Annotated in this window: 46 protein-coding genes and 1 tRNA gene (2 of these 47 cut by a window edge); 23 read left to right on the forward strand and 24 right to left on the reverse strand. The window is 73.3% G+C overall.

Annotation, left to right across the window (positions count from 1 at the left end; genetic code table 11):
* Together ACZ3TI_RS13160 and ACZ3TI_RS13165 are read left to right on the forward strand one after the other, a co-directional pair.
* A protein-coding gene (locus ACZ3TI_RS13160) for an acyl-CoA thioesterase (protein WP_465726349.1) crosses the window boundary here: on the forward strand, nt 1–52 show its end. The gene continues 485 nt to the left of window position 1, outside the view; 52 of the gene's 537 nt are visible here — the last part of the coding sequence; its start codon lies beyond the left edge, outside the window; its stop codon occupies nt 50–52.
* Between the two features lie 289 nt (nt 53–341).
* Nucleotides 342–737, forward strand: a complete 396-nt coding sequence (locus tag ACZ3TI_RS13165; protein WP_465726290.1) for a DUF2267 domain-containing protein — start codon at nt 342–344, stop codon at nt 735–737.
* A gap of 106 nt (nt 738–843) precedes the next feature.
* On the opposite strand, the gene ACZ3TI_RS13170 is transcribed toward ACZ3TI_RS13165, so the two are convergent.
* The 6 genes from ACZ3TI_RS13170 to ACZ3TI_RS13195 form a co-directional block, all read right to left on the reverse strand.
* Nucleotides 844–1797, reverse strand: a complete 954-nt coding sequence (locus ACZ3TI_RS13170) for an ROK family protein (protein ID WP_465726291.1) — start codon at nt 1795–1797, stop codon at nt 844–846.
* Between the two features lie 76 nt (nt 1798–1873).
* Nucleotides 1874–4912 carry an alpha-mannosidase gene (locus ACZ3TI_RS13175; RefSeq protein ID WP_465726292.1) on the reverse strand — a complete coding sequence of 1013 codons (3039 nt, stop codon included), beginning with the start codon at nt 4910–4912 and terminating at the stop codon, nt 1874–1876.
* Between the two features lie 99 nt (nt 4913–5011).
* Nucleotides 5012–6283 (reverse strand): glycoside hydrolase 5 family protein, encoded by a 1272-nt coding sequence (locus tag ACZ3TI_RS13180; RefSeq protein WP_465726293.1) that lies wholly within the window; start codon nt 6281–6283, stop codon nt 5012–5014.
* Between the two features lie 43 nt (nt 6284–6326).
* Nucleotides 6327–7202: a carbohydrate ABC transporter permease gene (locus tag ACZ3TI_RS13185; protein WP_465726294.1), complete on the reverse strand. Its 876-nt coding sequence runs from the start codon at nt 7200–7202 to the stop codon at nt 6327–6329.
* 3 nt (nt 7203–7205) lie between these two features.
* The gene (locus tag ACZ3TI_RS13190; RefSeq protein WP_465726295.1) at nt 7206–8117 is read right to left on the reverse strand and encodes a carbohydrate ABC transporter permease; all 912 of its coding nucleotides are present in this window, start codon (nt 8115–8117) and stop codon (nt 7206–7208) included.
* Between the two features lie 149 nt (nt 8118–8266).
* Complete coding sequence (locus tag ACZ3TI_RS13195; RefSeq protein ID WP_465726296.1) at nt 8267–9556, reverse strand: ABC transporter substrate-binding protein; 1290 nt, start codon at nt 9554–9556, stop codon at nt 8267–8269.
* A 131-nt stretch (nt 9557–9687) separates the two neighbouring features.
* Between ACZ3TI_RS13195 and ACZ3TI_RS13200 the strand changes: the two genes are divergently transcribed.
* The 5 genes from ACZ3TI_RS13200 (at nt 9688) to ACZ3TI_RS13220 (ending at nt 18780) form a co-directional block, all read left to right on the forward strand.
* Complete coding sequence (locus ACZ3TI_RS13200) at nt 9688–10764, forward strand: LacI family DNA-binding transcriptional regulator (protein ID WP_465726297.1); 1077 nt, start codon at nt 9688–9690, stop codon at nt 10762–10764.
* Nucleotides 10765–10915: 151 nt separating this feature from the next.
* The gene (locus ACZ3TI_RS13205; protein ID WP_465726298.1) at nt 10916–13387 is read left to right on the forward strand and encodes an endo-beta-N-acetylglucosaminidase; all 2472 of its coding nucleotides are present in this window, start codon (nt 10916–10918) and stop codon (nt 13385–13387) included.
* 30 nt (nt 13388–13417) lie between these two features.
* Nucleotides 13418–17602: a glycoside hydrolase family 38 N-terminal domain-containing protein gene (locus ACZ3TI_RS13210; RefSeq protein ID WP_465726299.1), complete on the forward strand. Its 4185-nt coding sequence runs from the start codon at nt 13418–13420 to the stop codon at nt 17600–17602.
* The gene (locus ACZ3TI_RS13215) at nt 17599–18294 is read left to right on the forward strand and encodes a DUF7158 domain-containing protein (protein WP_465726300.1); all 696 of its coding nucleotides are present in this window, start codon (nt 17599–17601) and stop codon (nt 18292–18294) included. The genes ACZ3TI_RS13210 and ACZ3TI_RS13215 overlap by 4 nt, the downstream gene beginning before the upstream one ends.
* A gap of 57 nt (nt 18295–18351) precedes the next feature.
* Nucleotides 18352–18780: an SRPBCC family protein gene (locus tag ACZ3TI_RS13220; RefSeq protein WP_465726301.1), complete on the forward strand. Its 429-nt coding sequence runs from the start codon at nt 18352–18354 to the stop codon at nt 18778–18780.
* A 316-nt stretch (nt 18781–19096) separates the two neighbouring features.
* On the opposite strand, the gene ACZ3TI_RS13225 is transcribed toward ACZ3TI_RS13220, so the two are convergent.
* Complete coding sequence (locus ACZ3TI_RS13225; protein ID WP_465726302.1) at nt 19097–19897, reverse strand: maleylpyruvate isomerase family mycothiol-dependent enzyme; 801 nt, start codon at nt 19895–19897, stop codon at nt 19097–19099.
* 230 nt (nt 19898–20127) lie between these two features.
* On the reverse strand, nt 20128–21282 hold the full coding sequence (gene argJ / locus ACZ3TI_RS13230) for a bifunctional glutamate N-acetyltransferase/amino-acid acetyltransferase ArgJ (RefSeq protein ID WP_465726303.1): 1155 nt from the start codon (nt 21280–21282) through the stop codon (nt 20128–20130).
* Between the two features lie 134 nt (nt 21283–21416).
* On the opposite strand from argJ, the gene ACZ3TI_RS13235 reads away from it, so the two are divergent.
* On the forward strand, nt 21417–21680 hold the full coding sequence (locus ACZ3TI_RS13235) for an ATP-binding protein (RefSeq protein WP_465726304.1): 264 nt from the start codon (nt 21417–21419) through the stop codon (nt 21678–21680).
* 144 nt (nt 21681–21824) lie between these two features.
* Here ACZ3TI_RS13235 and ACZ3TI_RS13240 read toward each other — a convergent pair whose 3' ends face one another.
* The gene (locus ACZ3TI_RS13240) at nt 21825–22817 is read right to left on the reverse strand and encodes a GlxA family transcriptional regulator (RefSeq protein WP_465726350.1); all 993 of its coding nucleotides are present in this window, start codon (nt 22815–22817) and stop codon (nt 21825–21827) included.
* A gap of 215 nt (nt 22818–23032) precedes the next feature.
* Between ACZ3TI_RS13240 and ACZ3TI_RS13245 the strand changes: the two genes are divergently transcribed.
* From ACZ3TI_RS13245 to ACZ3TI_RS13260, 4 genes are all read left to right on the forward strand, one after another.
* Nucleotides 23033–23935 (forward strand): NAD(P)-dependent oxidoreductase, encoded by a 903-nt coding sequence (locus ACZ3TI_RS13245; protein ID WP_465726305.1) that lies wholly within the window; start codon nt 23033–23035, stop codon nt 23933–23935.
* A gap of 74 nt (nt 23936–24009) precedes the next feature.
* On the forward strand, nt 24010–24636 hold the full coding sequence (locus ACZ3TI_RS13250; RefSeq protein WP_465726306.1) for a maleylpyruvate isomerase N-terminal domain-containing protein: 627 nt from the start codon (nt 24010–24012) through the stop codon (nt 24634–24636).
* Between the two features lie 553 nt (nt 24637–25189).
* Nucleotides 25190–25384 (forward strand): hypothetical protein, encoded by a 195-nt coding sequence (locus ACZ3TI_RS13255; protein WP_465726307.1) that lies wholly within the window; start codon nt 25190–25192, stop codon nt 25382–25384.
* On the forward strand, nt 25381–25626 hold the full coding sequence (locus tag ACZ3TI_RS13260; RefSeq protein ID WP_465726308.1) for a hypothetical protein: 246 nt from the start codon (nt 25381–25383) through the stop codon (nt 25624–25626). The genes ACZ3TI_RS13255 and ACZ3TI_RS13260 overlap by 4 nt, the downstream gene beginning before the upstream one ends.
* A gap of 346 nt (nt 25627–25972) precedes the next feature.
* Here ACZ3TI_RS13260 and ACZ3TI_RS13265 read toward each other — a convergent pair whose 3' ends face one another.
* Nucleotides 25973–27343, reverse strand: a complete 1371-nt coding sequence (locus ACZ3TI_RS13265) for an NUDIX hydrolase (RefSeq protein WP_465726309.1) — start codon at nt 27341–27343, stop codon at nt 25973–25975.
* A complete protein-coding gene (locus ACZ3TI_RS13270) occupies nt 27340–27720 on the reverse strand; it encodes a DUF4253 domain-containing protein (RefSeq protein ID WP_465726310.1) in 381 nt (126 codons plus the stop codon). The genes ACZ3TI_RS13265 and ACZ3TI_RS13270 overlap by 4 nt, the downstream gene beginning before the upstream one ends.
* 394 nt (nt 27721–28114) lie before the next feature.
* Between ACZ3TI_RS13270 and lanL the strand changes: the two genes are divergently transcribed.
* The 3 genes from lanL (at nt 28115) to ACZ3TI_RS13285 (ending at nt 32314) form a co-directional block, all read left to right on the forward strand.
* On the forward strand, nt 28115–30931 hold the full coding sequence (gene lanL / locus ACZ3TI_RS13275; RefSeq protein ID WP_465726311.1) for a class IV lanthionine synthetase LanL: 2817 nt from the start codon (nt 28115–28117) through the stop codon (nt 30929–30931).
* 2 nt (nt 30932–30933) lie between these two features.
* Nucleotides 30934–31065 (forward strand): hypothetical protein, encoded by a 132-nt coding sequence (locus tag ACZ3TI_RS13280; protein ID WP_268256620.1) that lies wholly within the window; start codon nt 30934–30936, stop codon nt 31063–31065.
* Between the two features lie 70 nt (nt 31066–31135).
* Complete coding sequence (locus tag ACZ3TI_RS13285) at nt 31136–32314, forward strand: lanthionine synthetase LanC family protein (protein WP_465726312.1); 1179 nt, start codon at nt 31136–31138, stop codon at nt 32312–32314.
* A 63-nt stretch (nt 32315–32377) separates the two neighbouring features.
* On the opposite strand, the gene ACZ3TI_RS13290 is transcribed toward ACZ3TI_RS13285, so the two are convergent.
* From ACZ3TI_RS13290 to ACZ3TI_RS13310, 5 genes are all read right to left on the reverse strand, one after another.
* On the reverse strand, nt 32378–33778 hold the full coding sequence (locus ACZ3TI_RS13290) for an MFS transporter (protein WP_465726313.1): 1401 nt from the start codon (nt 33776–33778) through the stop codon (nt 32378–32380).
* Complete coding sequence (locus tag ACZ3TI_RS13295) at nt 33775–34578, reverse strand: glycerophosphodiester phosphodiesterase (protein WP_465726314.1); 804 nt, start codon at nt 34576–34578, stop codon at nt 33775–33777. Before ACZ3TI_RS13295 ends, ACZ3TI_RS13290 begins: the two co-directional genes overlap by 4 nt.
* 88 nt (nt 34579–34666) lie before the next feature.
* Nucleotides 34667–36970, reverse strand: a complete 2304-nt coding sequence (locus ACZ3TI_RS13300) for a hypothetical protein (RefSeq protein WP_465726315.1) — start codon at nt 36968–36970, stop codon at nt 34667–34669.
* A 3-nt stretch (nt 36971–36973) separates the two neighbouring features.
* Nucleotides 36974–37045, reverse strand: a tRNA-Gln gene (locus ACZ3TI_RS13305).
* Entirely contained in the window at nt 37025–38083 is a 1059-nt protein-coding gene (locus ACZ3TI_RS13310; protein ID WP_465726316.1) for a LysR family transcriptional regulator, read from the reverse strand. The genes ACZ3TI_RS13305 and ACZ3TI_RS13310 overlap by 21 nt, the downstream gene beginning before the upstream one ends.
* A gap of 156 nt (nt 38084–38239) precedes the next feature.
* Between ACZ3TI_RS13310 and ACZ3TI_RS13315 the strand changes: the two genes are divergently transcribed.
* The gene (locus tag ACZ3TI_RS13315) at nt 38240–38998 is read left to right on the forward strand and encodes a flavodoxin family protein (protein ID WP_465726317.1); all 759 of its coding nucleotides are present in this window, start codon (nt 38240–38242) and stop codon (nt 38996–38998) included.
* Nucleotides 38999–39015: 17 nt separating this feature from the next.
* On the opposite strand, the gene ACZ3TI_RS13320 is transcribed toward ACZ3TI_RS13315, so the two are convergent.
* Entirely contained in the window at nt 39016–39552 is a 537-nt protein-coding gene (locus tag ACZ3TI_RS13320; RefSeq protein WP_465726318.1) for a hypothetical protein, read from the reverse strand.
* A gap of 186 nt (nt 39553–39738) precedes the next feature.
* Between ACZ3TI_RS13320 and ACZ3TI_RS13325 the strand changes: the two genes are divergently transcribed.
* Nucleotides 39739–40302, forward strand: a complete 564-nt coding sequence (locus ACZ3TI_RS13325; RefSeq protein ID WP_465726319.1) for a hypothetical protein — start codon at nt 39739–39741, stop codon at nt 40300–40302.
* Between the two features lie 60 nt (nt 40303–40362).
* Here ACZ3TI_RS13325 and ACZ3TI_RS13330 read toward each other — a convergent pair whose 3' ends face one another.
* Nucleotides 40363–41715 (reverse strand): M14 family metallopeptidase, encoded by a 1353-nt coding sequence (locus ACZ3TI_RS13330; protein WP_465726320.1) that lies wholly within the window; start codon nt 41713–41715, stop codon nt 40363–40365.
* A gap of 208 nt (nt 41716–41923) precedes the next feature.
* Between ACZ3TI_RS13330 and ACZ3TI_RS13335 the strand changes: the two genes are divergently transcribed.
* Nucleotides 41924–42481, forward strand: a complete 558-nt coding sequence (locus ACZ3TI_RS13335; protein ID WP_465726321.1) for a hypothetical protein — start codon at nt 41924–41926, stop codon at nt 42479–42481.
* A 114-nt stretch (nt 42482–42595) separates the two neighbouring features.
* Here ACZ3TI_RS13335 and ACZ3TI_RS13340 read toward each other — a convergent pair whose 3' ends face one another.
* Together ACZ3TI_RS13340 and ACZ3TI_RS13345 are read right to left on the reverse strand one after the other, a co-directional pair.
* Nucleotides 42596–43978: an MFS transporter gene (locus tag ACZ3TI_RS13340; protein WP_465726322.1), complete on the reverse strand. Its 1383-nt coding sequence runs from the start codon at nt 43976–43978 to the stop codon at nt 42596–42598.
* Nucleotides 43979–44152: 174 nt separating this feature from the next.
* On the reverse strand, nt 44153–45097 hold the full coding sequence (locus ACZ3TI_RS13345; RefSeq protein WP_465726323.1) for an NADP-dependent oxidoreductase: 945 nt from the start codon (nt 45095–45097) through the stop codon (nt 44153–44155).
* A gap of 100 nt (nt 45098–45197) precedes the next feature.
* On the opposite strand from ACZ3TI_RS13345, the gene ACZ3TI_RS13350 reads away from it, so the two are divergent.
* The 4 genes from ACZ3TI_RS13350 to ACZ3TI_RS13365 all read left to right on the forward strand — a co-directional run bounded on the left by ACZ3TI_RS13350 (nt 45198) and on the right by ACZ3TI_RS13365 (nt 51490).
* Nucleotides 45198–46421, forward strand: a complete 1224-nt coding sequence (locus ACZ3TI_RS13350) for a GlxA family transcriptional regulator (RefSeq protein ID WP_465726351.1) — start codon at nt 45198–45200, stop codon at nt 46419–46421.
* Nucleotides 46422–46724: 303 nt separating this feature from the next.
* Nucleotides 46725–48782 carry a PEP/pyruvate-binding domain-containing protein gene (locus tag ACZ3TI_RS13355; RefSeq protein ID WP_465726324.1) on the forward strand — a complete coding sequence of 686 codons (2058 nt, stop codon included), beginning with the start codon at nt 46725–46727 and terminating at the stop codon, nt 48780–48782.
* Between the two features lie 187 nt (nt 48783–48969).
* A complete protein-coding gene (locus ACZ3TI_RS13360; protein WP_465726325.1) occupies nt 48970–50325 on the forward strand; it encodes an ATP-grasp domain-containing protein in 1356 nt (451 codons plus the stop codon).
* 34 nt (nt 50326–50359) lie between these two features.
* Nucleotides 50360–51490 carry a nucleotide disphospho-sugar-binding domain-containing protein gene (locus tag ACZ3TI_RS13365; RefSeq protein WP_465726326.1) on the forward strand — a complete coding sequence of 377 codons (1131 nt, stop codon included), beginning with the start codon at nt 50360–50362 and terminating at the stop codon, nt 51488–51490.
* A gap of 181 nt (nt 51491–51671) precedes the next feature.
* Here the strand turns inward: ACZ3TI_RS13365 and ACZ3TI_RS13370 are convergent, their stop codons facing one another.
* Nucleotides 51672–52241, reverse strand: a complete 570-nt coding sequence (locus ACZ3TI_RS13370; protein WP_465726327.1) for a hypothetical protein — start codon at nt 52239–52241, stop codon at nt 51672–51674.
* A gap of 314 nt (nt 52242–52555) precedes the next feature.
* Between ACZ3TI_RS13370 and ACZ3TI_RS13375 the strand changes: the two genes are divergently transcribed.
* The gene (locus tag ACZ3TI_RS13375; protein ID WP_465726328.1) at nt 52556–53842 is read left to right on the forward strand and encodes an FAD-dependent monooxygenase; all 1287 of its coding nucleotides are present in this window, start codon (nt 52556–52558) and stop codon (nt 53840–53842) included.
* Nucleotides 53843–53999: 157 nt separating this feature from the next.
* On the opposite strand, the gene ACZ3TI_RS13380 is transcribed toward ACZ3TI_RS13375, so the two are convergent.
* The 3 genes from ACZ3TI_RS13380 to ACZ3TI_RS13390 form a co-directional block, all read right to left on the reverse strand.
* A complete protein-coding gene (locus ACZ3TI_RS13380) occupies nt 54000–55136 on the reverse strand; it encodes a hypothetical protein (protein ID WP_465726329.1) in 1137 nt (378 codons plus the stop codon).
* Nucleotides 55137–55333: 197 nt separating this feature from the next.
* Complete coding sequence (locus ACZ3TI_RS13385; protein ID WP_465726330.1) at nt 55334–57079, reverse strand: penicillin-binding transpeptidase domain-containing protein; 1746 nt, start codon at nt 57077–57079, stop codon at nt 55334–55336.
* 191 nt (nt 57080–57270) lie between these two features.
* Nucleotides 57271–57671: the 3' portion of a carboxymuconolactone decarboxylase family protein gene (locus tag ACZ3TI_RS13390; RefSeq protein ID WP_465726331.1), read on the reverse strand. 106 nt of this gene lie beyond the right edge of the window; the window shows 401 of its 507 coding nt (coding positions 107–507); the start codon falls outside the window, past its right edge; the stop codon is at nt 57271–57273.

A 57671-nucleotide genomic window follows, 5' to 3' on the forward strand; every position in this document is an offset into this window, starting at 1 on the left:
GGCCTCCTCCTCGCGCCGACCGCGCAGACGGTGCCGCGCCTCGGCGGGCTGATCGGCAGCCGCGGGCGGGCGCCGAGCGCCCGATCGGTGCTCGTCCCCCGGGGCGGAGTCCCCGGGCCGGCGGCGTGATCGACAACGGCGTCGATCCCCCGGGCGGATTCCCGGCGCCCGGCCGGGCCCGATGGCATCGGGCCGGTTCCCGAGGCGCCGGGCCGAGTTACGCTGAGCAGCACGGGAACCGGTACGTCCCACGGTGGTCACGGGCTGCGACACCACCTCCCTGGCCCGGGCGCAGAGCGCCGTCGTTCCTGCCGGGTCCCGTCGACCGGAAGGAGGACGCGATGACCATCTCCTGGGAGGACTTCCTCGCCCGCGTCGTGGAGCGGGGCGAGTACCGGGGCGAGGCGGAGGCCGACCACGCCACCCGGGTCGTGCTCGCCCTGCTCGGCGAACACCTGGTGGGGTCCGAGCGGACCGAACTCGCCGCCGCACTGCCCCCGATGTACGCCTCGCTGCTGCGCGACGCGAAGCCCGCGGCGGAGCCGCTGACCGCCGAGCGCTTCGTCGAGGGCGTGGTGGGGTGGATCGACGGGGCGACGTCCGCGACGGCGCAGTGGGACATCGGGGCGGTGCTCAGCACGGTGGCCGATCTCGTCCCCGAGGAGCTGATCGAGCGGGTGATCGAGCAGCTTCCGGAGGGCTACGACCTGCTGTTCGGGCATCCCACACCGGCTTGAACGGTCGTCGCCTCGAGCGGGCGGTGCGCTCGGGCGGTCGTCGCCTCGAGCGGGGCGGTGCGCTCGGGCGGTCCGAGCGGTCGCTCGTCGGGCGGGCACGGGCCGCTCAGCGGCAGAGCGCCGCTGCGCCGATCAGCCCGGCGTCGGTGCCGAGTTCGGCGCGGCGGACGTCGAGACCGCGGATGTACGAGAGGGCGGCGTAGCGGTCGAGGTGGCGGGCGAGCGGGGCGAACAGCACGTCCCCGGCGGTGGCCACGCCGCCACCGATGACGACGCGCTGCAGGTCCACCAGGGCGGCCGTGGCGGCGATGCCGGCGGCCAGGGCCTGGGCGGCGCGGTCGAAGGCGGCGAGCGCCACCGGGTCGCCCGCGGTGGCGGAGGCGGCGACGGCGCGCGCCGTCCGGTCCTCGCCGTCGGGCCGCCAGCCCTCGGCGAGTGCCCGGCGGGCGATCGCGGTGCCGCTGGCGAGGCCCTCCAGGCAGCCGCGGGAGCCGCACGGGCAGGGCTCGCCGTCCAGCTCGACGGTGATGTGCCCGAGGTGCCCGGCGTTGCCGCTGGGGCCCGGCCGCACCGCGCCGTCGAGCACCAGTCCGGCGCCGACGCCGGTGGACACCACGAGGCAGAGCGCGTTGTCGGCACCCCGTGCCGCGCCCTGCCAGTGCTCCGCGGCAGCCATCGCGACGCCGTCCCCGGCGAGCCGGACGGGCAGTGCGCGGGCGGCCACCGCCGGGTGCGCGGCGACCTCGGCGACCAGCGGGAAGCCGCGCCAGCCGGGGATGTTGACCGGGCTGACGGTGCCGTCGACGAGGTCGACCGGTCCGGCGCTGCCGATCCCGAGGGCCGTCACGGCGGCCCACTCGGCGGTGCCGGCGAGCTGGTCCAGCACCTTGTGCACGGCCGCGAGCACGGCCGCGCCGGGCTCCGTCGCCGGGGTGGGCAGCTGGAGCCGGTGCCGCAACCGTCCGTCGCCGTCGACCAGCGCTCCGGCGATCTTGGTGCCGCCGATGTCGACGGCGGCGAACAGCGGGGTGTGCGGCACGGTGGGCTCCAGAAGCGGCACAGCGGGCTCCAGAACAGGTAGGGGGCGGCGCCCCGGCCGGGGAGGGCAGGGCGCCGCACAGCGTAGAGCAGAGCGGTCAGCGGGCGGTGAGCCGCAGGGTGACCAGCTCGAACGGGCGCAGCGCGAGCCGCACCGCGCCGTCCTCCATCGCCACCTCGCCGCGGGTGCCGTCCCAGGGCCGCTCCAGCAGGTCGCAGGGGACGGCGCCGGCCAGCGGGAAGGAGGTGGTGAGCCGGCCCCGGGCGCGCCCGCCGCCCGCCTCGTAGACCCGGACGATCAGGTCCCCGCTCCGGTCGTCGGCGAGCTTGACCGCGCTCACCACGAGCGCGTCGTCGTCCATCGTCACCAGCGGCGCGACCCGCTCGGCGCTGCCGGTGACCCGCCGCTCGGGCAGGCCGATCCGGTAGCCCTCGCGGACGGCGTCGCCGATCGCCGAGCCCGGGACGAGGGCGTGCCGGAAGCGGTGCAGGCCCTGGTCGGTCTTCGGGTCGGGGAAGCGCGGGGCGCGCAGCAGCGAGAACCGGACCGTGGTGGTGGTGCCGCCGTCGGTGTCGCGCACCGTGCGGGTGACGTCGTGGCCGTAGGTGGAGGCGGTGACCAGGGCGACGCCCCAGCCGGGCTCGTCGAGGTGGACGAAGCGGTGGTTGCAGGCCTCGAACTTGGCGGCGTCCCAGCTGGTGTTGGTGTGGGTGGGCCGGTAGAGGTGGCCGAACTGGGTCTCGGCGGCGTAGCGCTCGGTGTGGACGTCCAGCGGGAAGGCGGCCTTGAGGAACTTCTCGGTCTCGTGCCAGTCGACCTCGGTGTCGATGTCGAGGCGCTGCTCGCCGGCCCGCAGGGTGAGCGTCTGCACCACCGTGGAGGAGCCGAAGGAGCGGGCGATCCGCACCGAGGCCCGGTCGGCGCCGCTCTCGGCGGTGAGGGAGTCCACGCCGGTCAGGTCGGTGACGGTGTTGCGGTAGAACTGGTCGACGTCCCAGGCGTCCCACATGTTGGGGAAGTCCGGGTGCAGCTGCAGCAGGTTGGCGCGGCTGCCGGGGGCGACGGTCTCCCGGCCGCTCGCGAGCTCCAGCACCGAGGCGATCAGGCCGTCGGCGTCCACCGCGACCTCCAGCAGCCCGTTGCGCAGCGTGAAGCCGCCCTCGGGCCGCCCGACCGCCTCGCAGCTGCCCCCATCCGACGTGACGGCAGCGGCCCCGCCGGCCGGCACCGCCGAGCGCGGGTGCGGCGCCGCGTTGAACACCAGCTCCCGCCCGCCCGAGGCCTCCCCGGCCAGCGCCTGCTGGGCCGCGCCGATCAGCCCCTCCAGCTCCCCGGCCAGTGCCGCGTACGTGGCCTCGGCCTCGCGGTGTACCCAGGCGATGGAGGAGCCGGGCAGGATGTCGTGGAACTGGTGCAGCAGCACGGTCTTCCAGATCCGGTCCAGCTGCTCGTACGGGTACGCCGCTCCGGTGCGCAACGCGGCCGTGGCGCACCAGAGTTCGGCCTCGCGCAGCAGGTTCTCGCTGCGCCGGTTGCCCTGCTTGGTCCTGGCCTGGCTGGTCAGGGTGGCCCGGTGCAGCTCCAGGTAGAGCTCGCCGACCCAGACCGGCGGGTTCGGGTACTCGGCCTCGGCCTTGGCGAAGAACTCGGCGGGGCTCTCCCAGCGGACGGTGGCCGAGCCCTCCAGGTCCCTCATCCGGGCCGCCTTGGCGACCATCTCGCGGGTCGTGCCGCCGCCGCCGTCGCCCCAGCCGGTCGGGGCGAGCGAGTGCCGGGCCACCCCCTTGTCCTTGAAGTTCCGCGCCGCGTGGGCGATCTCGCTGCCCTTCATGGAGCAGTTGTAGGTGTCCACGGGCGGGAAGTGGGTGAAGATCCGGGTGCCGTCGATGCCCTCCCAGAGGAAGGTGTGGTGCGGGAACCTGTTCACCTGGCTCCACGAGATCTTCTGCGTCAGCAGCCACTTGGAGCCCGCGTTGCGGATGATCTGCGGCAGTCCGCCGGTGAAGCCGAAGGTGTCCGGCAGCCAGGCCTCGTGGTTCTCCACCCCGAACTCGTCCAGGAAGAACCGCTTGCCGTGCACGAACTGCCGGGCCATCGCCTCCGAGCTCGGCATGTTGGTGTCGGACTCGACCCACATGCCGCCCGCCGGGACGAACCGGCCCTCGGCCACCGCCTTCCGGACCCGGGCGTACACCTCGGGGCGGTGCTCCTTGATCCAGGCGAACTGCTGCGCCTGGGACATGGTGTAGCGGAAGTCCGGCTCGTCCTCCAGCAGGGCGGTCATGTTGGCGGTGGTGCGGGCCACCTTGCGGACGGTCTCGCGCAGCGGCCAGAGCCAGGCCGAGTCGATGTGCGCGTGGCCGATCGCGCTGATCCGGTGCGCGGACGGCACGGCGGGCGCGGCCAGCACCCCTTCGAGGTGCGAACGCGCGGCAGCCGCCGTGCCGTTGACGTCCTGCAGGTCCACCGCGTCCAGGGCCCGCTCGATCGCGCGCAGCAGCTCCCAGCGGCGGGCGCTGTCCACCGGCAGCTCGGCCATCAGCTCGCCGAGCACCTCCAGATCGATCACCAGCTGCCAGACCGTCTCGTCGAAGACGGCGAGGTCCATCCGGGCCAGCCGGTACTGCGGGCGGTCGCCGGCCGTCTCCCGGTCGCCCAACTCGGTGGGCAGGAAGGGGTGGTAGTCCAGGATCACCGGATTGGAGGCGGCCTCGACGTGCAGCAGCACCTGCTCGCCGCCGACCGCCGGGGCGGCGATCCGCACCCACTGGTTCTGCGGGTTGAGCCCCTTCACCGGGGTGCCGTCGGGGCGGTAGACCAGGCCCTCGCACTGGAAGCCGGGCATGTTGGCGTCGAAGCCGAGGTCGATCAGCGCCTCGACGGTGCGCCCCGCCCAGGCCTCGGGGACGGTACCGGTCACGGTGATCCAGCTGGTGCCCCAGGGTGCGCCCCAGGCGTCGCCGACCGCGATCGGGGTGCGCGGCGCGGCCAGGCCCTCGGCCACCGGAACGGGCTCGCCCGGCGCCGTCCAGATGGCGACCTCCAGCGGGACGGACTCGGGGTACACGGCCGGGCGGATGCGCTCGTCCAGGACGCGCTTGAGGCGGGACTCCACCAGGGTGCGGTCATCGTGCATGTCAGCGGGCTCCGTTGCGGTGGCTGAGGGACGTATCGGTGGCTGCGGGACGTTTCGACGGCTGAGGGAAGCTTCGGTGGCTGAGGGAAACGGTAGGGGCTACGGAGAACGTACGTCGGAGGGGTGGACCACCTCGGTGATGCCGCGCGCGGCGAGGTGCTCGCGGTCGCCGGCGCGCTCGGCGAGGACGGCGGTCGGGCGGGCGCCCGCCTCGGTGAGGCGCATGAACGCCTCGTACACCGGGCCGCCGGGGCCGCACACCGAGCGCTTCGGGGAGGTCACCTCGTCGCCGGTGGCGACCACCACGGCGGTGCTGCGCGGCTTCGGCGGCTGCCAGCAGCGGCGGGCCTCGGCGGCGGCCTCGGCGAGCCGGGCACCGGCCGGCTTCACCGTTCGGTCGGTGGTCAACAGGCCGAGACTGTACTCGAGTTCGGGGAAGTCGGCGAGCGAGCGGTCCACGTCGTGGGAGCACCACCAGGTGACTCCCCAGAGGTCCGGGCAGTCCAGCACGGCCTCGACGGTGGCGCCGGTGAAGCGGGCCGCGTCCTCGGGGGCGATGTGCGGGGCGGGCGCGCCGACCTCCTGCAGCCAGACCGGGCGGGCCGGGTCGTCCGCCCAGGCCTTGGAGAGCTCGACCAGGTACGCGGCGTGCTGCGCGGTGGCGGTGGAGTGGGCGCCGTAGCGCTGGGCGGTGCCGTTGAACACCCAGGAGTGCACGGCGGTGGCGGCGCCGAGCCGGGCCGAGTGCCAGGGCGTGAACGGGTGCTCGTCCAGGTACCAGGCGGCGTCGTAGGAGGCGTGCAGGTGCAGCCGGCCGGGGGCGCCGGCCTCGCAGGCGTCGAGCATCCGGCGCAGCCAGGCCCCGGCCTCGGCGGGGGTGGCCCGGTCCGGGTCGGGGTGCGGGTCGCCGGAGAACTGGTTGATCTCGTTGCCGAGCGTCATCCCGAGGAAGTTGGGCCGCTCGCGCAGTGCTTCGGCGAGCGTGCGCAGGTAGGCGGCCTGGCCGTCGAGGACCTCGGGGTCGGTGAAGAGGTTGCGCCGGTGCCAGGTCCGGGTCCAGGACGGCAGGAAGTCGAAGCTCGACAGGTGGCCCTGCAGGCCGTCCACCGCGACGTCCAGCCCGCGCTCGCCGGCCGCGTCCACCAGTGCGGTGAGCTGCTCGACGGCGCGCGGGCGGATCAGCGTGCGGTTGGGCTGGAACAGCGGCCAGAGCGGGAAGACCCGGACGTGGTCAAGACCGAGGGCGGCGACGGAGTCGAAGTCGGCGCGCACGGCGTCGAGGTCGAAGTCGAGCCAGTGGTGGAACCAGCCGACGCTGGCGGTGTAGTTGACGCCGAAGCGGGGAGCGGTGGCCAGGGGAGCGATGGTCATCGGAAGGCTTCCTCGACTGGGTTGGGGCGTACGGGCGGTGGCGTTATCCCTTCACGGCTCCCTCCTCGACGCCCTTGAAGAAGAATCGCTGGCAGACGCCGAACACCACGACGATCGGCAGGAAGGCGATCATGGTGCCGGCGGCGATCAGGCGGGGGTTGGCGGAGAAGGTGCCGTTGAGGTACTGCAGCCCGACGGTGAGGGTGTACTTCTGCGGGTCGTTGAGCACGATCAGCGGCCAGAGGAAGTCGTCCCAGGCGCCGATGAAGGTGAAGATGACGATCACACTGATCATGCCGCGCACGTTCGGCAGTCCGACGTGCCACAGCCGCTGCCAGACGTTCGCGCCGTCCACCAGCGCGGCCTGGTCGAGCTCGACCGGGACGGCGGCGAAGGCGGTGCGCATCAGCAGCACGTTGAGCATCGCGATCGAGCCCGGCAGCGCGACGCCGGCCAGGGTGTCGGCCAGGCCGAGGCCGCGCACCAGCACGTACTGGGAGACGATGGTGACCTCGCCGGGCAGCACGAGCGTGGCGAGGAAGAGGCCGAGGACCAGCTTGGCCCCGCGGAAGCGCAGCCGGGCGAGCGCGTAGCCGGCCAGGGTGCAGCCGACCACGTTGCCGGTGATGCAGATCGCGGCGACGATCACCGAGTTGAGCGCGTAGGTCCACACCGGGATGGTGTCGGCGACCTTGCCGTAGTTGCCGAGGGTGGGCCGGTCGGGCAGGAAGGCCGGGGTGCTGGTGTAGACGTCCTCGGCCGGGCCCTTGAGGGAGGTGGACAGCTGCCACAGGAAGGGCCCGATGACCAGGAGCAGGACGAGCAGCAGGAGCAGGTAGCGGGCGGCGGTCCGGGCGGGGGAGGGGGTGTCGAAGCCCCGGGAGCCCTTGCCTGCCCTCGTCGGACGGACGGTGGTCACGGTTCAGGCCGCCTTCCGGTTCAGGCGCATCAGGAACAGCATCGGGCCGAGGGTGACGACGAACAGCAGGAGGCTGAGCGCCGAGGCGTAGCCGAGGTGGCCGTTGAAGCCGCGGCTGTACATCTGGATCAGCATCACCACCGACATGTCCCGCCCGCCGGGGCCGCCCTGGCCGTTGGAGAGCACGTACAGCTCGGAGAAGACGCGCAGCGAACTCACCGAAATCAGCGCGGAGACGAGGATCATCGTGGGCCGCACCCCGGGCAGGGTGACGTGCCAGAACCGGCGCACCGGCCCGGCGCCGTCCACCGCCGCCGCCTCGTGCAGCTCGCGCGGGACGTTGGCGAGGGCGGACAGGTAGATGACCATGTAGTAGCCGAGGCCCTTCCAGACGGTCAGGGCGATCGCACTGAACAGCAGCAGCCAGCGGTCGGTGAGGAAGGAGACCGGGGAGTCGGCCAGTCCGGTCTGCCGGAGCAGGCCGTTGACCAGCCCGCGGTCGTCCAGCACCCAGCCCCAGATGATCGCCACCACGACGGCGGAGGCGATCACCGGGGTGTAGAAGGCGGTGCGGAAGAACGTGATGCCGGGGATCCTGCGCTGGACCAGCAGTGCCAGCAGCAGCGGCAGGACGGTCAGCAGGGGCAGGCAGACCAGCATGAAGACGATGCTGTTGAGCAGGGCGTCGGCGAGCTGCTCGTCGTCCAGCAGGCGGCCGTAGTTCTCCAGCCCGGTGAACTGCCCGCCGCCCAGCGGCTTGGCGTTGGTGAAGGACAGGATCACCGTGTTGACGGCAGGCCAGAGGTTGAAGACCGCGAGCCAGACTATCGCGGGCCCGGCGAGCAGCCAGGGGGTGAACCAGCGCCGGTGGGTCATGCCGTTGCCTTCCTGGGGCCTGGGGGTGGTGCGGGTCATTCCCGGGAGCGGCGGGTGTGGGGAGACCCGCCGCCTTGCCGGTACGGGGTGGGTCGGTGGTGGGCCGCGGTGGTGTCAGGCCTTGTGCTCAGCGCCTGTGAACAGCCGTTGGGCTCAGCCCTTGAGCAGGCCTTGAACAGCCGTTGGGCTCAGCCCTTGAGCAGCTTGTTGCACTGCTCGACGGCCGTGTCCAGCGCCTGCTTGGAGCTCGCGTCGCCGCTGATGGCCAGGGCGATCTGCTGGTTGATGACGGTGCTCATCGCGTCGTCGACCTGGACGGGCTGGATCAGTTTGGCCTTGGCCAGCGAGGAGAAGGCGATCACCTTGGCGTCGCCCGCGTTGGTGCCGTCGCTCTTGCTGAAGAACGGGTCGTCCGCGGAGGCCTTGGTGGACGGGAAGATGCTGGTCAGGTGGGCGAAGGCGGCCTGGTTCTCGGCGTTGGTGACCCAGCGGGCGAGGGCGACCGCGGCGGCCGGGTTCTTGGTGCTCTTCGGGATGGACAGGCCCTGGACGTACAGCGGTGGGGTGGCCAGCGCGGGGGACGGGACGACCGTCGGGGCGAGCGTCGGGTTGTCGACGGCGAGGGTGGTGATGTAGTTGGCGCCGGCGGTGGTCCAGGCGGCGGTACCCGCGTTGAACAGCTTGGAGTTGCCGGCGTAGGTGTTGGTCAGGACGTCCTTGGGGAGCAGGCCGTCCTTGAAGGCGTCGCGGTACTTGTCGAGCAGCCCGGCGGCCTCGGGGGTGTTGAAGGTGAAGGTCCTCCCGTCGTCGGACATGATCTTCACGCCGGCGTTGTAGAGGTCGCCGATGCCCGGCTTGCGGCTCATGAGGTAGGTCCGGCCGCCGGACTTCTCCTTCATCACCCGGGCCTGGGCGATGAGTTCGTCCAGGCTGGTCGGGGGCTTCTTCGGGGCCAGGCCGTTCTTCGTGAGGGCTTCCGAACTCCAGTAGTTCACATCGGTGTTGAGGTACCAGGGGTAACCGAAGGTGCCCTGGTGGCCGGCGAAGCGGTAGGCGTCGACGCCGCCGGCGACGTACTCGTCGGCGAGCTTCGGGTCGGCCTTGGCGACGTCCAGCAGGAGGTCCTTCCTCGCGAGCGGGAGTGCGAAGTCGGGCGGGAGGTTGACCACGTCGGGCAGGGTGCCGGCGGCGGCCTGGCTGAGCACCTTGTCCGAGTAGCCCTCGCCGGGCTGGTCGAGCCACTCGACCTCGACGCCGGGGTACTTCTTCTTGAATCCGTCGATCACGCCCTGCACGTAGTCGGTGAACTTCGGCTTGAGTGCCCAGGTCTGCAGCGAGACCTTGCCCTTGACCTCGCCGGTGGCGGCCGCACTCGCCACGCTGTCGCTGCTCTTGGTGTCGCCGGAGCCGAGTCCGCAGCCGGTGAGTGCGGCGGCGGTGAACGCCGTTGTCGTCAGTGCCGCCCAGATTCTTCGCATGAGGGTCTCCCGGTCCTGGGGTGGGTGGGGGATGGTGCGGAACATCAGAATCTGCCGTACTAAACCGGTCTAGCTCTGGCAGGGACTATGCTCCGGCCTAAACTTGGATGTCAAGAGAGGAGTCGGGTCCCGTGGGCAGACCGACGATCGCCGACATCGCCCGCCAGGCCGGGGTCTCCAAGGGCGCGGTGTCCTTCGCGCTCAACGGCCGCCCGGGTGTGAGCGAGGCGACCAGGGCCCGGATCCTGCGGGTCGCCGAGGAGATGAACTGGCGCCCGCACAGCGCCGCACGCGCCCTCGGCGGAGCCCGGGCCGACGCCGTCGGCCTGGTGATCGCGCGCCCGGCCCGCACCATCGGCGTCGAGCCGTTCTTCAGCCAGCTGCTGTCCGGGCTCCAGGCGGTGCTCTCGGCGAGCTCCGTCGCGCTGCACCTGATGGTGGTCGAGGACACCGCGGCCGAGACGGAGGTCTACCGCCGCTGGGCCTCCGAGCACCGGGTCGACGGCTTCATCGTGGTCGACCTGCAGGTCAAGGACCCGCGACTGCCGGTGCTGGACGAACTCGGCCTGCCCGCCGTCGTGCTGGGCGGGCCCGGCAAGGGCGGCAACCAGCTGCGGATCTGGGCCGACGACCGCGAGGCGATGCTCTCGATCGTCGACTACCTGGCCGCCATCGGGCACCGCCGGATCGCCCACCTGGCCGGGCTGCCGCACTTCCAGCACACCCAGCGGCGGATCCGCGCGCTGCGCGACGCCTCGCGCCGGCTCGGCCTGGAGGAGGCCGTGTCCGTGCCCACCGACTTCAGCGACGCCGAGGGCGCGGCCGCCACCCGCACCCTGCTCTCCCGGGTCAAGCGGCCCACCGCGATCGTGTACGACAGCGACGTGATGGCCGTCGCCGGGCTCGGCGTGGCGGGGGAGATGGGGGTCTCGGTGCCCGGCGAGCTCTCCATCGTCTCCTTCGACGACTCGGTGCTCGCGCGGATCGTCCACCCGCCGCTGACCGCGCTCAGCCGGGACACCTTCGCGCTCGGCGAGCAGGTCGCCCGCAGCCTGCTGGAGGCGCTGGACGACACCGGGCCCGGGCGGGACCTGCAGATGCCCACGCCGCGGCTGACCGTGCGGGAGTCCACCTCGCCGCCGGCGCTGTCTTCACCGGTTGGTGTGGTTGCTGCGCGAGCCGTTGACACCGGTTCTGAACCGGTTTAGCCTCGCTGCGCCGAGGGGGTCCGGTCCTGCGCACCGCCCGTTGTCATGTTCGTTGAATTCCCCTCGATGCGCACCGCCACGCCCGCATGCATCCGGGCCTGCCGTTGCCGGTGGGCCCGCCCCCACCCCTCCGCTCGATCGGAGCCACCGCATGTCACGACGCCTCCCCCTGCTGCTCGGTGCCACACTCGCGACGGCCACGCTGACCACCGCCACCCCCTCGGCCTGGGTCGACCCGAGACCGGTCGCGGCGCCCGCCGCCACGGCGGGCTCCGCACCCGCTGCCACGGCAGGGTCGGGCAGCCAGCCCTTCGCCTCGTACTGGTACCCCAACGGCATCCTCAGCTGGGACCCGGCCACCGACCCGGACGCCCGCTTCAACCGCTCCCGCGTCCCGCTCCAGCCGCGCACCAGCGACCCGGCGCTCAGAGCGAACCCCAACGCCCGTACCGGCGAAGGGAAGATCGCCTCGCTGGTCTCCTTCGGCCCCACCTCCAACAATCCCTCGCAGGGCTCCGCCGACCCCAACTACTACGCCTTCGGCTACTGGCAGTACGTCGACAAGCTGGTGTTCTGGGGCGGATCGGCCGGCGAGGGGCTGATCCTCGCCCCCAATCCGACCGTCATCGACGCCGCCCACCGCAACGGCGTCAAGGTCTACGGCACCGTCTTCTTCCCGCCCGGCGCCTACGGCGGCCAGATCCAGTGGGTGCGCGACTTCGTCCAGAAGTCCGGCACCCGCTACCCCGTCGCCGACAAGCTCGTCCAGGCCGCGCAGTACTACGGCTTCGACGGCTGGTTCATCAACCAGGAGACGGGCGGCGGCGATTCGGCCCTGGCCACCGAGCTGCGCAACCTGATGCAGTACACCAAGGCGCAGCGCGGCACCGAGTTCATGTGGTACGACGCGATGACCACCTCCGGTGCCGTCAACTGGCAGAACGCCCTGACCTCCGCCAACTCACCCTTCCTGCAGGACGGTTCGAAGCGCATATCGGACTCGATGTTCCTGAACTTCAACTGGACGGCGGGCGGACTGAACTCCTCCCGGGCGCTGGCCCGGCAGCTCGGGCGCAGCGAGTACGAGCTCTACTCCGGCATCGACACCGAGGCCAACGGCTATGACACCGGAGTGGACTGGAACACCCTCTTCCCGTCCGGCAAGCCGCACACCACCTCGCTCGGCCTCTACCGTCCGGAGTGGACCTGGAAGTCCGCCACCGACCGCGCCGACTTCTACGCCAAGGACGCCCGCTACTGGGTCGGCGCGAACAACGACCCGTCCCGGACCGACCTTTCGTCGAGCTGGCCCGGGCTGGCCGGCTACGTCGCCGAGTCCTCGCCGGTCACCGCCAAGCCCTTCGTCACCAACTTCGACACCGGGCAGGGCGACTTCTACAACGCGGGCGGCACCCGGGTCGCCACCGGCGGCTGGAACAACCTCTCGTTGCAGGACGTCCCGCCCACCTACCGCTGGGTGGTCGACTCCGCCGGCAGCGGGCTGACCCCGTCCGTCGACTTCACCGACGCCTACCAGGGCGGCTCCTCGCTGCGGCTGACCGGCACCCTGGACGCCGCCAACACCGTCCGGCTGTACCAGACCGAGCTGCCGGTCGCGGCGAGCACCAAGCTGGACCTGGTGGTCAAGACCCCGGTCGCCGGGCCCACCAAGCTCAAGGCCGCCGTCGCCTTCACGGACGCGCCGAACAGCTTCACCACGATCGACGTCGGCGCCGACTCCGGCACCGGGTGGGAGCGCCACACCCTCGATCTCTCCCCGTACGCCGGCCGCACCATCGCCCAGATCGCGCTGCGGGTCGAGGGATCCGACCCCGCCTACGACCTGCGGGTCGGCCAAGTGGCCTTCTACGACGGGTCGGTGGAGACCCCCGCGGCACCGAGCGGCCTCACCGTCCTCGGTGCGAGCGACGTGACGCCGGGCGTCAGCCAGTCGCTGCGGCTGTCCTGGACGGCGGCGCCCGGCGGCAACGTCCACCACTACGAGGTGTACCGGCGCAACGCGGACGGCAGCCGGACCTTCCTCGGTGCGACGCCCAACGACGCGTACTTCGTCGGGCGGCTCGACCGGGCGGGCGGTGAGACCGCGACCGCGCTGGACGTCGAGGCGGTGTCCACGACCTACGGGCGCTCCACCGCCGCTTCCACCACGGTGAGTTGGACCGGAACGCCGTCCACCTCGACCAACCTGGCGCTGAACCGCCCGGCCACCGCCTCCGGACAGTGCAACGCCAACGAGGGACCGGCCAAGGCCGTCAACGGCAGCGTCAGCGGCGGCAACAGCGACAAGTGGTGCACCCTGAGTTCCGCCAAGTGGCTAGAGGTGGACCTCGGTTCGGCGAAGCAGCTGTCCAAGTTCGTGGTCAAGCACGCTTCGGCGGGCGGCGAGAGCTCCTCGTACAACACCCGCGACTTCTCCATCCAGGTCCGGTCGAACTCCACCGACCCCTGGACGACGGTCGTCGGCGTCACCGGCAACACGGCCGGTACGACGACGCATCCGGTGAACACGAGTGCCCGCTACGTCCGCCTGGTGGTCACCAGGCCCACCCAGACCACCGACCCGGCTGCCCGCATCTACGAGTTCGAGGCCTGGGGCGCGTAGCCCCGGCACCTTCCGGAGAGGAATCAGCCCGTGCCGGTCACTATCACCGCCGTCGAGAGCACCGACCTGTTCGTCGGCACCGAGGACGCCCCGCGCCAGGTCCTGCGGGTGACGACCGAGGGCCCGGTCACCCGGATCGCCGTCAGCGGCCCGGGTGTCCGCGGTGAGGCGACCGGCACGGGGCTGGTCGAAGTCCCGCTGGAGATTACCTCCGACGCCCGGCCGGGCGAGCGGATCCCGGTCACCGTGCGGGCCGAGGACGCGCTCTCGGAGGGGGCGTTGGAGGTGGCGGAGCCCGGCTGGACGATGTTCCTGGTCTCGCACTTCCACTACGACCCGGTCTGGTGGAACACCCAGGCCGCCTACACCTCCCCGTGGGAGCTGCTCTCCGCCGACGCCACCACCCGGCCGCTCTGGGAGCGCAACGGCTTCGCGCTCGTCGACGCGCACCTGGACCTCGCCCTGCGGGACCCGGTGTACAAGTTCGTCCTCGCCGAAGTCGACTACCTGAAGCCGTACTTCGACCAGCACCCGGAACGCCGTGAGACCCTGCGGCTGCTGCTGGAGCGCGGGCAGGTCGAACTGGTCGGCGGCACCTACAACGAGCCCAACACCAACCTGACCGGCGCCGAGACGACGATCCGCAACATCGTCCACGGCATCGGCTACCAGCGCGACATCCTCGGTGGAGACCCCCGGACCGCCTGGCAGCTCGATGTGTTCGGGCACGACCCGCAGTTCCCCGGCCACCTCGCCGCGGCCGGCCTCACCGGCAGTGCCTGGGCGCGCGGCCCCTTCCACCAGTGGGGCCCGATCCAGAAGAACTTCCGCGAGGCCAAGGACGACGCCCGGGTGATGCAGTTCCCGAGCGAGTTCGAGTGGATCGCGCCCGGTGGCGAGGGCGTGCTCACCCACTACATGCCGCACCACTACTCGGCCGGCTGGTGGATGGACTCCTCGCCCGACCTCGCCGCCGCCGAGCAGGCCGTCTACGAGCTGTACCGCAAGCTCAAGCCGGTCGGGGCGACGAAGAACCTGCTGCTGCCGGTGGGGACGGACTACACCCCGCCGAACAAGTGGGTCACCCGGATCCACCGATCCTGGGCTTCCCGGTACCTCTGGCCGCGGTTCGTCTGCGCCACCCCGCGCGACTTCCTCGACGCCGTCCGCGCCGAACTCGCCGCCACCGGACGCCGTCCGAGCCCGCAGACCCGCGACATGAACCCGGTGTACACCGGCAAGGACGTCTCGTACATCGACACCAAGCAGGCCCAACGGGCGGGCGAGGTCGCGGCGGTGGATGCCGAGAAGCTCGCCACGCTGGCCGGGGTCTGCGGGCTGGGGCGGTACCCGGACGCGGCGCTGGACAAGGTCTGGCGCCAACTCGCCTACGGCGCACACCACGACGCGATCACCGGCTCAGAGTCCGACCAGGTCTACCTGGACCTGCTCGGCGGCTGGCGCGAGGCGTACGACCTGGCCGCCGCCGTCCGGGACACGGCGCTGGACGCGCTCACCGCCCGGATCTCCACGGCGGGGCCCGGCGCGGCGGTGGTGGTGACCAACACGCTGTCCTTCGACCGGACCGGGATCGTCTCCGTCGAACTGCCCGACGGTGCACGGTCGGTACGGGTGCTGGACGACCGGGGCGAGCCGGTGCCGAGCTGCGTCGACCGGGGAGCGCTGCGGTTCCTCGCCTCGGACGTGCCCGCGCTCGGCTGGCGTACCTGGCGGCTGGTGGAAGGGGCCGCGCAGGAGGCGTGGACGGCCGCCGAGGGAGCGGTGATCGCCAACGGACGGTACCGGGTGACGGCGGACCCAGCGCGCGGCGGCGGCCTTTCCTCCGTCCGGGACCTGCTCCACGAGTGGGAGTTGATCCAGGACGGCCGGATCGGCAACGAGCTGCGCGTGTACGAGGAGTACCCGCAGCACCCCGACTTCGGCGAGGGCCCCTGGCACCTGGTGCCCAGCGGCCCGGTGACCGGCTCGGGGGATTCCGCCGCCTCGCTCCGCCGGGAGACCGGCCCGCTCGGCGAGCGGCTGGTGATCGAGGGAACGGTCGACTCCGTCCGCTACGAGCAGACCGTCACGCTGTGGCACGGCCTCGACCGGGTGGACTGCCGTACCAGGGTGGTCGACTACGCCGGTGCCGACCGGCTGCTGCGGCTGCGCTTCCCGGTGGACGTACCCGGCGGACTGCCGGTCAGCGAGGTCGCGGGCGCGGTGGTCGGACGCGGCTTCGCAATGCCGGACGTGGACTCCGCCGAGGCGCCGTGGACCCTGGACAATCCGGCGAACACCTGGTTCGGGCTCGGCGCCACCGCGCGCGTCGAACTGACGGACCCGGCAGGCACGGTGACCGGCACGCGCGCCCTCGGGGTGGCGGAGGTCGTCGTCCCGACCCTGGACGACGCCGCCGACGCCCGGCCCCTGGTCGTCGCGCTCGCCCGGGTCGGGGTCACCGCCACCACCTCGGCCGCGGACTGGGCGCGGTACGGCCGGCTGGACGTGGACTCCAACCTGCCGGACTTTCGGATCGTGGTCGGCTCGCCCGAAGGCAACGACGCGGCACGGGAGTTGATCGAGCGGGCGGGGGAGGAGTACGCGGCTGCCCTGGAGGCGCACGGCGCGGTGTGGGTGCCGGCTCTGACCCCGCTCGCCGAGGTCTGGCAACCGGACGCCGACCTGCGGGACCTGCGGGCGCTGCCCGCGCTGGTCGTCACCGAGGTCGCGGCGCTGGTCGACGACCTGGCCGACGCCCGGATCACGGCCGTCTGCCCGTCGGCGGTCGCGGACGAACTCGCCGACCACACCGTGGCGTTGCTCACCTTCGGGCTGCCCGGCTTCGCCGTGGACACCACGGGTGCGCTGCACCTGTCGCTGATGCGCTCCTGCACCGGTTGGCCGTCGGGCGTCTGGATCGACCCGCCCCGGCGCACCCTGCCCGACGGTGCGTCCTTCCAACTCCAGCACTGGACCCATGAGTTCGGCTATGCGCTGGTGGGAGGCGACGGCGACTGGCGGGAGCAGGCGCTGCCCGCGCAGGGCCAGGAGTTCAACCACCCGCTGTACGCCCGGATCGTGCCCGCGCAGGAGGGCCCGCTGCCGGCCACCCTGTCCTGGCTGCGGGTCGAGCCGCAGCGCGAGGTGCTGCTGGGCACGCTCAAGCCCGCCGGGAATCCGATCGCCCAGGGCTCGGCGACGGCGAGCGGGCCCGAACTCGCCCTGCGGCTCGTCGAGTCGACCGGACTCGGGCGGACGGCGTCGTTCGGGGGTGCGCTCGGGCTCGGCGAGGTGCGCGAGGCCGATCTGCTGGAACGACCGCTCGGATCCGGCGTCGAGGAGGTGGACCTCCCCGGATCGGCGATCGCCACCCTGCTCGCCGTCCCCGCCGTCACGGCTGCCGAGGGAGGCCCTGTGCTCGGCCCGACCGCCGAACCCGCCCAGCCCGTCCACGCCCGCTACTGGCTGCACAACCGGGGCCCGGCGCCGCTCGGCTACCTGCCGGTGTCCGTCGGCGCCTCGCCGGGACTGCTGCGGACGGCGGGGGAGGCGGTGACGCTCTCCGTCGCCCTCTCCTCACAGCTGCGGGACGCGGCGGTCGAGGGCACGGCGGTCGTGCTGCCGCCCGAGGGCTGGGCGGCGAGCCTCGGCAGCCGCCCGTACCGGCTGGAGGCGGGCGGACACCTGCGCTTCGCGGTCACCCTCACCCCGCCGGCCGGCGCCGAGCCCGGGCTGTACTTCGCGGCCGTCCGGATCGAGCACGACGGTCAGCAGGTCGAGGACGTGGTCACGATCGCCGTGGGCGACCTCCCGGACCTGCTGCCCGTGGCCGGGGACGCCCCCGAGGACTGGACTGCCGCCCAGGGCACCAAGGCGGCCTCGGGTCGGGACACCGGCCTGGACATCGAGGTCCCGGACCGGACCCTGCGGGTCGCCCCCGGCGGCCGCGCCACCCTCGGCGTCACGCTCAGCAACCGCACGCGCGGCGAGATCCGGGGCGAGCTGCAGCTGGTCTCGCCGTGGGGCACCTGGGAGGCGATCGCCGACCCCGTGCACGGCTTCACCGTCCCGGCCGGACGCTCGGTGACCGTCCACTTCGACCTCGCCGCCCCCGAAGCCGCCGTCCCCGGCTCGTACTGGGCGCTGGCCAAGGTGATGTGGTTCGGCCGCTGCCAGTACGCCCCGACCGTCGCCCTGGTGGTGGAGGCATGACCCTCGGCCTGCTCGACGGACGCCCCCTCCCGCGGACGGCACTCGACCGGCGCCTCGCCGCCCTGCGGACCGGCCCGCGCGCCATTGCCCTTCCGCAGCCAGGCAGTTCGGAAGACCGGCAGCTGACCCGATGGGTCGCGCAGGTGCTGCTGACCGAGGCGCTCTGCGCGGCGGTGGCGGCCGAGCGCGGCCTGTCCGTCGCCGCCGCCGGCCCGGCCCGTCTCGACCAGCAGGCCGCCGTGGAACTCGGCTCCATCACGGCAGCCGCCTACGAGGGCAGCGCAGCCGTCCGGGCCGTCTACGAGGCGGTCACCGCCGGCATCGAGCCTGCGGCCGAGGACCTCGTCCACTACCGCACCATGACCGCCCGGAAGCCCACCACTCTTTGGCAACTCGCCCTATCCGACGGCGAATTGGAGGCCGATCCCGGCACCCTCCCGGCCGCCCTGGTCGAAGCCCTCCGCGCGGCCCCCGTCGGCGAGTGGGTCACCGCGGGCCCGTGGACAGCGGCCCTGCTCGCCACCCGGACGACCCCGCAAGCCCCCGACCCCACCCCCGCCCTCCGCGACGCCGCCCGCCGAGCCGCCTTCGTCCGCTGGCTCGACCACGAGCGCGCCCGACGCCTCACCCTGGTCGAAGGGCTGGAACACCCGGGAGACCCCGCCCAGCCCGACAACCACCACCGCCACTGAGTCCCTCCACCGCGGGCCCGTACCTTTGGGGACCTGACTTCGAGGAAGGGAACGCACGTGCGGTACAAGGTGACGGTGAATGTCGCGGCCTCGCCGGAGCGGGTGTGGGAGGTGCTCGCCGACGTCGAGGGCTGGCCGCGCTGGACGGTGGCGAAGCCGAGCGTCCGGCTGCTGTCCGAGGGCCCGCTGGTAGTGGGAAGCGAGGTGGAGGTCCGGCAGTTCAAGCTGGGCACCGAGGTGTGGGAGGTCACCGAGCTGGAGGCCGGGCGCAGCTTCGAGTGGCGGAGCCGGAACCCGGCCTTCACCACGATCGGTACGTACCGGATCGAGCCGCTCGCTGCGGACCGGTCCCGGGTGGTGCTCGGCGTGCAGCAGAAGGGGTTCATGGCACCGCTGATGGCACTGCCGTACGGCAGGCTGACCCGCCGGTGCGTCGACCTCGAGGCGACCGGGCTGAAGCGGTACTGCGAGGCCCCGGTCCGCTGAGCGGCAATGCCGTTGCTTCAGGCGGTCGCCGCGGTCGCCGCGGTCGGTGCGGTCGCCGTGCTGCAGGCGGACTTCGGCTTCTTCGAGCCGTGCCGGCGGCCGACCAACGACGTAAACGACGCAACGTCATCGCTGGTCGCCTGTTTGTTGTCGAGGACCTATCGCCTGGTCCTCGACAACATGATGCGACAGGAGGTGGCATGGCCTACGTCCTGCCCTTGCGCGCATCAGGGGGGCCGCGAACGTGGACCGTGGTGGACTGCGCCTACAGGACGGTCGAGCCGGTGGAGGCGCAGCCGACCGCCCCCGCTACGTCCTACTTCTCCTCCGGCTCCCATGCGCGGAGCAGGTCGAGCAGCCCTGCGTCCCCGTCCACGCGCAAGGACTCGGCCTGGATGCGGTCGTACAAGTAGAGGACCAACTCACTGGCCGTGCCATGGACGGAGGCGCCGGCTGCCTCCGACTCCTCGCCGGTCGCGGCGGTGGGCGCCGGGATGCGGGCGGAGCGTGCGCCGTCGCCGTCGACCGTGAGGCGCCAGGAGAGGCCCTCGGCGGAGTGGAAGTCGAAGGCCGTGGGCTTGTGCGGCCAGGCACTCGGCGTTCCGCAGACGGTGAACAGGAACTCCTCCACGCCGTCGAGTGCCACCTCGACCGGCAGCGGCTGCGCAGCGCCCCCGGCGAGCTGGGCGTCGTACGTGTGCACCGCGGTCTCCTGGGCCCGGTGCCGGGCGACACCGCCGGAGGTTTGCGGTGACTGCGACGCGGGCCACCACGTCCAGCAACCGCTCTCCGGGCCTGCCTCGCGCAGGGCGCCCAGCAGGAGCTGCGTCGACGCGGCCAGCCAGGCCAGCAGGGCCTCACGCTCCTGCGGCACCTCCAGAGCGGCACGCGCGGCGGTGGCCTCGGCCGGGGGAGCGTCGGCAGGCCCCGCGCCGACGATGGCGGCCCAGAAACGGTCTCCCCCACCCAGGTGCTTCACCAGATCGAACAGCGTCCACCCGGGGCAGGTCGGCACCTGTGCGTCGAGACTGGGCGCGGCGGCGACCGCGGCGCGGAAGGCGGTCGACCGTTCATCGATCAGTCGCAGCAGGTCGGGAAGCTCAAGATTCTTTTCCACGCCGGATGTCTATCACCGTGCTCCGGTGATCGGACAGCGATTTTCACAGTCGCCGCCGGTTGGCCATTGCGGACGTCCTCGCCTCCCGTCGCCCGCCTGAAGCAACGGCATTGCCGCCGAGCGGTGCGGCGCCCGAGCCCCGCACCGCCCGGCAGGTCATGACCAGCCGGGTCCCCGGCCGTACCGGGGCCGTGGGGCGGTCGACCCCGGTCGGAGCCTCGACGGGGTGCTCAGGTCGTGTAGTCCGCGTTGATCTTCACGTAGCCCTCCGTCAGGTCGCAGCCGTAGACCGTGAACGCGCCGTCGGCGATGCCCAGGTCGACGCGGATGACGACCTCGTCGCCGCCCAGGTAGTGGCCGGCTTCCTCGAGGAGTGCGTCGTTCGGCTCGTCGGGGTACATGGTGAGGTCGCCGAACCGGATGCGGACGGCGGCGGGGTCGATGTCGGTGTCGTCCTGGAGCTTGCCGATGGCCATGGCGACGCGGCCCCAGTTGGGGTCGCAGCCGTGGACGGCGGTCTTGACCAGCGGGGAGTTGACCACGGCCTTGCCGACGCGTTTGGCCTGGGCCGCGTCGCGGGCACCGGTCACCCGGACCTCGATCAGCTTCGACGCGCCTTCGCCGTCCGAGGCGATGTCGCGTACGAGGTGCAGCGCGCACTCGTGGAGGGCCTGCTCGAAGGCGGCGAGGTCGACCGGGCCGGCGAGACCGTTGGCGAAGATCGCGGCGGTGTCGCTGGTGGAGGTGTCGGTGTCGATGCTCAGCGCGTTGAAGGTCCGGTCCATCACGCGGCGGAACAGGGCGTCGAGTTCGGGGGCGGGAACGTCCGCGTCGGTGAAGAAGAACGTCAGCAGTGTCGCCATGTCGGGTTCGATCATGCCGACGCCCTTGGCGATGCCGACGAGCACGGCGTCGCCGCAGTGCACCCGGACGTGCTTGGGGCGGGTGTCGGTCGTCATGATCGCCCTGGCCGCCGCCGGGTAGTCGGCCTCCGGGAACGGCCAGGTGAGGGTGTCCAGGCCGGCGCGGATGCCCTCCATCGGGTACGGGCGCCCGATCACGCCCGTGGAAGCGATGACGAGTTCCTCCGGGGAGATGCCGGCGATCCCGGCGACCCGGCGGCGTACTTCGGCGGCGTTCTCCGCCCCGACGCGCCCGGTGGCGACGTTGGCGTTGCGGGACAGCACGACCATCCCGCGGCTGTGGTGGAGCCCGGCCGCCTCGCGGCTGAGCGTGACGCTCGGGCCGGCGAACCGCGAGCGGGTGAAGACCGCCGCCGATCGGCACGGGACCTCGGAGATCACCGCCGCGAAGTCGTCCTCGACGTCCTTGAGGCCCAGGTTCGCCGTGACGGCGCGGAAGCCGCGCGGTGCCGCAGGTTGCATGGTCGATCGGTCCTCTCTTGGCAAGAGTGAATAGACTTGCGTTGTATTGAATACATCATCTGCTGATGCGTGGTCAATGCGGGGTCCGAGTTCGCGGTTCTCTGCATGAATATGCAGTCAATGAGGGTTGGCGCGTGCTGCTACGTGACCAGCCGGAACCCCGGGCGCTCCACCCAGGCGCGCAGGAACTCCGCGACGACGGCGTCGGCTTCGCCGCGGCCGCGGAGCCCACCGCGACCGGCCGCGACGCGCCCTCGCCGGATGAGAGCGACGACGGCTACGGGCTCCCCGGCCTGCGGCCCCGGCTGGAGCGGATGCTGGGGACGCTGGCCGTCGAGAGCGCACCGGGCGCGGGCACCGCCAATGGCGGCGGCCTGCCGTTCGACGGCGAACGGTAGGCCGCCGTCACCGCGTCGGGAACGGCGTTCCGGTAGGGAGGGGACTCGCAGGGTGGTCGGGGGTAGGCGGTGGGGGTGGTGCCGGCGCGGGCGGTGAGGTGGCGGGGGAGGTTGGTCCCGGTGGGGGTCGGTCGTCGCGGGTAGTCAGGGGGAGGTGGCTGGCGAGCGGAAGGCGCGGCGGTAGTCGGTAGGGGTGACGCCGACGCGGGCGGTGAAGTGGCGGCGGAGGTTGGTGGCGCTGCCGAGGCCGCTGCGCTCGCCGATCTGTTCCACGGGCAGATCGGTGGCTTCGAGGAGGGACTGGGCGCGGGCGAGGCGCTGGTTGAGGAGCCACTGGAGTGGGGTGGTGCCGGTGGCGGCTTGGAGGCGGCGGAAGAACGTGCGCGGACTCATCCTGGCTCGGCGTGCCAACTCGTCCGTGGTGATGGGGTGTTCGAGGTTCTCGGTGGCCCAGGAGAGGACCGGGGCGAGGCTGTCGTCGTCGGCCACGGGCACGGCGAGGTCGACGAACTGGGCCTGTCCGCCCGGGCGGTGGGCGGGCACCACCAGCTTGCGTGCCAGCTGGTTGGCCACGTGGGCACCGAGGTCGCGTCGGACGAGGTGCAGGCAGAGGTCGAGCCCGGCGGCGACGCCGGCGCTGGTCAGTACGTCTCCGTCGTCGACGTAGAGCACGCCGTCGTCCACGGTGACGTTCGGGTACTTGCGGGCCAGGTCCGCGGTGTGCGACCAGTGCGCGGTGGCCCGGCGGCCGTCCAGCAGGCCGGCGGCGGCGAGCGCGAAGGCGCCGGTGCAGAGGGACACCATCCGGGCCCCGGCCCGGGCGGCGCGCCGGAGTTCGGCCACCAATGCGGGCGGCACCTCGCGTTCGCCGGTCACGCAGGCGTCCGGGACGGAGGTGACGATCACGGTGTCGGCCCCGGCGAGCGCGTCCCAGCCGTATTCGGCGCGCAGGGAGAAGCCGAAGCCGCCGGGAGCCCGGGGAGGCGCCGGGGCGTCCGGGGTCTCGACACACAGGCGCAGTTCGTACCAGGGGTCGGCGAGTTCGGGCTGCGGGATGCCGAAAACCGCGCAGGCCATGCCGAGTTCGTACATGTCCCAGAGCGGGAGCTCGGTGTGGTCGATGACGGCGACGGCCACCGTGCCGGGACCGGCGGGGGAGACAGTTCCGGGACCGGTGGCGGGAACGGACATGGCGGAGCTCCTCCTGGCAGGAATAGTTCGGCAAAGGGCAATCCTGCCACTGTCGGGGGCCTTCGGGCGCTGCGAACGTAGGTGATGTCGATCAAGGGCCGGCCCGGGGAGCGCTCCGGACCGGTGAAGCCGTACTGAATCCGTACGAACAGGAGAACTCCATGTCGCACGAGCTGTCGCAGCAGGCCTCGCACGAGCTGCCGCGCGAGTCCGTCACCGTCATCGGTCTCGGCGCGATGGGCACCGCACTGGCGGGCGCCTTCCTCTCCGCCGGCCACCCGACCACCGTCTGGAACCGTACGGCGGCCAAGGCGGAGCCGCTGGTCGCACGCGGAGCCGTCGCCGCCGCCTCGCCCGAGGCCGCGGTCACGGCCAATCAGCTGATCGTCGCCTGCGTGCTGGACTACGACACGCTCCGCTCCGTGCTGGCCGGTCAGGAGGCGGCGCTCGCCGGACGGACCCTGGTGAACCTCACCTCCGGCTCGCCCGAGCAGGCCCGGGAGCTGGCCGACTGGGCCGCCGGGATCGGCCTGGCCTACCTGGACGGCGCCATCATGATCACCCCGCCCGGCATCGGGGGCCCGGACGCCACGCTCCTCTACAGCGGCGCACCGGACGTCCTGACCCGCCACCGCGCGACGCTCGCCGCCCTGGGCGAGCCGGTGGAGCTCGGCCCGGACGCCGGGGTCGCCGGACTGTACGACACCGCGCTGCTCGGCCTGATGTGGTCCGCGCTGAGCGGCTGGCTGCACGGCGTCGCGCTGGTCGGCGCGGACGGCGTCCGGGCGGCCGACTTCACGCCGGTGGCCACCCGTTGGCTGTCCGGCGCGGTGGCCGGGTTCATCGACCGCTACGCGGCGCAGGCCGACGCCCGTACCTACCCGGGCGACGACGCCAGCCTGGACATCCACCTGGCCGCGATGGAGCACCTGCTGCACGCCAGCCGGGCACGCGGCGTCGACACCACGCTGCCGGAGGTCTTCGCCGGCCAGGCACGCCAGGCCATTGCCGCCGGCCACGGGGCCGACAGCTACGCGCGCCTGATCGAGGTGATCGAGAAGTGAGCGCTCCTTCCACCGCTCCGATGTCCGTCACCGCTCCGATGTCCACGACTGCACCGAGGTTCACTACCGCTCCGATGTCCGCTACCACTGCTGCTCCTGCCATTACCCTCCTCTCCCGGGCCGATTGGGCCGGGCTCGTGGTCGAGGCCGCCGCGACGACCACCGGTGTCCTCGAGCGGGCGGCCGATGCCGACTGGTCCCGTCACCCTGCCGGAAGCGAGTGGACCGCCCGGGCAACGCTGGACCACCTCGCGCTCGGCGTGCTCGGCTACGCGGGCCTGCTGACCGCTCGCCCGACCGACCGCTACATCACCCTGTTCGGATCACTGGACCCCGCCGCCCCGATTCCGCACTGCCTGGAGGGCCTGCGGATCGCGGGCAGCCTGCTCGCCGCCACCGTGCGGGACACTCCGTCGGAGGCCAGGGCCTGGCACCCCTGGGGCGATTCGGACGGTCCGGGGTTCGCGGCGATGGGCGTGGTCGAACTCCTGGTCCACGGCTGGGACCTGGCCCGCAGCTTCGGGCTCGGCTGGCAGCCGCCCGAGCACCTTGCGGGCCCGGCCGTGGCCCGGCTGTTCCCGGAGGCGCCGACCGGCTACGGCCACGCCGAAACCCTCCTTTGGTGCACCGGCCGAACCGCGCTTCCGGGCCGCCCGAGCCTCCCGGCCGGCGGATGGGCCTGGGACGGCCGGGTGCGCTGAGCCCTGGAAGGCCCCGGTCCCCAGTCCCCGGTCCCAGGCCCCCAGCTCCCAGCCCCGAGCCGTCGGAGGCGACCGGTTCGCCCGCCGTCCGGCACGGTGCCGACGGGCGCACCCGGCACCGACGGGCGAGGGCTGGGCGCCGACGGGCGAGGACATGGTGGCGGGCACGGCAGCCATGAGCGGACCTCCCTTCGGGCCACCCGGTGGCGGCCCCCGATGCCCCTCAGCCTTCCACTCCACCAGGGCTCCCGGCAGCTGCCGATCAGCACATTTCCGCAGCCTGCGGGCCCTCAGGAGGTGCCGATCGGCACCTCCTGAGGGCCCGCAGGCTGCGGCGCGTGACCCGACCGCGGCGCATGACCCGACCGCTGCGCATACCGATCCGGCCGCCGTACCGACCTCGCGCTGGTGGTCCTCGCGCCCCGCCGTCGCGGCCGCGGCACTCGTCGTCGGCCTCGCCGCCGGTCTGCTGACCGGGCGCCAACTCCCGGGCGCCGACCAGGCATCCGCTACCGGTCCGCAGCCGACACCGTCCCGGGCGCTGCCCACCGTCGTGGTCGTCCCGCCACCCGCACCGCTGCCCTGGCCGGCCGCCGGCTCCGGCTGCGATGCCCGCACCCACTGGGTCTACCAGTACGACCACGCCTACCAGGGCCAGGTCTACGCCCTGCTCGCACGCCCCGACGGCAAGCCCGCCACACCGCCGTCACCCTCACCTGGGGCGCCTGGCGCTGGCAGCACCCGGTGACGGCCCAGCCGGGCACGCCGATCCGGACCACCGGCGGCACCCTGCTCCTCTACACCAAACTCGACACCAGCCTGCGCGACCCCCTCGTCACCGTCGACACCCCCGACCCCGTCTGCGCCGCCTTCGGCACCGCCGGTCCCACCTCCGTCGCCCCCCTCGCCACCGTCGACGCCAACCAGGGCTGGACCGGCACCGAACCCACCGCCGACACCCCGGAGGGCCCCTCGACCGACCCCCGGTAGCCACGAACCGTCGAACGGTAGCCGCGAACCGTCGAACCCCTGCCCCGAATTCGCGCGAACGATCGACCCGGGCCCGACGACCCGCCGGTGCGGGACGGGCCCGTGGGGCGCGCGAGCCGTCCTGGTGACCTTCGGGGGCTGTGCGCCACCGGGCACCAACCCGCCGTCCGCCTTGGTGTCTACGTGGACAGCGATGGGGCGGGCGGCAAGGGCAAGTCCCGGGCCGTCACCTCTACGCCCCCTCGGGAGCGCACTTCACCAGCGTCGGGATGCGCTACATCGGCTGCTGAGGAACCGCATCCGACAGACCCGACGGACCCGACGGACCCGACGGACCGACGCAGCCTCAACAGCTCCCGAGCCGATCGAGGTAGTGCGCCAGGTACGGCGGGGTCAGCAGCCCCGGGAGCTCGGTGAGGGGGACCATGCGGACGGCCCGCCCCTCGCCGAGGACCAGGTCGGACTCCGGTCCGGCGTACGTCCCGTGGAGTGCGACGGTGGTCTCGTGGACGCTCGGGTGCCGCGGACCGGGGATGGCGCGCAGGCCGTCGACCCGGATGCCGGCTTCCTCCAGCACCTCCCGGGCGGCGGCCTCGTACGCGGTCTCCCGGCCCTCGCGCAGGCCGCCGATCGGGGCCCAGCACCCGGGGTGGGCGATGCCGGGCTTGTCGTCGCGCAGGTTCATCAGCAGGCGCTCGCCGTCCGGGCTGGTCACGAACGCCACGATGCCCTCGAAGTCCCGGGCGACGCCGTGCCGGTCGACGGCGTCCGTCCCCGGCCGCTCGCCGTAGAGGGTGAGGCCGGCGCGGCGGGCGCGGTCGACCAGCAGCAGCCGGCGGTAGTCGGCCGGCCGCATCACGGCGTGCCAGTCGTGCAGGCGCCGGACGGACCACTCGGTGTGCTCGTGGGAGAGCCGGATCCGGCGCAGCTGCTCGTCGCTGAGCCGTCCGCCCCAGAAGATGTGGCCGACCTGGTGCAGCGGCCAGTGGGCGCCGGGGGAGAAGTGCACCACGGCGAGCAGCTGTTGGCGGGCGACGACCTCGGGGTTCTCGGCCGCGAGGTCCAGGCCCAGCTCCTCCTCGGCCTCGCGCAGTGCGGTGTCCCACGGGGTCTCGTCCGGGTCGGTGTCGCCGCCGGCGAACTGCCAGCGGTCCGGGTCGGCGGCGTTGCGCAGGCACAGTCCGCGCCCGGCCGAGTCGGTGAAGTAGAAGGCTCCGTACAGGTTCGACAGGGCGATGTCCCGGACGTACCGGCTGACCGGACGCCAGCCAGGCACCGCCCGGCGCCGCCGCAGGAAGTCGAGCACCTCGCGGTAGCCGTCGCTGGTCGGCGGCGGGTCGTCGAGGTCCGCCCACACGTACCGGTCGTGCTCGGTGAGCGTCACCGGGGTGCCGTCGGGCACGGTGGCGGTGAAGACGAACTGGCGGAACCCGCGGCCCTCGGCGTCGACGAAGTCCAGCGCCCGCAGGTAGTCGACGTCCTCGGCGGCCGCCGCGATGCCGGACTCCTCGAACAGCTCGCGCAGCGCCCCCGCCCGTACGCCCTCCCCGGGTTCCAGGCTGCCCGCGGGGTAGTCCCAGAGCCCGGGAAGCGCGTCGTCCTCGCGGCGGCGCAGCATCAGCACCCGGCCGGAGGCGTCGAGGACGACCACCCCGGCGGCGAGCCGGTCGAAGCCCAGGGCGAGCGCGTTCCGGGCCAGGAGGTCGTAGTCGATCACGGCGGTGCCGCCTTTCGTCGGTCCGGTCCGGCCGGTGCCTCGGTCGGGTCCAGCCGGTGCCCTACCCACCTCGCCGCGGGACGCAACGGATCATCACGACGCGACGTCGGCTGAGGTCGGTCCCACCAGAACGACCAGCACTTCTCGAGGAGGAGCTCCTGCGCGTAGTCGGTCAGGCTCTCGGTGCCCTGGAAGACGTCGTCCGGGCAGAACGCGACGTGCTCGGCGGCGATCGCCAGCGCCTCGTCCAGGTCGGCGGGCTGCACCGTGGCGCTCAACCGCAGGCCGGCGGGGCCGACTTCGACGACCCGGGCGCCGAACGGCTCCGGCCTCTCGTGGTACCTCGCGGCCTCCTCCGGGTTGTCCGGGCGGGCCACGGCGGGAGTTCCACCAGCCGCGCAGCAGGGCGGCGGGGTCGTGGGAGTCGGGCGGGGAGGCCCGGGCCGGGCAGAGCCCGCCGGTGGCCCAGGGACGGAACTCCGGGTCGTCGGCCCGGCGCGTCAGCAGTAGCGGCCACAGCCCGACCGCGGGTACTCCCGCTGCAGCTGCTCCCACAGCCCGCTGGCGGCAGTGCCGGTGGAGACCCGACACCGATAGTCGGGAGATCCTATTCGATGACTTGTCAAATCCCTTGCAGAGACCTTGTGTTGGCGATTTCCCCGTTGCTAGCTTCGGCCTGTGACCTCGCCCTACCGGTCCATTCTCGCGGAATTCCTGACCCGATCCGACCAGGCTGCCGGATGGCGCGTCCACCACGTCGAGCCGTGGTGGATGGTGACCCCGCCGGCCCACCAACCGCGCCGGCAGGGCTGGAAGCTCCACGTGTCGGCGACCCTGGCCTCCGCGCCCCAGGTGCTGGATCGCGCCGGTCGGGTGCTCGTCGCGCACGGCTGCGCCTTCAAGTTCGCCTCCGGGCCGCGGGTCACGGCCGAGCTGACCGCCACCCGTGCGGCCCGGGCGCAGTCCGGCAAGTTCCTCACCGCCTACCCCGCCGATGACGACCAACTCCGGATCATGGCAGAGGAGTTGCACGAGGCGACGGCAGGCCTGCCGGGCCCTGCCATCCTCTCCGACCGCCGCTACCGGCCGGACAGCGCGGTGCACTACCGCTACGGCTGCTTCGCCCGCTCCCGGGTGCTCAACGACGAGGGGTTCTACGAGGGCCGGCTGGTGGCGCCGGACGGCAGCCTCGGCACGGACGAGCGCAACCCCTGGTTCTCGCCGCCGCCCTGGGCCGAGGACCCGTTCCCCCGGCCGGAACCGGCGTCGACGTCGGTGAGGTCGCGCCGGCCGAAACCGGCGTCGACGTCGGCGAGGTCGCACCGCCGTCGGGGCGGGCCGGTCCTGCTGGCCGGGCGCTACCTGGTCAAGGAGGCGGTCCGGCACTCCAACCGCGGCGGCGTCTACCGCGCCGAGGACACCCGCAGCAGCGAGACCGTCCTGCTCAAGGAGGCCCGGCCGCACGTCGGCGCCGACCCGCAGGGCCGGGACGCCCGCGACCGGCTGCGCTACGAGGCGCAGGTCCTGGAGGACCTCGCGTCCCGGGGCATCGCCCCCCGGGTGCGGGAGGTGTTCGAGAGTGGTGGCCACCTCTTCCTGGTCGAGGACCTGGTCCCGGGCCGCAACCTGCAGCAGTGGACCGCCGAGCACCTGGAGCGGGGCGACGGGCAGGTACCCGTCCCGGCGGCGCTCGGGCTCGCCCGGGCACTGGTCGGGCTGGTCGGTGAGGTGCACGCGGCCGGACTCGTCCTACGCGACCTCAAGCCCGGAAACGTCATCGTGTCCCCGGACGAACGGCCGGTCCTGGTCGACCTGGAGCTCGCCGTCCGGTTCGGCTCCCACGCCCACCCGGCGGGGACCCGCGGCTTCACCGACCCCGCGTACCTCGACCGGGCGTACCTCGACCGGGCGTACCTCGATCCCGCGTACCTCGACCCCGCGTACCCCGATCCCGCGCTCGGACGGGACGACGGCGAAGGCCCCCCGCGCGGCCCGGCGCCCGCGCCCGGCCCCGAGGCGGACTGCTTCAGCCTCGGCGCCACCCTGCTGCACGTCACCGGCGGCATCAGCCCCGTACTCGCCGACGACGGCGTACCTGCCCGGCCGTCCGGCGAACGGCTCGCCGCCCTGGTCGCCGCCGCCCCGGACCTGCCCGCGCTGCGCGCCCTCGCGCCCCTGGTCACCGGACTCACGGCGGAGGCGCCGCAGCGCTGGACGCTGCGGCGGGCGGAGGCGTACCTGCGCACCTGGCCGGACCCGGTCGGCCGGGTGCACCTGCCCGAAACGCCCACAGCCGAGCGGTTGATCGAGGACGGCCTCGCCCACCTCGCCGCCACCATGGACCCCGCCGCCGAGTACCTCTGGCCCGCCCCGCGCTCCCTGCCGGACGGCGACCCCTGCAACGTGCAGCTTGGTGCGGCCGGGGTGCTCGCGGTGCTCGCCCGGGCCGTCCGCTGCGGGCACGAGGCCGCCCGGCCCGCGCTGCGCAGGGCCGCCGACTGGCTGGACGAGCGGCTTACCGAGCCCGGCCGGATCCTGCCCGGCCTCCACTTCGGCCGCTCCGGCACCGCCTGGGCCCTGCACGACGCGGCAACCACCCTGGAAGACCACCGACTCACCGACCGGGCCCACGCCTACGCCCTGCGCATCCCGCTCGCCTCGCGCAGCGCCGACGTGTGCCACGGCCTGGCCGGTGCCGGGCTCGCCCAGCTCCACCTGTGGCGCCGCACCGGAGACCGGCGCTTCGCCGACCGGGCCCGGGAGTGCGCCGACGGGCTGCTGCACCTGCTGAAGTCCGGAGAAGGCGTGGACTGGCCGCTCGGCCCCGAGCGCCGTGCCGAGTTGGCCGGCTCCAGCCACTACGGCTTCGCCCACGGCGTCGCGGGCAACGCGGCCTTCCTGCTGGCCGCCGGCCGCGAACTGCGCAGGCCCGAGCTGACCGACATCGCGCTCGGCGGCGGCGAGGCCCTGTGCGCGCTCACCGACTGGCGCGAGGACGACCGGCGCGAGGGTGACGGGTACGACGGGGATCGGCGCGGCGGGGACCGGTTCGACGGGGACCGGCACGACGGTGACGGGTACGGCGAGGGCGCCGCGTACTGGCCCAAGGGTCCCGGACGCGCCGACCGCCGGGGCCTGAACTACTGGTGCCACGGCTCCTCGGGCATCGGCACGTTCCTGCTCAGGCTGTGGCAGGAGACCGGCGATCCGCGCCACCTCGCCCATGCCGAGGGCGCCGCGCGCGCCGTGCACCGCGACCGCCACCGCCTGGGGCCCGGCACCTGCCACGGGCTCGCGGGCAACGCCGAACTGCTCCTCGACCTGTACGCCGCCACCGGCGACGACCGCCACCTGGCCCGGACCGACGACCTGGTCCGCGCCATCGCCCTGCGGGCCGCGCGCCGCGACGGCCGGTACCTGGTGCCCGACGACACCCTGCGCGAGGTCACCGCCGCCTACAACGTGGGCTACGGCGGCGTGCTCGACCTCCTGCTCCGCCGCCGCCACGGCGGCCCCCGATCGTGGCTGGTCGACCGACCGGCCGCGGACCCGCACCACCACCAACCGAACCCCGGAAAGGAGGACTGACGATGGAGAGCACCGTTCTGGAGCTGCAGGAGCTGCCCGAGACCGAGGAGCAGCCGCTGGAGCCGATGATGTGCTGCGACACCGGTCACCACAGCTACGAGTGGACCGACCTCTGTCTGAGCCCGGTCGACTGACGGTCGACCCCCGGGGTGCTGTGAGGTCGGCTGCGGCTTCTCACAGCACCCGCCACACGGAACGGGACCGATGAGCGGTGACACCCCCTGGACCGTCCTGCTGGACGGCGACGGTCCCACGGCGCAAGCGGCCCGGCGCCTGGTCGACACCATCGCCGGCAGGCCGCGCGCGGCGCCCCGGGCGGTCCGGCCCGACCTCGGGGCCGGCGGCGCGGGCCTCGCCCTCGCCTACCACCAGCTCGACCTCTGCCGCCCCGGTGAAGGCTGGCACACGATGGCCGTCGGCCACCTGGAGGCGGCCGCCCGGGGCGCGGAACGGACGCGGCTACGGGCCGCGGGACTGCTCGGAGGCCTCGGCGGGCTCGCCTTCGCCGCGGGTCGGCTGGGGCGCCCGGACCTGTTCGGACCGGACTTGTTCGGACCGGGCCCGTTCGGACCGGACCACCGCGACCCCGCCCGGCCAGGCCTCGACCCCCGTGGCCTCGACCCCCGCGACCTCGACCTGAGCTCCGGGCTGACCGGGCGCGGCGCCGTCCTCTTCGACCGCGTGGAAGACCCGGGCGCCGCAGTCCGGTTGGAGGCGGTCCTGACCGCACTCGGCCGCCGGGTGACCGCGTTCCCGGGCGAATCGCCGGGGATGGCGCACGGTCCGGCCGGTCCGCTGGCCCTGTTCGCGCTGGCGCTGTCGGCGGGCATCGAGGTGCCGGGCCAGGTCGCGGCGCTGCACCGGGCCGTGGAGCGGCTCCTGGCGCACCGTCGGGACGACGAGTGGGGCCCGGACTGGGGCCTGCACCGGGACCCGGAGCGCGGCCCGGCCTCGGGAGCCGACCCGCAGCCGCTACCCGCCTCCTGGTGCCACGGCAGCCCGGGCATCGCCCGCGCGCTCTGGCTGGCCGGCACCGCCCTCGGCGACGCGCCGTTGTGCGACCTCGCCCGCGAGACCCTGCTGGCCGCACTGCGCCGCCCACCCGGGGAGCGCGGGAGCGACCGGCGACCGGGCCTCTGCCACGGCCTGGCCGGCCTGCTGCTGATCACCCTCCGCTTCGCCCGGGACACCGGGGACCCGGTCCTCCGGTCGGCGGCCCGCGACCTGGCCGGCCGTCTGATCGACGGTTGGGGCGACCGGTACGGATCCGGCGGCCCGCTCGACCCCGGCTTCCTCGACGGCGCCGCCGGCGTACTGCTCGCCCTGCTGGCCGCGACGACGCCCGTGCCGCCGGGGTGGGACCGGGCCCTGCTGCTCTCCTGACGGGCGACCGACTGACCGGGCGACCGGGCGAGTGACCGGCGACCGGGCGAGCAGCAGGGTCCGTCAGAGCCGCTCGGGCACCGGGTTGCCGACGGCCTCGATGGCGCGGCGGACCGGGACCTTCACCAGCACCGCGAAGCCGATCACGAAGAAGACCAGCAGCGAGATGATCGCCGAGCGGTAGCTGCCGGTGATCTGGTACGCGAGGCCGAACACCAGCGGGCCCATCCAGCTGGTGCCGCGGTCGCTGACCTTGTAGACGCTGAAGTACTCCGCCTCCCGGCCCGCCGGGATGAGGTGGGAGAACAGCGAGCGGGAGAGTGCCTGGCTGCCGCCGAGCACAAGGCCGATCATGCAGGCCAGGGCGTAGAACCAGACCGGCTGGTGGGCGGGCATGAAGTACCCGAGGGCGAGGGTGATCACCCAGCCGACCAGGGAGCCCAGGATGGTCCGCTTGGCGCCGTGGCGCTGGGCGATCCGGCCGAGCAGCAAGGCGCCGCCGATGGCCACCACCTGGACCAGGAGCACGGCGGTGACCAGCGAGGTCTGCTCCATGCCGAGTTCCTCGCTGCCGTAGAGCGAGGCCTGGGAGACGACGGTCTGGATGCCGTCGTTGTAGCAGAGGAAGGCGCCGAGGTAGAGCAGCGTGAGCGGGTGCTTGCGCATGCCCTTCAGAGTCCGGCCGAGTTCGCGCAGGCTGCCCGCGGCGGGCGCACCGGCCTCGGCCGCGGCGGGGGTGGGTGCCGCGCCGGCCCGGGAGGGCAGCCGCAGCATCGGGACGAGGGTGAACAGCGCCCACCACAGGCCCGCCGAGGCGAGGCAGATCCGCACGGCGGTGCCGGAGTCCAGGCCGAGCGCGTCGTGGCCCTGGAACAGCGCCAGGTTGGCGATCAGCAGCAGTCCGCCGCCCGCGTAGCCGTACGCCCAGCCCTTGGAGGAGACGGCGTCGCGCTCGTCGGGGGTGGCCAGGCCCGGGAGGTAGGCGTAGGAGAGCGCGACCGACACCGCGTACGCGATGTTGGCGACCACCAGCAGCCCGCCGCCGAGCAAGTAGCGGTCGCCGCCGAGGAAGAACATCCCCATGGTGGCGAGCGCGCCCACGTACGCGAAGCCGCACATCAGCTCCTTGTGCCGCCCGGTGCGGTCGGCGACCGTGCCGGTCAGCAGCATCGCCGCGACCGAGAGCAGTACGGAGAAGGAGACCGTGTACGGGAAGTACGACCCCGCACGGATCGACAGGCCGAGCGGGTGCACGTCGCCGGCCGCGTCGGCGGCGTTCTTCGCCACCGAGGTGAGGTACGGCCCGAGGAACACCGTCAGGACGGTGGCGGAGAAGGCGGCGTTCGCCCAGTCGTTGATGTACCAGCCGAACTGCATCCGGCGCAGGGCGCGGGCGTCGTCGGCGGCCGCCGGGTCGGTCGGCGGATCGTCCCGCAGGTGCGTCGCGGAGTTCGTGGTGCTCATTCGGTCCCCATCACCGTGCTGGAGCCGGTACTGCCGTCCCTCCAGCAGCCGCGCTCGCCGAGGACGTCCCGCAGGACGTCGATGCGATCGGCCATGATGCCATCCACACCGAGGTCGAGGAGAGCCCTGATCCGTGTGGGATCGTCCACAGTCCAGACGTGGACCTGCAGGCCGAGGCGGTGCGCGGCCCGGACGAAGGCCCGGTCGACCACCCGTACGCCCCGGTGCCGCTCCGGCACCTGCGCGCAGACCCCGGCGAACGGTGCCCCGCGCCCCCGCAGCAGCGGCCCGGCCAGCGAGCGCAGCCGCAGCCGGGCCACCTCGCGCGGGCCGAGCGAGGTGGCCAGCCGCGGGCCGGCGGCGGCCCGGACGGCGGCCAGCCGGCTGTCGGAGAAGCCGCCGACGCAGACCCGGTCCCAGGCGCCGGTCCGGCGTATCGCCTCGACCAGCGGCTCGACGGCCGGCGCCGCCTTCACGTCGATGTTGAAACGGGCCTCGGGGAACGCCCCGAGCAGGTCCTCCAGCAGCGGCACCGGCTCGCTCCCGCCGATCCGGGCCTGTCTGACGCTCTCCCAGGGAAGCTCCGCCACCGCCCCCGTGCGGTCGGTGACCCGGTCGAGCCGCGAGTCGTGGAACGCCACCAGCACGCCGTCCCGGGTGGCGTGCACATCCGTCTCCAGGTACCGGTACCCGAGCGCGACGGCGGCCTCGAAGGCCTTGAGCGAGTTCTCGGGGTGCCCGAGGTCGCCGCCGCGGTGCGCGAAGGCCAGCGGCCCCGGATGGTCGAGGAAGACGTGCATGGTGCGCTCCGAGCTACTGGAAGAGGAACCCGCGCAGCCCGCTCCACCGCCGTCCCGGACAGCGCGCGTTACAGTATTACGCACTCTGTCAAGCAGTAATGCCGGTGCGCAGCCAATGCGGGCCCGTGGTCCAGCCGAGGAGCAGGCGGCCGGTGCCCGCGTCGGCCGGCTCGCCGGCGGCGGCCTGGCGCAGGCCGGCGAGGACGGGGGCGAGGCGGGCCCCGACGTGGGCGGGGTTGCGGGCGGCCTCCTCGGCGAGGGCGGCGATCGCCCGGCCCTGCGCGGCGGGGTCGCACAGGGAGAGGTGGAAGACCGTCTGGCGCCACGCGTAGGCCGCGTCCTTGATCGTGGACAGCCGGTGCGGGTCGGCCTGGATGCGGGCCGTCACGCGGCAGACCGTGGTGAAGCTGCGGCGGGCGAGGTCCGCCCAGCCCGGGCGGGGGTCGATGCCGGCGTGGGCGACCAGGGTGGCGAGGTTGTGGGTGGTGAGGATCTGGGCCTGCTCGATGGTCTTGCCGTTGGCGGCGACGGACCAGCCGCCGCCCGCGTCGGCGCGCAGGGCGCAGAGCTTCGCGAACTCTTCGGAGCCGCGCGGGCGGTGGCCCCCCGCCGGGGTCGTCGCCGCCTTCGCCGCCTCGGCCTGCGCGAGGTCGCGGACGGCCGCGTAGTCGATGCCGTAGTAGCGCTCGTACAGCGTGCCGCCGAGCAGGTCGGCGGCAGTCCGGGCCGCCTCGAGGTACTTCGGGGTGAAGGTGCCCATGAAGATGTCCGCCGCCAGTTCCTCGACGAACGGGGCGTCGATCCCCGCCTGGCGGGCGAGGACGGCGAGCTCGCGCACCAGCGGGTTCGGCAGGAGGGTGCCCGGGAACGCCTGGACGGCGAGTTCGCCGAGCCGGCGCAGCGCGATGCGCGCGGGCCCGCGGCCGTCCTCGACGGCTCGGTGGGCGGCCACCGCCCGTACCCAGGGCAGTTCCTCGGCCCGCACCTGTGCGGCGAGGTTCAGCAGGAGGAGCGAGCGGCGGTTGCGGAAGGCCCGGTAGTTGGCGGCGGCGAGGGTGCGCAGCGCCGGGTCCGGGTAGGACTCGGCGCCGGTGGCGGCGACCAGCTGCGGGACCAGCTCGGCGAGGACCTCGGCCGAGGGCACGACGCCACGCTCCACGAGGGTGTCGATCGGGGCGCTCAGGGTGGCCTCGACGACCTGGCGCACCGCGGCGGGCACCGGAGTGCCCGCCGGCAGCCCGGTCTCCGCGGCCTCTTCGGCCGAGACGTCGGCGACCAGTGGTTCCACCGCCACCGCGCCGGTGTCCTGGGGGAGCGGCGCGAGCCGGCCCAGCACGAGCTGGGCGAGGTCGTGGTGGGAGGGCAGGGCCGCTTGGACGGCCTGGCGGGTGCGCAGCCCGGTGAGCCGGTCGGAGCCGGGCAGGCCGCGCCGACGCACCATCGACTCCACCGCGTGGCGCAGCAGTCCGAGGCGGCGCGCGTCCAGCGGCCGGCCGGCGACGGTCTCCTCCAGGGCGCCGCGCAGGATGCCCGGGTTCTCCTTCGGGTTGCGGTGCTTGGTGCAGCGGGTGTGGGCGGCGGCGAGTTCCTCGTAGCGGCGCAGGAGCTGCGCACCGCGCTGCGTCCAGGTGGTGTCAGGCACGTCGGACAGGACCCGTCCGGTGTCGTCGGCGGTCTCCAGCCAGTGGGCGAGCAGCCGGTCGGCGAACGGCTGCCAGACGGTGAGCGCCTCGCGCTGCGCCTCCACGGCGGCGTTCGGCTGCCGGAGTACGAGCGAGGTGACGGCGTCGCCGACGGTGCGCCGGTGCAGCGCCTCCGGGTCCGGTGCGGGCAGGTCGGAGGGGCGCGGAGTGAAGCGCAGCCGGTCGGCGAACGGTTCGAGGGTGTCGACGAGGTCGAGCGCGGCGGCCGTGTCCCCGGCCCGGACCAGCCAGGCCACCGTCAGCAGCGCCGCCTCCTCGGGCACGGCGACCTCGTAGCGGCCGGTGTCGAGCAGGCCGTGCAGCCGGGCCAGGCCCGGCTCGGTGAGGAAGTACGCGAACAGGGCGGCGCGTTCGGCCGGCACCCCGGCGAGGGCCGCGGCCTCGCGCTCGTACGGCTGCAGCGGTCCCCCGGCGCTCGCGGCGGAGGTGGCGAAGCCGCCGCGGACGACCTCGGGCGTCACCCAGGCGGGCAGCCCGGCGACCGGGGTGCGCGAGCCGACGGTCAGCCGGCCGTCGCCCAGCCCGGCGAGCACGGCGCGCCAGCGGTCGGCGCGGTCCGCGGCGCGCTGCCGGGTCCCGGCGTCGGGGTGGGAGAGGGAGGTGAGGAACGCCCGGGCCAGCCGGTGCTGCGGGTGGTGCGCGGATGCCGCGGCCGGGGCGGGGAGCTGCTGGTCAGCGTCATCGTCCATAAGCCGACGCGGCAGGTTCCGCCCCTGCGCCCTCCGGGTCCAGAGCCCGGTGCTCTACTGCTGAGCTACACGTCGATGGGCGCGAGCGTAGACCTCCGACCTGCGGTCGGACAAGCCGGTTTCCTGCTCGTCGGAGTGGCTCAGGACAGCATGGCGATCCGGTACTGCATGATCCGGTAGTTCTGCGGGTCGTACCACTGGCTGACGATGCCGCAGGGCGGTGACCGGCCGTGCGGAGGCGTCGAGCAGGAGGTCGCGCAGGGCGGTGGCGGTGTCGGAGGGCTCGGCGGGGGTGAGGACGACCTGGTCGGCGGTGGTGGAGGGGCCGGTGAGGGGGATGACGCGCAGGCCGGGCGGCTGGTGGTCGAGTGCGGACTCGACGGTGATGCCGATGCCCGTTCCGGCGGCGACGTGGGCGGCGATGGCGTGCACGCTGTCGGCGGTCCTGATGATGCGCAGGTCGGCTCCGCCGATGCGGAAGGCGGACAGCAGGCGGTCGCACAGGCCGCTGTTGATCTGGTGGGGCCAGGTGAGCAGGCCGGTGGTGGACAGTTCGGACGCGCTGAGCTCGGCGCGCCCGGCGAGGGGGTGGGTCGCGGGTACGAGCGCCATGAACCGCTCGGTGGACAGCACCCTCGCGCGGACGCCGGTGACGTCGCCGGTCGCCCAGCCGATGCCCAGCCCGATGGCCTCCGCCCGCAGCGCGGTGACCTGGGCGGTGGTCGGCATGGCCTCCGGCACGATCGTCACATCGGGGAAGCGGTCGCGCAGTTGGGGCAGGCAGCGCAGCAGCAGCTGGTGGCCGGTGTATTCGGCGTGGCCGACGACGAGGGTGGTGCGGGTCCGGCCGCCGGCGGCGAGGGAGCGCCCGCGCTGCTGGAAACGGCGCAGCTGGGCGAGGGCGGCGTGGGCGTCGGGCAGCAGCGCCTCGCCGAGGTCGGTCAGCGACACCCGGCGGCTGGTGCGGTGGAACAGCCGCCCGCCCAGGGTGTTCTCCAGCCGTCTGACGGCTTCGCTGACGGTGGGCTGCCCGCGGTGGAGGCGGGCGGCGGCGCGCCCGAAGTGGAGTTCCTCGGCGACGGCGACGAATGCTTCCAGTTCGATCCTGTCCACCGGAGGAGCTTAGGGCCTGTCCGACGCGCGATCGATCGGTGCGGCCGATCGCTGCGTGCCGGAGTTCGGCGTTGATGCCCTTCCGGCCGCGCGGTGTGATGGGTGGGCGAGCCGGGGACCCCCGGCTCTCCCCACGATTGGAAGTAGTGAACAGTCATGGCAGTCAAGGACGTTGACCGTGAGCAGGGCGTGCCGGCGGTCACGGTGACGGTGGTCTACCACTCGGTGCACGGGCACACCCGGGTGCTGGCCGAGCACCTCGCCGACGGGGCGCGGCTGGTGCCCGGTGCCCGGGTGCACCTCGCCGAGATCCGGCCCGAGGACGTCGTCGCGGGCCGGTGGCACGATGCGGAGGTGCTGGCGTTGCTCGAGCGCTCCGACGCGATCGTCCTCGGCTGTCCGACCCTGATGGGGAGCGTGTCGGCGGTGTTCAAGGCGTTCATGGAGGCGGCGTTCACGCCGTTCGTCACGCAGGCGTGGAAGGACAAGCTGGCCGGCGGGTTCACCATGTCCGCCTCGCAGAGCGGCGACAAGCTGGCGGTCCTGGAGCAGTTGGCGGTCTTCGCCGCGCAGTTGGGCATGCAGTGGATCGGCGTGGGCGACATGCCGGGCAACAACTGGAGCGGCGGCTCCCGCGACGACCTGAACCGGCTGGGCTCGTGGCTGGGGCTGATGAGTCAGAGCCACGCCGACCAGGGGCCGGAGCAGGCCGGATCGCGCGGGGACCTGATCACCGCGCAGCGGTACGGCGAGCGGATCGCCCGGCTGGCCCAGCGCTGGGTCAACGCGCTGCCGTACGAGACCCCCCGCATGACCGAGCACGAGGCCCGCGCCCTGTCGGCGTCCCTTCGGGAGGCGTCCCTTCGGGAGGCGTCCCCCCGGGAGACGCCCGTCCGGGAGACGTCCGACGTCTGAGCCCGGCCCCGCGTGCCCTACGCCTCCGGGCAGTCGTGCAGGAGCTCGGTGAAGGCCTCGCGCACGGCGTCGAAGGGGAGGATCCGCAGCGCCGTGCGGTGGTCCGCCGTGCTGATCACGTAGTGCTCGGGGACGAGGGAGAAGTCGTCCCAGGCCTCCCAGGCGTGGGCGCGCAGGAGGACCCGGCCGCAGCGGTTGCAGCCCATCCACGGCACCAGCACCAGGCCGGCGAGCTCCGGCTCGCTCAGGCCCGTCACCACCTCGTCCTCGTCGCCGTCCCCGTCGAGCAGCCGCACCGGGGCGGGGACGCCGTCGCCCAGGCAGCGCACGATGCCGGGCGTGAGCTGCTCGCGCACGCCCCACTGCTCGGCGAGCACGGAGATCTGCGCCCGGTCCGCCCCACTGACCGGTACCTGGCGGGCGAGCAGGCCCTCGACCAGCAGGCCGAGCCCGGATTCCTGCTCCCCGATGTCCCAGCAGTCCTTGACCTCCTTCGAGGCGGGCTCCGGCAGGAGATCGGCGATCCGGTACCAGAGGGAGGTGTCTTCGTCCATGGCTCGGACCCTATCCCGGCCCGCCGACGCCCCCGGCGGGCCGGGGCCTCCCAGCGGCCCGGGACCCCGCCCCCCGGGTCCGGGGTGGGGTCGTTTCCTCGGGATTCGCCTGACCCCGGGCCGATCGGCGCACTACTCTGCGAACGTGTCGCGCTACACGCCGTAGCCATAGGAGGAGGAATCCCTGTGTCATCGCCCTGCGACCCCGCACTCGCTCCGGTCGGCGACGTGAGCGCCGCGCTCATGGTGATCGACTCCCGGCTGAAGGCCGTCTACGACGGCAGGAGCGGGACGGACCCCGAGCACCAGCGGATGGTCGAGCAGTTCGCCGCGGCCATGGGCGCCACGGGGCTCGACGACCTCGTCGACGGCACGTGCACCCTCATCTACGTGTACATGAACTGGCTGCGCGGCTCGCTCGAGCGCCACGAGGAGGACGTGGTCGAGTACGTGGTGCCCAGCCTGGTGGCCACGATGCGGATGATGCCCAGGACCTTCCGGCCCGAGGTCGTGCCGATCATGGCCGGTCTGCTCATCGCCGCGGGCACCGGCCTGAGCCCGTCGCTGTGGCGCGCGCAGTACGGGTCCTGGACCGAGGCCGAGATGAATCCCCTGGAGGCCCTGACGGTCCTGCTCGCGGAGCACATCAACCGGATCTCCGGCAAGAACGACCAGAGCTTCGCCACCCGCCTGGTCGCCGACGCTCTGTCCGGGCTGGACGACGGCTCGGACGGGTCGGACGAGGACTGATCGGGGAGCGGGTGGCGGTTGCGGAGCCACCCGCTCCCCGGGCCGTCCCGTGGCGGTCGGTCAGGCGGGGATGCCGCAGTACTGCTGCTGCTTGCCGATCACGCGGTAGACGCAGTCGGCGGTCTCCACCAGGCGCAGGACCGCTTCGCGGTTGCGGCTGGTCTCGCGGCCGATCACCTCGTCGGGCGGGTAGAAGCCGTCGCTGCCGTTCGGGCCGGGGTACATCTCGAAGGTGTAGGCGAAGACCCGTTGGGAGCCCCACAGCCAGTCGTCGATCGCGCCGTCGGTGATGTAGAGCTCACTGGACTGTTCGGGCGTGTAGCCGTTGGTGGCGGCCATGCTGCGGCCGAGGGTGGCGAAGGTGTCGTACTCGTCGGCGGTCATGCCGGTGGCGGTCTCGGCGGTGGTCCAGCCGAACGGCCAGAGCACCAGCTCGCTGTAGGTGTGGAAGTCGATGGCGGCGGTGATCTGCTGCTTGCCGCCGACGATCCGGCTGCGGACGAAGTCGGCGACCACCTTGGTCTCCTTGGCGGACTCCGGGGCGCTGCCCCGGTAGGTCTCGCTGGAGGTGGAGCCGGAGGAGCCGCCGCAGCAGCCCCACTTGTAGTTCCAGTTGCGGTTGAGGTCGGTGCCGACGTTCCTGCTGCCGGGGTTCGGCTGGCGGTCCTTGCGCCAGCTGCGGTAGCGGCCGGTGGCGATGTCGTACTCGCCGCCGTCCGGGTTGAGGTCGGGGATCACCCAGATCTCGCGGCTGTTGACGGCGTTGGCGATCCGGCTGTCGGTGGCGTACTTGTCGCCGAACTCGTGCAACAGGTAGAGCGCCATCTCGACGGTGAGGTGCTCGCGGGCGTGCTGGTGGGCGGTGAACAGGACCTCGGGCTCGTCCTCGTCGGTGTTGACGTTGTCGCTGATCTTCACCGCGACGATCGGGCGGCCCTCGTAGGAAGTGCCGATGACGCGCTTGCTCATGATGTCCGGGTGCGCGGCGACCACGGCGTCGATGTCGGCGCTCGCCTCCGCGTAGTTGTGGTAGCCGGAGTCGGCCTGCGGGAAGTCGTACGCCGTGCCGGCCAGGCCCTCGTCCTGGTGGCGGGGGCCGGGCAGCGCGACGGGGGACCAGCCGAGCGCGCGCAGCCGGTCGGCCTCGGCGGGGGTGGCGGTGACCACCACCGCGTCGGGCAGGACGGCGTCGACGGAGGCGCCGGTGGCGGCGACGGCGGTGCGTTCGGCGACGGTGCGGGGGCCGTCGAGCCGGTACTGCCGGCCGGTGTCGGTGGTGGTGTCGGTGGTCGCGGAGGTGGTCGCCGGCAGGCGGTCGGGGGAGGCGGCCTGGGCGGTGATCGGTGTGGCGAGGGCGAGGGCCAGCAGGACGGCGGTGGCCGCAGCGGGCTTCCCTCGGCGGGGCAGTCGCATGACTGTCCTCCTGTGGGGGTCCGTGGGGGCGGAACGATGGAGGAGGTGAGGCGCGCGCCAGCATGATGGTCCGCCAGTGTCATGGGTTCGTCAAGGAGTTCGGGGGGCGGGGGAGGGCGCACGAGGGAGCGCGAACAGGGGTCGGGGAGCAGGGGTGCCTGCCAGACTGGGCGTTCGAACACCAGACGATTCGTCAGAAGGGCCGACCATGCGAAGAATTCTGATCGCCACCGCGTCCGCCGCACTGTCCGCCGTCACCCTCGTCGGACCGGAGGCGGCCCCGGCCGGTGCCGCCTCCGGTCCGACCGGCTCCTCCGGGTCCGGCGCCGACCGGGGCGGGTGGGAGCGGTGGCCCTCGCCGAAGTTCGACCTCCCGGCCGGCTCCCGCTGCGACTTCCCCGTGCACATGGAGGCCGTCGTGGACGAGGTGCAGCGGCGGGTGCTGGAGTACGCCCCCGACGGCACCACCGTGCGGCGCGCCGCCTTCAAGGGTGCCCTCGTCCTGCGGCTCACCAACACGACGACCGGTGCCTGGTACGACGCGGACGCCGGCGGCCGGTCCGTGGTCGACTACCGCCCCGACAACTCCCAGACCTGGCACGCCCACGGCCCGATCCTGCTCGGCTTCGGCACCGGCGCCGGCACCCTGCCCCGTGACCTCTACACCGTCGACGGCGTCTACACCGTCGACATCAGCGCCACCGGCTACCGGACGCTCACCATCAAGCACGGCTCCGCCGAACCGCTCTGCGCGAAGATCGCCTGACGACGGCCGACGCCGCCGTGACCGCCGTCGACGCCCTGACCACAGGCGGTGCCGGGACTGCCGACGGTGCCATGACGACCTGCCTCGCCGTGACCGGCGGCCCTCGCCCGGCCCTCAGGCCTGGGCCGCCGGTGCCTTCGGCAACAGGAAGACGACGACGCCCGCGACGACCGCGATGACGAACACCCCGAAGGAGGCGACCGCGAAGGCGTGCCCGGCGGCGGCGACGCTGCCGACCTCCGCGGGACGGAACGAGCCGAAGAAGAGCGCCCCGATGACGGCGACCCCCAGGGCCCCGCCGCACTGCTGCGCCGTGGACAGGACCCCCGAGGCGACGCCCGCCGACGCCGGCTCGACGCGGCTCAGCACCGTGTTGAGCGCCGGTGTGATCACCAGTCCACCGCCGACGCTCTGCAGGACGAGGACGGGGACCACCAGCAGCGGGGTGATCCGCGGGCCGGACACCAGCAGGAGTCCGGCCGCCAGGTAGCCGCTCGCCATCACGACCGCCCCGATCTCCAGCACGCGCCGCCCGTACCTCGGAACGGTCCGGCTCGCCACCAGGCTGAACACGAAGAACGAGGTGGCCGCGGGCGCGTAGACCAACCCCGCGCCGAGCGACGACAGGCCGAGGCCCTGCTGCATCGTCACCGACAGCGCCAGGTAGTACGAGTAGATCAGCGCGTACAGGGCGAGGACGAGGACGATCCCGAGCGAGAACGAGCGCTGCCTGAACAGCGCCGGCGGCACCAGTGGGTCCCCGCCCCGCCGTTCCAGGCCCCGCTCGATCGCGACGAACAGGCCGAAGGCGGCCGCGCTGCCCGCGAAGCAGGCCCAGACCCACCAGGGCCGGCCCGCCTCCTGCCCCTGGATCAGCGGGAACACCAGGAGGAAGAGGGCCGCGCTGAGCACCAGGACGCCGGGCAGGTCCAGCCCGCGGGCGGCGGTCGCGCCCGTCCTCGGCACGTGTCGTACGGCGAGCAGGAGCAGGGCGATCCCGATCGGCACGTTCACCCAGAACACCAGGCGCCAGCCGGAGCCGAAGAGGTCGGCGCCGATCAGCAGTCCGCCGATGAGCTGTCCGCCCACGGTGGCCGCACCCATGACGATGCCGAGCACGCCGTACACGCTGTGCCGCCGCGCCGCCGGCACCAGCACCGTGACGTAGGCGAACACCTGGGGGACCATCAGGGCCGCGCCCAGGCCCTGGACGACCCGCGCGGCGATCAGGCTGCCGGCGTTCGGCGACAGCGCGCAGCCGACCGAGGCGAGGGTGAACAGGGCCACCCCGAGGAGGAAGATCCGTTTGCGGCCGTACAGGTCGGCCAGGCGGGTGGCGGTGATGATGAAGACCGCGTACGCCAGCTGGTAGCCCGCCAGGATCCACTGGACGTCGCCGGCGGAGGCGCGCAGGTCCGCTTCGATCGCGGGGTCGGCGACCACCACGATGAACGAGTCCAGGACGGCCATGAACAGGGCGGCCAGGACGACCGCCATCGTCGTCCACGGAACGGCGCCCGCTCGCGCGGCGGTTCCCGCCTCTGCAGTTCCCGCCTCCGGTGCCGACGGGTGGGCTGTTCGCTGAGTGCTTGCCACGATGGGAGACCTCTGTGTGTGTCGGGGCCGGGTCCGGCCGTGCGCGGACCCGGGATGGTCGGCGGGCGGGTTCCCTCAGTCCACGGTGAGCACCAGCTTCCCCGTGGTCCTGCCGGTCTCGCCGAGCGCGTGCGCCGCGGCGGCGTCCGCCAGCGGGAAGACGGCGTCGACGTGGACCTTCAGCCGGCCGGTCTCGACCAGTTCCGTGACGGCCAGCAGCGCCCGCCGGTCGGGCTCGACCACCATGAAGCCCGAGCGGACGGAGCGTGCCGCCGCTGCCGAGGCGAGCGCCGCGGTCTCGCGGGCCGGGAGGGTGATCAGCGTGCCGCCGTCGCGGAGGACCGACAGCGAGCGCTCCTGGTAGTCCCCGGCGATCGGATCGATCACCACGTCCACGTCGGAGACCGCCGCGGCGAAGTCGAGCGCGGTGTAGTCGATCACCTCGTCCGCGCCCAGCCCCCGTACGAAGGCGTGCTTGTCCGCGCGGGCGGTGCCGATGACGTACCCGCCGTACGCCTTGGCGATCTGCACCGCCAGGTGCCCCACGCCCCCCGCCGCGGCGTGCACCAGGACGCGCTGCCCCCGCCGCAGGTCCGCCATGTCCACCAGGGCCTGCCAGGCCGTCAGCGCGGCCAGTGGCAGGGCCGCCGCCCGCACGTGGTCGAGTCCGGCCGGCTTGGGGGCGAAGTGGCGCGCGGGTGCCGCCACGTACTGCGCGTAGCAGCCGACCATCCGCGGGAAGTCCGGCATGCCGTACACCTCGTCGCCGGGCCGGAAGAGCGTCACACCGAGGCCGACGGCCTCCACCACGCCCGAGACGTCCCAGCCGAGGATGCCGTCCCCGGGGACGTACAGGGCGCCGACCGCCCGGGTCTTCCAGTCCACCGGGTTGACCCCGGCGGCGTGCACCCGGACCAGGATCTCCGTCGGACCGGGGACCGGTCGCTCCCGTTCCACGACCTTGAGCACCTCCGGCCCGCCCGGCTCCTCGAAGGCCACGGCCAGCATCTTCTCCACCATCGGTCCACTCCCCGACTCGTTCGCGGTCTGTCAGCGAGCACCAGCCTGGGGCCGCCGATCACCCGAAACGAGTGGCCAGATCGCCAAGCAGTGAGAGGATCTGGCCATGCAGCGAGCCACCCAGCGAGCCACGCAGGCAGCGGTGCAGGAAGCCAGGCAGCGAGTGCGGCACGGGACCGGGCAAGGAGCCCGGCACCGCGTCGTCGTCCTCGCCCTCCCCGGCGTCGTCCCCTACGAACTCGGCATCCCCGCCAAGGCGTTCGGCCTCGCCTTCGGCCCGGACCGCGAGCGGCTCTACGAGGTGGTCACCTGCAGCACGGACGGCAGGCCGGTGCAGACCTGCGAGGACTTCTCGATCACCGTCCGGCACGACGCGAGCGTGATCGCCACCGCCGACACCCTGGTCGTCGCGGCCGTCGAGGACCCGGTCGGCACCGGCGGCCGACGCACCGCGGGGCCCACCGCTCCGGCCGCCGATTCACTCGGCCACCCGCTCACCGACCCGCTCACCGACCCGCTCACCGACCCGCTCACCGACCCGCTCACCGAGCCGGTCGCCGCCGCGCTGGCCCTGCTCCGGCCCGGCACCCGGCTGGTGTCGATCTGCACGGCCTCCTTCGTCCTGGCCGCCGCCGGCCTGCTCGACGGCCGGCCCGCCACCACGCACTGGGCGCACGCCGAACGCTTCCGCGCGCTGTACCCGCGGACCCCGCTCGACCCCGACGTGCTCTGGGTGGACGACGGCGACGTCCTCACCTCGGCCGGTGCCGCCGCCGGGATGGACCTCTGCCTGCACCTGATCCGCCAGGACCACGGCAGCGAGGTCGCCAACCAGGTTGCCCGGCTGTGCGTCGTCCCGCCCTGGCGCGACGGCGGACAGGCCCAGTACATCGCCCGACCCGTTCCCGCCGCGACCGGCAGCGACACCGCCGCCGCCCGCGAATGGGCCCTGCGTCGGCTCCACCAGCCCATCCAGCTGGCCGAGCTGGCCGCCCGGGCGGGCATGAGCGTGCGCACCTTCAGCCGCCGCTTCCTCGCCGAGACCGGTCAGACCCCCGGCCAGTGGCTCACCACCCAACGCCTCGAACTCGCCCGCAGGCTACTGGAGTCCAGTGACCTGCCGGTCGACCGCGTCGCCGAGCACGCGGGCTTCGGCAGCGCCTCCTCCCTGCGCCAACACCTCGGCGCCGCCATCGGCGTCTCACCCGCCGCCTACCGCCGCACCTTCCAGGGCCGGGCCGCCCCCGGCCACGCCGACCCGGTCAGCCGACCCGGATCCCTCGGGGAAGCCCCTGCCGGGCCCGCGCCGACGGCCAGTTCGTGAACATGACACATATCTGAATGGGGTTGATTCCGTTTCGAGTTGTACAGGGATCAACATTTCAGGCGTATTTCCGGCCCGCGGTCGGGTCGTGTGCCTTTGCCTTGTGACTTCTGCCACAGCTCTGGCTGTCGCCATGGTTTCGGCGATGGCAAAATTTGTGGCCGAAACACTGCGTAGTGGCCAGATATCGCCTGATTGTTCGTCAGGAGTTCGGATTTGATGGCAGTGTGTGTGCAGCCGTACCACCTTCTGACCTGGTGCACACCGATTGTGTACACGATGACGAATGGCTGAACTGTGCGCATGACCCGTTCGGATCGCAACGATGCGACCACGCGGCCCCGCCTCACCGGCGAAAAGCTCACCATCCAGGAGTTCTCCCAGCTCGCCGGAACCGTCGGCGGCTACCCCTATGTGAAGATCGTGCTCGACCGAGCAGAGTCCGTGCTGCACTTCATCGACAGTGCGGACGGCATGCTCCACGTCCGTTACATCGCGTGCGAGATTCTCGGCATGACGATCGACGAACTCGCGCGCGGGCTTGATTCGTTCAACGACGATGTCTACCGGAATCCCGACCGCCGTTTCCAGCTCGGCACTCTCGCCCTGCACACCGGCAGCGGAACCGGGGGCAGCGGTACGCGCACGACCGGCATGCCGGACAGCGGCCGGGAAGAGGGCCCGTTCCTCTCCCTGGAGACCGTCGACGTCGACACCATGTCCCAGGACATGCTGCGCTCCTTCTACCACCGGGTGCGCGGGCACATCGACCCGTCGCTGCCGCTGCTGCTCAAGCCGGCCAACCACCAGCAGGAGGGCTACGTCGCGGCGATCCCGGAGAGCGAGATCCCGCGCGTGCTGTCCCACGAGCTGTACTCCACGGCCGCGTTCGTGCCGCTGAACCCCGGGGAGGCCCACGGCCGGCTGCGGGTGTTCCGCTCGGAGGAGGAGTACCGGGCCGACCCGGAGCCGCTGGAGTGGCACGACATCGTGGTGATGCCCCGGGTGCCCGAGGACGTCCCCCGGGTGTCCGGCATCATCCACACCGAGCACACCACCCCGCTCTCCCACATCAACGTGATGGCCGCCGGGTGGCGGATCCCCAACGCCGTCGGCATCGGCGCCGTCGAGCGGATCGACCGCGCCGGGCTGTCCGGGCAGTGGGTGCGCTACCGGGTCGAGACCGACAGCGGCGACCTCCACCTCGAAGCCGCGCCGCCGCGAACCGACGGCGACCGGCCGGCGCCCGCGCCACAGGCCGAACCCGTCACCGTGGACCGGCCCGACCTCACGCCGACGCCCGTCACCCCGCTGACCGACCTGCGCGCGGGCGACCACGTGCGGTTCGGCACCAAGGCCGCCAACCTCGGCGAACTCACCCACCTACTGCAGCACGGCTCAGCACGCTGGCTCGGCTTCTACCGCGTCCCCCGGCCGCCCCGGGACAACCTGCTGCGCTACCTCGCCCGGCAGCTCGGCCTCCCCGAGGACGCGGACGACACCGAACTGGCCGCCGCCGCGCAGCACCTGGTCAAGGAGCACGCCCGGGTGCCGCGCGGGATCGTGCTGCCGTTCTCGCTCCAGCAGCGCTTCCTGGACTCCTCGACAGAGCTCCGGGTCGCCCTCGGCCGGCTCGACTCCGCGCTCCTGGGAGGGAGTTCGGAAACCGACGAGCTGTGCCTCGAAGCGCAGCGACTGATCCGCACCACCCCGCTGCCCGACCCGGTCCGCACCGAGCTCGACCGGGCGCTCGACCGCCACCTGTACGGCGCGGCCGAGCTGGTCGTCCGCAGCTCCTCCAACGCCGAGGACCTGTCCGGCTTCTCCGCCGCCGGGCTCTACGAGTCGGTCGCGCACGTCAGCGGCACGGACGCGGTCCTCGACGCGGTACGGGAGGTCTGGGCCTCGCTGCTCTCGCCGCGCGCGGTACGGCTGCGGCACCAGGCGGGCATCCCGCTGGACCACTGCCGCATGGGCGTAGTGATCCAGGAGCAGGTCGGCTCCACCGTCGGTGGCGTCCTGGTCACCTGCAACCCGCTGAGCCCGCAGGACTTCCGCGACGTCTACCTCAACATCTCGCCGCGCTCGGTGACCGAGGTGGTCACCGGCGAGGGCGCCCCGCTCCAGTACCTGTGCAACACCATGGAGGGCGGCAGCCGTACGGTCTCGCTCGGCACCGCCGGCACCGACCTGGACGCCGGGACCAAGGAGCTCGTGGGCCGGCTGGCGCTGATCAGCCGACTGCTGCAGTCCCACTTCTCGCCCGACGAGAGCTACGCGGCCCCGGTCGACATCGAGTGGGCGATCGAGGGCGAATGCATCAGCCTGCTGCAGCTGCGCCCCTTCCGCACCGCCGGCTGACACCGGACGCCTGCCACGACGCCGGCCCGTGCCGCACCGGCCGTGACGCGACGACGCCGCCGTACGCGACGACGCCGTACGCGACACCCCCGCCGAGTGCGGGTCGGGCCGACGCGTGCCCGGGCCGACGCGTGCCCGGAGCCGACCGTGCCCCGGGCCCAGTGAACTTCCCTCAGGAGAAAGCACCGTGAACCGGATCCTGTACGTCTACGTCAAGGGCGGAGCCCCGCTCGAGTACGCCTTCCCGCGCATCGCCGCCTGCGGGGAGCTGCACGTCCTCGCGCTGGCGCCGCTGCCCACCACCGCCGAGGACGTGTGGCGGCCCAGCTGTACCAGCATCGAACTCGTCCCCGAGGCGCCGCGCGGCGACGAACTGGTCGAGCTGATCGTGGAGTACGCGAAGGCCATCGGGGCCGACGCGGTGCTGACGCTCTCCGAGTTCGCGGTGCTGGCCGTCGCGCACGCCGCGCGCCGGCTCGGCCTGGCCGGCCCGGGCGAGGGCATCGTCCGCGCCCGCGACAAGCGGCTGATGCGCGAGGCGTGGGCCGCCGCCGGGGTGCCGATCCCCGGGTTCCGCCGGGTCGACAGCCTCGCGGACCTGCAGGCCGCGCTGACCGACTTCACGCCCCCGCTGCTGCTCAAGCCTGCCTGGGGCGCCGGCTCGGTCGCCCAGATCGTGCTGGACTCCGTCGAGGACGCCGCCCCGGCCTGGGGCGAGATCGAGCGCGGACTCCAGGCCGGCAGCCGGGTCGGCATGAACGAGCTCTACGCCCCGGACACCGACCGGGACCGCCTCGTCGAGGAGATCGCCCAGGGCTCCACCGAGGGCTGGTACGAGGAGCCCGGCTACGGCGACTACGTGAGCGTGGAGGGGATCGTCGCGGACGGCGTCTACCGTCCGCTGGCCATCACCGCCAAGCTGCCGACCGTGCCGTCCTTCGTCGAGGTCGCCAGCACCTCGCCCTCCGTCATGGCGGTGCCGCTGCAGCGCCGGATCGAGGAGGTCTCCCGGCAGGCCGTCGACGCGCTGGGGCTGGAGAACTGCGGCACCCACACCGAGCTCAAGCTGATGAAGGACGGCGAGCTGGTGGTCATCGAGACCGCCGCCCGGTTCGGCGGCCTGCTGACGACCCGGCAGGTCCACGAGGTGTTCGGGCTCGACCCGATCGGCATGCTGGTCCGGCAGCTGCTGGGCGAGCGGGTCGACTACCCCGAGGCCATGCTCACCGACGGGGTCCGGGCCGCCGCCTCGGTGGCCGTCGTCCCGGCCGACGCCTTCGGCGTGCCCTGGCGCACCCGGCCGGTCTGGAACCCGGAGGCCGTCGACTGGCAGAGCCTGCTGTCCCCGGGCAGCACCATCGAGGCCGTCCCCGCCTTCGCCATGCCCGCCGGACAGCCGGTGCCCGCCTTCGATCCCTCCGCGGGCTCGCGCAACTGGCTCGGGGTCTACCTGCTGAGCGCCGTCGACGCCCACACCCTGCAGCGCGACTGCAACGCGGTGCTGAACGGCCTGGAAGCCGCCCTGCACCGCGCCGCCGGCTGACCGCTTGTCTTCCCTTCCCTGCTGAGGTTCTTCGATGCGTGTACTGTTCGCCGGCGTGCCCGGCGTCGGCCATCTCTTCCCGCTGGTCCCGCTGGCCAGGGCGATGCGCGAGCTCGGCCACGAGGTCGCGGTGACCTCGATGGACGGCGGTGAACCGGTCGCCGCCTCCGGGCTGCCGTACCTGCCGCTCTCCCCGGGCGTGGACTGGCGCGTGGTGATCAGGGAGGCCGGCCGCACCAAGCGGCCCGACCTGATGCAGCGGGTCGTCGAGACCAACTCGGCCGACCGCGAGGCCTTCGTCCCCCTCGCCGCCCACGTCAACAGTGCGGTCGCCGACGACGCCGTCGAACTCGCCGCGCGGTGGCGGCCGGACCTGGTGGTGTACGACTACCAGTTCCCGGTCGCCCTGCTCGCGGCGAGCGTCCTCGGCGTGCCCGCCGTCCAGCACGACCTCGGGTTCGTCCGCACCCCCGGACTGCGGTCGCTGATGCTCGCCGAGATGGCGGACACCTTCGCCCGGCACGGCATCGACCCGCTGCCCGAGCCGGCGGAGACCGTCGACCTCGCCCCGCCGAGCATGGCCGGGCCGGAGCCGTACGGCTGCATGCTGCGGCCCGTCGCCTACAACGGCGGCGACGCCCTCCCCGAAGCCCTGGCCGCACCCGCCGACCGCCCGCGGGTCGCGGTCACCCTGGGCACCGTGCCGCCCAAGACCGACGGCCTGACCAGGATCGAGCGGGTGATCGCGGCAGCCGCCGACATCGACGCCGACTTCGTCCTGGCCACCGGCGACCTCGACCTCGACACGCTCGGCACCGTGCCCGACAACGTCCACCCGTACGGCTGGGTGCCCTGGCGAGCCCTGCTCGGCACCTGCGCCGCCGCGATCCACCACGGCGGCAGCGGCACCGCCCTCGCCGCCCTGGACGCGGGCATCCCGCAACTCGTCCTGCCCGACGGCTCCGACCGCTTCATCAACGCCGACGCCGTCCGCGACCGCGGCGCCGGCCTCAGCGCCCGCGCCGAGGAGATCGGCCCGGCCCTGCTGGACCGCCTGCTCACCGACCCCGCCCTGGCCCGCGCCGCCCGCGAGGTCAGCGCCGAGATCGCGACGATGCCGAGCCCGGTCGAGGTGGCGGAGAAGCTCGTGACCCTCGCCGGCTGAGGCCGGACGAGGACGGACAAGGGGGGATCGCGCTCCGGGGCCTGGCCGGAGCGCGCTTCCGGTTGCGGCGTCGCCGTGCCGGGCTGCGGGCCCAGAGGTCTGTCTGTCCCATCGAACTCCCCGGCTTCACGGCCGACTTGGACGCCGATCCTCCGGTGCTCACACCCCGCCGGCCGGGCTCTCATGCGACCAGGTCGGCGTCCGCGGCCACCGGGGGTCGGTGCGGCGCCCCTTCCGGCAGGGCCCGACCGAGCGTGACGAGGGCCTCGACCGGGACCCCGTACGTCAGGACCCGGTCGGCGTCCCTGGCGTGCTGGACCGCGGCGTCCAGCACGCCGGAGAACCGCGTCCGGGTGCAGGTGCGCTGCTGGACGGCGGCGACCCAGCCCAGTGCCATGCCGATCCCGGCGTAGGCGCGGGCGCGCCCGTCGGGCCAGGTCGGGTCGAGGGCGCGGCCGTGCCCGTCGATGCACCAGGCGTGGCGGGTCACCGTACCGTCCGCCTCGATCACGTAGCCCTCGACGTACGTCAGGGCGGCCGACCTGCGGGCGATGCGCCAGGCGTTGGGGAAGGCGGCGCCGCCGTTGCCGCGCCGCGGCAGCCCGGCGGGCCAGGCGGACGGGGCCTGGAGGCGCCCCTGGGCGAGGACCACGGCCTCGGCGGTCAGTCCGCCGCGCGAGGCCCGAGCCCGCAGCGCACCGACAAGGACCCGCTCGTGGAGGGAGGTTCCGGCGTTCACGGTGGAGGACACGCTCGCCAGTCTTCTCAACCCCCAAACGCGGCGCGAGAAGTACTACGCCATCCGATGCCGGGCCCGCCGGGGGGGCCACGCCACACCGCCCCGAGGAACCCGGGGTCGGACAGCCCGGACCGCCCCGCGAACTCGGCCGCCACCCCGAGCACTTCGCACCACACCCCACCACCCCGCCGCGCAGGGCCACGCCCGGCGCTCTGTCAGCGGGGTGCCGGTGGGGTGTCGGTGGTGTGAGCGGTCTGTTCGTGGGCTGTGGGTGGTGGGCCGCAGGGTGGTGCACGGCAGCATCAACGACCCACGGGAGGTCCACCGTGTCGAACGACACCATGCCGAACAGCGCCCCCTCGAACAGGGGCAGCGCGCGCCCGAGCTCGGTCCTGGTCTCCGGGGCCGGGATCGCCGGGACCGCCCTCGCCTACTGGCTGGAGCGGTACGGCTTCCGCGTCACCGTCGTCGAGCGTGCCCCGGCGCTGCGCGGGGGCGGACAGGCGGTGGACATCCGCGGCAACGCCCTGCAGGTGGTCGAGCGGATGGGGCTGCTGGAGGAGGTCCGGGCCCGCAGGACCGGCCTGCGCGGGATGTCCCTGGTGGACGGGGACGGCCGGGAGCTGAGCCGCACCACCGAGTGGACGGCCAGCGGCGGGCCCGTCGACGGCCCCGACGTGGAGATCCTGCGCGACGAACTCGCGGAGCTGATCGTGGGAGCGGCCGGGCCCGGCGTCGAGTACCGCTTCGACGACTCGGTCGACACCCTCGTCCAGTACGGGGACGGCGTCCAGGTCCGGTTCCGCAGCGGCACCGAGCAGTCCTTCGACCTCGTCGTGGGCGCCGACGGCCTGCACTCCAACACCCGCCGCCTGGTCTTCGGCCCCGAGAGCGACTACCTGCACTCCATCGGCACCTACATCGCCGGCTGGAGCATCCCCAACCATCTCGACCTCGACCGCTGGGAGGTCGTCCAGCAGTCCGACACCGGGTGGAGCAGCCTGGTGATGACCGTCCGCGACAACAGCGAACTGCGCGTCTTCGTCGGCTTCACCACCGACGAGCCGCTCGACCGGATGCTGCCCCGGGACCGCGCCGAGCAGCGCAAGCTGGTCGCCGAGCGCTGCGCCCACCTGGGCTGGGAGATGCCGCGCTTCCTGCGGGGGATGTGGGAGACGGACGCCTTCCACTACGACGTCGTCGCCCAGATACGGATGGACCGCTGGTCCCACGACCGCGTCGCCCTGCTCGGCGACGCGGGCTACTGCTGCTCACCGTTCACCGGCCAGGGCACCAGCGTGGCCCTGACCGCCGCCTACGTCCTGGCCGGCGAACTGCACGCGGCGGCCGGCGACCACCGCACCGCCTTCCCCGCCTACGAGCGGAGGCTGCGCGACCACGTGGCGGCCAACCAGGCCATCCTCGACCTGACCGCAGGGATCTACGGAGGCCGCGCCAGGCCCGCGGACGCGGACACGGATGCGGACGCGCCCGCCATGGACGGCGGCACGGAGGACGGCGGCACACAGGGCACCACGGGCTTCGACCGTCCCGGCCCGGAGATGGAGACCGCCTTCCGGGCCGCCACCGTCTTCGACCTGCCCGACTACTGACGGACCGCCGCCGCCCGCGCTGAGGCCGGTCCGCAGCGCGTACGCGTAGGGAGCGTCAGCTGCGAGTCCCGGCGTCAGCCGGTGCCGGATCGCGATCCGGCCCAGCAGCTCCTCGCCGTCGGCCCACCACAGCGTCGTCACCGGCGCGGCGGCGTCCTCAGTCGTCCTCGCCGGCAGCGCCGGTGGCCGGCTGCCATTCCTCGAACACCCGCAGGCGCAGCCTGGACCGGCTGAAGTCCGCGAACCACAGGAGGAACCTGTTCCGCGCGGCCAGGGCGGCGCGGGCCGTCCGGCACCAGTCCTCGCGGTCGAGGAGGGAGAGGTAGGCGGTGAGGACGGCGTCGCGCTGGGCGGGGGTGCAGCCGGAGTACTCGGGGGATTCGGTGGCCAGGTGCAGTGCCAGCGACGCCACGACGCAGAAGCGTTCGACGGTCGGCGGCGGGTCGCCGGCGTGGCGGGCGTGGGCGGTCAGGACGGTGGCGGCATGGGGGTAGTGGCGCAGGGACATTCCCATGCCGGAGCTCTGCGTCAGCATCTGCAGCAACCGCCCGGTGTGGTCGAGCAGTTCGAGGTCCTGCCCGAACTCCGGGACCGCCTCGTGCAGTCGGGCGGCCGTGGCGACGCGGCCGGCGAAGTAGCCGTTGAGGAAGTCGCCGTCGATCGCTTTGCGCAGCAGCCACGGGCGGGTGGCCGGGTCGTCGAGCCGGCAGAGCGCCTCGACGACGTAGACCCGTCCCCAGCCCGCCACCCGGTCGGCCAGCCAGAGCAGGTGTGCCGCACCGCCGTCGAGCCGTTCGAGCGCGTGCGCCGCGAGCGGGCCGAAGGTCGCGGACAGCAGCCCGATGGTCCGGATCAGCGGGATGTCGTCCGGCGCGCCGACCTCGGCGAGCAGCGCCAGTCCGACCGCGACGGCGTACTCGTCGCTCCCGTGGCGCACGAGCCACCGCCCGGTGCGCCGGACACGCCAGGCGTCGGGGCACCGGTGGGCGGCAGCGGCGATGTCCTGGTCGGGGTGGATCGGGATGTGGACGTCGTGGAACGCATCTGCCAGCTCCCGGGGTGGGGCGGACGGCTGAGCGAAGTGCGCGTCCAGGACGCGGGCGACGGGGACGCCTGCGGTCCGCAGGTCGTCCGGTGGCCCGGGGCGTGGTCGGCCGCCGTCCGGCCCGGTGTCCGGGTAGGGCTTCCCGTCGCGCGGCAGCGGCCCGTCCGGCGTCAGTCGGTGCAGGCGTACGGCGTGGTCGTACAGGCTGGTCCGGGTATCGGGCGACCAGGGCCCGGATGCCGCGCTCACCAGCGGTCGGTGGGCTCGATTCTCGTGATCACGGCGCCGATGGTGGCACCCCGACTCCGAGTCCGCAAGCGATTTTCCGATCCGGCTACCCGAGCGACACAGGCGGTACGGGCGGTACGGGCGACACAGGCGGTACAGCCGACCGCGACGGCTCCGCCGACCGACCGCGCCTCTGCGGTCGGTCGGCGGGGCCGGCGTCAGCCCTTGCCGCCCGCCTTGAGGACCTGGGCCGCCGCCACGCCGGCCGCGCTGTTGCCGTGGCCGCCGCCCTCGACCTCGGCGGCGACGGCGAGGTCGCCCCGGTAGGCGATGAACCAGCTGTTGGTGGCCTGGCTGTTGGCCGCCTCGACGGTGCCGGTCTTGGCGCCGATCTGGCCGGAGAGGCCGGACATCGGGGCGCGGGCGGTGCCCTGGGTGGCGGTCCTGGCCATCATGGCGCGCAGGTCCCGGGCGACGTCGGCGGGGAGCTTGCCGGGCGCCGTCACGCGCTTGGCGTCCTCCCGCAGGACGGGTTGGCGGAACGTTCCGCTCTGTACGGTGGCGGCGACCGAGGCCATCGCCAGCGCGTTGACCTGGATCTTGCCCTGGCCGATGTACTCGGCGGCCGCCTCGTCCTTGTTCCCCGGCACCGGGATGGTGGCGTCCCGGCTGTCGATGCCGATGTGCCACTCCAGGCCGAGGCCGAACTGGTCGCGGGCCACCTTGGTGAGCGCGCCGGGCTGCAGCTTCTCCAGGCCCTTGTCGATGAAGCCGGTGTTGCAGGAGTGGCTGAAGTCGTCGGTGAGCGTGTACGAGGGGAAGTCGCCCGGCTCGTCGTTGTGCCACGGGCGCGGGGATTTGGTGGTCTCCTTGCAGGGCACCACGGTGTCCGGCGTCACGCCGCCCGCCTGCAGCAGGGCCGCCGAGGTGATCACCTTCATCGTGGAGCCGGGCGGCTGGCCGGCCGAGACGGCGCGGTTGTACCCGCTCGGCGAGTAGGCCATCGCGAGGATGTTCCCGGTGCTCGGCTCGATGGCCACCAGCGAGGCCGGCTTGCCGCCCGCCGCCTGCTGCTTGATCGCCTCCTCGGCGACCTGCTGGAGGTCGGCGTCCAGCGTGAGCTTGACCTGCGGCGCGCTCGGCGGGGTCAGCACGAACAGCTGCTCGGGCGCCTTCCCGGCTGCCGAGACCACGACGGCCCGCCCGTTGACGACGGTCGCGCCGTCGGCGGGGGCGATCTTGGGCAGCACGGCGGCCAGCGACGGGAACCCCTCAAGGGACTTGCCGTTGCGGTCGGTCGGCTTGGACACCGGGTCGGGCAGCGTCTTCACGGAGATCGCCCCGCCCTGGGTGAGGTGGGGGTGGAGCACGGCCGGTGCCCAGTGCACGACGGCCCTGCCGTCCTGGGCGCGGACGACGCTGAGCGCGCTGTCGTACTCCCAGGCGCCGGTCGCGCCCTCGAACTCGGCCTTCACCCGGAAGCCGACGGCCGGCTCGCTCGGCGTGCCGGACGGCGCGGGGCCCGTCCCGGTCAGCGCGAGCGCGCGGGTCGGCACGTTGTCGCGGAACACGGTCAGCGCGGCGCGGGCGGTCTCCGGCCGGTCCGTCAGCGCGGAGGCGGCGGTGACGTCCCCGCGGCCCCAGGCCGCCAGGAAGTCCTTCGCCACCGACGCGGCCTGCTCGGCGGTCGGCGGCTCCTGCGGGGCCTTCGCCGTGGTCTCGGATCCCTGCTGGCCGCTGCTGTCGCCGCCCGGCGAGCCGCGGTCCGTCACGGCGTTCACGATGTTGTAGAGGCCGTACCCGCCGACCGCCAGCAGTACGGCGAACACCCCGCCCGCGGCGATCAGCACGGCCCGCCGCGCGCCCGAACGGCGCGGGGCCCGCTCCTCGTCCTCGAATTCGACGTCGTTCTCGTCGAGCTCGGTGTACCCGGCGTACCCGTCGGGTTCCTGCTCTTCGCGCATCTCTCTGTCCCCCCTGCGAACTGCGAGTTCCGCGGGCCCCGCCCCCTCCGGCAACCCGGCCCGCTACCCGGACGGTCAGTCGATGATCCGTTCGAGCGCGGACCAGCCTATGCGCAGAGCGGCGATCGGTCGACAGCGGGAGCACCCGCCGGGCGGGATCCGCCCGGCGGGCACTCCGGTGACCGGCGCCGTCAGGCCCAGGGGTCGGTGAAGGAACGGCCCGGGACGGGCTTGGCGATCAGGGCGATGGCGGTGAAGAAGTTGACCTGCCCGATGGCGATCATCAGGGTCGCGAGGGCCTTCTCCTCGTAGTGCTCGGCGACCTCGGCGTACAGCGCGTCGGAGACGCGTTCGCCGTGCGGGTCGGGCCGCAGGACGGCCTCGACCAGGGCGAGGGCGGCGCGTTCGGGGGCGGTGAAGTACGGCGAGTCCTGCCAGGAGGACACGGAGGTGATCCGCTCCTCGCTCTCGCCCGCCTTGCGGAGGAACCCGGTGTGCAGAACGGTCAGGTAGGTATTCGCGGCGAGCTGGCCCGCCCGCAGCTGGACCAGGCTGATGGTGGTGCGGGGCACCGAGCGATTGCCGGTGGCCT

The organism is Kitasatospora sp. NPDC023120 (assembly GCF_055560835.1).

Excerpts from the sequence above, each read along its gene's own strand:
- ACZ3TI_RS13165 (WP_465726290.1), top strand. The coding sequence starts at position 342 with ATGACCATCTCCTGGGAGGACTTCCTCGCCCGCGTCGTGGAGCGGGGC.
- ACZ3TI_RS13175 (WP_465726292.1), bottom strand. The coding sequence starts at position 4,912 with ATGCACGATGACCGCACCCTGGTGGAGTCCCGCCTCAAGCGCGTCCTG.
- ACZ3TI_RS13180 (WP_465726293.1), bottom strand. The coding sequence starts at position 6,283 with ATGACCATCGCTCCCCTGGCCACCGCTCCCCGCTTCGGCGTCAACTAC.
- ACZ3TI_RS13190 (WP_465726295.1), bottom strand. The coding sequence starts at position 8,117 with ATGACCCGCACCACCCCCAGGCCCCAGGAAGGCAACGGCATGACCCAC.
- ACZ3TI_RS13195 (WP_465726296.1), bottom strand. The coding sequence starts at position 9,556 with ATGCGAAGAATCTGGGCGGCACTGACGACAACGGCGTTCACCGCCGCC.
- ACZ3TI_RS13205 (WP_465726298.1), top strand. The coding sequence starts at position 10,916 with ATGTCACGACGCCTCCCCCTGCTGCTCGGTGCCACACTCGCGACGGCC.
- ACZ3TI_RS13215 (WP_465726300.1), top strand. The coding sequence starts at position 17,599 with ATGACCCTCGGCCTGCTCGACGGACGCCCCCTCCCGCGGACGGCACTC.
- argJ (WP_465726303.1), bottom strand. The coding sequence starts at position 21,282 with ATGCAACCTGCGGCACCGCGCGGCTTCCGCGCCGTCACGGCGAACCTG.
- ACZ3TI_RS13245 (WP_465726305.1), top strand. The coding sequence starts at position 23,033 with ATGTCGCACGAGCTGTCGCAGCAGGCCTCGCACGAGCTGCCGCGCGAG.
- ACZ3TI_RS13250 (WP_465726306.1), top strand. The coding sequence starts at position 24,010 with ATGTCCGCTACCACTGCTGCTCCTGCCATTACCCTCCTCTCCCGGGCC.
- lanL (WP_465726311.1), top strand. The coding sequence starts at position 28,115 with ATGGTGACCCCGCCGGCCCACCAACCGCGCCGGCAGGGCTGGAAGCTC.
- ACZ3TI_RS13280 (WP_268256620.1), top strand. The coding sequence starts at position 30,934 with ATGGAGAGCACCGTTCTGGAGCTGCAGGAGCTGCCCGAGACCGAGGAG.
- ACZ3TI_RS13285 (WP_465726312.1), top strand. The coding sequence starts at position 31,136 with ATGAGCGGTGACACCCCCTGGACCGTCCTGCTGGACGGCGACGGTCCC.
- ACZ3TI_RS13290 (WP_465726313.1), bottom strand. The coding sequence starts at position 33,778 with ATGAGCACCACGAACTCCGCGACGCACCTGCGGGACGATCCGCCGACC.
- ACZ3TI_RS13295 (WP_465726314.1), bottom strand. The coding sequence starts at position 34,578 with ATGCACGTCTTCCTCGACCATCCGGGGCCGCTGGCCTTCGCGCACCGC.
- ACZ3TI_RS13300 (WP_465726315.1), bottom strand. The coding sequence starts at position 36,970 with ATGGACGATGACGCTGACCAGCAGCTCCCCGCCCCGGCCGCGGCATCC.
- ACZ3TI_RS13315 (WP_465726317.1), top strand. The coding sequence starts at position 38,240 with ATGGCAGTCAAGGACGTTGACCGTGAGCAGGGCGTGCCGGCGGTCACG.
- ACZ3TI_RS13320 (WP_465726318.1), bottom strand. The coding sequence starts at position 39,552 with ATGGACGAAGACACCTCCCTCTGGTACCGGATCGCCGATCTCCTGCCG.
- ACZ3TI_RS13330 (WP_465726320.1), bottom strand. The coding sequence starts at position 41,715 with ATGCGACTGCCCCGCCGAGGGAAGCCCGCTGCGGCCACCGCCGTCCTG.
- ACZ3TI_RS13335 (WP_465726321.1), top strand. The coding sequence starts at position 41,924 with ATGCGAAGAATTCTGATCGCCACCGCGTCCGCCGCACTGTCCGCCGTC.
- ACZ3TI_RS13340 (WP_465726322.1), bottom strand. The coding sequence starts at position 43,978 with ATGGCGGTCGTCCTGGCCGCCCTGTTCATGGCCGTCCTGGACTCGTTC.
- ACZ3TI_RS13345 (WP_465726323.1), bottom strand. The coding sequence starts at position 45,097 with ATGGTGGAGAAGATGCTGGCCGTGGCCTTCGAGGAGCCGGGCGGGCCG.
- ACZ3TI_RS13355 (WP_465726324.1), top strand. The coding sequence starts at position 46,725 with ATGACCCGTTCGGATCGCAACGATGCGACCACGCGGCCCCGCCTCACC.
- ACZ3TI_RS13365 (WP_465726326.1), top strand. The coding sequence starts at position 50,360 with ATGCGTGTACTGTTCGCCGGCGTGCCCGGCGTCGGCCATCTCTTCCCG.
- ACZ3TI_RS13385 (WP_465726330.1), bottom strand. The coding sequence starts at position 57,079 with ATGCGCGAAGAGCAGGAACCCGACGGGTACGCCGGGTACACCGAGCTC.